Origin of the sequence: Nocardiopsis potens DSM 45234 (genome assembly GCF_000341105.1) — a bacterium.
GTDB classification, from domain to species: domain Bacteria; phylum Actinomycetota; class Actinomycetes; order Streptosporangiales; family Streptosporangiaceae; genus Nocardiopsis_A; species Nocardiopsis_A potens.
This window is the reverse complement of the sequence record NZ_ANBB01000050.1, coordinates 1-56,362: the sequence shown is the minus strand read 5'-3', so window position 1 is coordinate 56,362 and position 56,362 is coordinate 1. Positions and strand designations below refer to the sequence as shown.

The 56,362-nt window shown below is 75.8% G+C and carries 51 protein-coding genes; 26 read left to right on the top strand and 25 right to left on the bottom strand.

What is annotated here, in order from left to right:
- Positions 1–433 precede the first annotated feature (433 nt).
- The 4 genes from D459_RS0120835 (at position 434) to D459_RS32300 (ending at position 5,071) form a co-directional block, all read left to right on the top strand.
- Positions 434–1,900, top strand: coding sequence for a GntP family permease (locus D459_RS0120835; protein WP_017594944.1), 1,467 nt, complete (start codon positions 434–436; stop codon positions 1,898–1,900).
- Between the two features lie 49 nt (positions 1,901–1,949).
- The gene (locus tag D459_RS0120830) at positions 1,950–2,582 is read left to right on the top strand and encodes a hypothetical protein (RefSeq protein ID WP_017594943.1); all 633 of its coding nucleotides are present in this window, start codon (positions 1,950–1,952) and stop codon (positions 2,580–2,582) included.
- Positions 2,583–2,608: 26 nt separating this feature from the next.
- Positions 2,609–3,091 carry a hypothetical protein gene (locus tag D459_RS0120825; protein ID WP_017594942.1) on the top strand — a complete coding sequence of 161 codons (483 nt, stop codon included), beginning with the start codon at positions 2,609–2,611 and terminating at the stop codon, positions 3,089–3,091.
- Between the two features lie 159 nt (positions 3,092–3,250).
- On the top strand, positions 3,251–5,071 hold the full coding sequence (locus D459_RS32300) for a tetratricopeptide repeat protein (RefSeq protein ID WP_017594941.1): 1,821 nt from the start codon (positions 3,251–3,253) through the stop codon (positions 5,069–5,071).
- A gap of 206 nt (positions 5,072–5,277) precedes the next feature.
- Here the strand turns inward: D459_RS32300 and D459_RS0120815 are convergent, their stop codons facing one another.
- Entirely contained in the window at positions 5,278–6,576 is a 1,299-nt protein-coding gene (locus D459_RS0120815) for an alpha/beta hydrolase family protein (protein ID WP_017594940.1), read from the bottom strand.
- A gap of 200 nt (positions 6,577–6,776) precedes the next feature.
- Positions 6,777–7,451: a hypothetical protein gene (locus D459_RS35110; protein WP_017594939.1), complete on the bottom strand. Its 675-nt coding sequence runs from the start codon at positions 7,449–7,451 to the stop codon at positions 6,777–6,779.
- Between the two features lie 513 nt (positions 7,452–7,964).
- Here D459_RS35110 and D459_RS0120805 point away from each other — a divergent pair.
- The 3 genes from D459_RS0120805 (at position 7,965) to D459_RS0120795 (ending at position 10,417) form a co-directional block, all read left to right on the top strand.
- Positions 7,965–9,380: an MFS transporter gene (locus tag D459_RS0120805; protein ID WP_017594938.1), complete on the top strand. Its 1,416-nt coding sequence runs from the start codon at positions 7,965–7,967 to the stop codon at positions 9,378–9,380.
- A gap of 24 nt (positions 9,381–9,404) precedes the next feature.
- Positions 9,405–9,746 carry a VOC family protein gene (locus D459_RS0120800; protein ID WP_017594937.1) on the top strand — a complete coding sequence of 114 codons (342 nt, stop codon included), beginning with the start codon at positions 9,405–9,407 and terminating at the stop codon, positions 9,744–9,746.
- 140 nt (positions 9,747–9,886) lie between these two features.
- Positions 9,887–10,417 (top strand): DoxX family protein, encoded by a 531-nt coding sequence (locus D459_RS0120795; RefSeq protein ID WP_020380272.1) that lies wholly within the window; start codon positions 9,887–9,889, stop codon positions 10,415–10,417.
- A gap of 32 nt (positions 10,418–10,449) precedes the next feature.
- Here D459_RS0120795 and D459_RS0120790 read toward each other — a convergent pair whose 3' ends face one another.
- The 3 genes from D459_RS0120790 to D459_RS0120780 all read right to left on the bottom strand — a co-directional run bounded on the left by D459_RS0120790 (position 10,450) and on the right by D459_RS0120780 (position 14,143).
- Positions 10,450–11,508 carry a DUF2293 domain-containing protein gene (locus D459_RS0120790; RefSeq protein ID WP_017594935.1) on the bottom strand — a complete coding sequence of 353 codons (1,059 nt, stop codon included), beginning with the start codon at positions 11,506–11,508 and terminating at the stop codon, positions 10,450–10,452.
- A 53-nt stretch (positions 11,509–11,561) separates the two neighbouring features.
- The gene (locus D459_RS0120785) at positions 11,562–12,371 is read right to left on the bottom strand and encodes a sulfite exporter TauE/SafE family protein (RefSeq protein WP_152523063.1); all 810 of its coding nucleotides are present in this window, start codon (positions 12,369–12,371) and stop codon (positions 11,562–11,564) included.
- Between the two features lie 383 nt (positions 12,372–12,754).
- Positions 12,755–14,143 carry a DUF2786 domain-containing protein gene (locus D459_RS0120780; protein WP_017594933.1) on the bottom strand — a complete coding sequence of 463 codons (1,389 nt, stop codon included), beginning with the start codon at positions 14,141–14,143 and terminating at the stop codon, positions 12,755–12,757.
- 332 nt (positions 14,144–14,475) lie between these two features.
- Here D459_RS0120780 and D459_RS0120775 point away from each other — a divergent pair, with 332 nt between their 5' ends.
- Positions 14,476–15,099: an HAD family hydrolase gene (locus D459_RS0120775; protein ID WP_017594932.1), complete on the top strand. Its 624-nt coding sequence runs from the start codon at positions 14,476–14,478 to the stop codon at positions 15,097–15,099.
- Positions 15,100–15,560: 461 nt separating this feature from the next.
- On the opposite strand, the gene D459_RS0120770 is transcribed toward D459_RS0120775, so the two are convergent.
- Both D459_RS0120770 and D459_RS0120765 read right to left on the bottom strand, forming a co-directional pair.
- Positions 15,561–16,568 carry a zinc-binding dehydrogenase gene (locus D459_RS0120770; protein WP_040710677.1) on the bottom strand — a complete coding sequence of 336 codons (1,008 nt, stop codon included), beginning with the start codon at positions 16,566–16,568 and terminating at the stop codon, positions 15,561–15,563.
- Between the two features lie 189 nt (positions 16,569–16,757).
- Positions 16,758–17,429, bottom strand: coding sequence for a DedA family protein (locus D459_RS0120765; protein WP_017594930.1), 672 nt, complete (start codon positions 17,427–17,429; stop codon positions 16,758–16,760).
- Positions 17,430–17,657: 228 nt separating this feature from the next.
- Between D459_RS0120765 and D459_RS0120760 the strand changes: the two genes are divergently transcribed.
- Both D459_RS0120760 and D459_RS0120755 read left to right on the top strand, forming a co-directional pair.
- Positions 17,658–18,899, top strand: a complete 1,242-nt coding sequence (locus tag D459_RS0120760) for a sensor histidine kinase (RefSeq protein ID WP_017594929.1) — start codon at positions 17,658–17,660, stop codon at positions 18,897–18,899.
- Positions 18,890–19,534, top strand: coding sequence for a response regulator transcription factor (locus D459_RS0120755; RefSeq protein WP_017594928.1), 645 nt, complete (start codon positions 18,890–18,892; stop codon positions 19,532–19,534). Before D459_RS0120760 ends, D459_RS0120755 begins: the two co-directional genes overlap by 10 nt.
- A 158-nt stretch (positions 19,535–19,692) precedes the next feature.
- Here the strand turns inward: D459_RS0120755 and D459_RS0120750 are convergent, their stop codons facing one another.
- The gene (locus tag D459_RS0120750) at positions 19,693–20,565 is read right to left on the bottom strand and encodes an ATP-grasp domain-containing protein (RefSeq protein WP_017594927.1); all 873 of its coding nucleotides are present in this window, start codon (positions 20,563–20,565) and stop codon (positions 19,693–19,695) included.
- Positions 20,566–20,636: 71 nt separating this feature from the next.
- Positions 20,637–21,593 (bottom strand): helix-turn-helix transcriptional regulator, encoded by a 957-nt coding sequence (locus D459_RS0120745; protein ID WP_017594926.1) that lies wholly within the window; start codon positions 21,591–21,593, stop codon positions 20,637–20,639.
- Positions 21,594–21,658: 65 nt separating this feature from the next.
- On the opposite strand from D459_RS0120745, the gene D459_RS0120740 reads away from it, so the two are divergent.
- Positions 21,659–23,929, top strand: coding sequence for an ATP-binding cassette domain-containing protein (locus D459_RS0120740; protein ID WP_017594925.1), 2,271 nt, complete (start codon positions 21,659–21,661; stop codon positions 23,927–23,929).
- A 33-nt stretch (positions 23,930–23,962) separates the two neighbouring features.
- Positions 23,963–24,331, top strand: a complete 369-nt coding sequence (locus D459_RS0120735; protein ID WP_017594924.1) for a hypothetical protein — start codon at positions 23,963–23,965, stop codon at positions 24,329–24,331.
- A gap of 162 nt (positions 24,332–24,493) precedes the next feature.
- Here the strand turns inward: D459_RS0120735 and D459_RS0120730 are convergent, their stop codons facing one another.
- The 4 genes from D459_RS0120730 to D459_RS32295 form a co-directional block, all read right to left on the bottom strand.
- Entirely contained in the window at positions 24,494–25,315 is an 822-nt protein-coding gene (locus D459_RS0120730; RefSeq protein ID WP_026120604.1) for a TIGR02452 family protein, read from the bottom strand.
- A 208-nt stretch (positions 25,316–25,523) separates the two neighbouring features.
- Positions 25,524–27,128 carry an MFS transporter gene (locus D459_RS0120725; RefSeq protein WP_017594922.1) on the bottom strand — a complete coding sequence of 535 codons (1,605 nt, stop codon included), beginning with the start codon at positions 27,126–27,128 and terminating at the stop codon, positions 25,524–25,526.
- 222 nt (positions 27,129–27,350) lie between these two features.
- A complete protein-coding gene (locus D459_RS0120720; RefSeq protein WP_017594921.1) occupies positions 27,351–28,970 on the bottom strand; it encodes an MFS transporter in 1,620 nt (539 codons plus the stop codon).
- Positions 28,971–29,179: 209 nt separating this feature from the next.
- Positions 29,180–30,373, bottom strand: a complete 1,194-nt coding sequence (locus D459_RS32295) for a hypothetical protein (RefSeq protein ID WP_152523062.1) — start codon at positions 30,371–30,373, stop codon at positions 29,180–29,182.
- A 213-nt stretch (positions 30,374–30,586) separates the two neighbouring features.
- On the opposite strand from D459_RS32295, the gene D459_RS0120710 reads away from it, so the two are divergent.
- Positions 30,587–31,627, top strand: a complete 1,041-nt coding sequence (locus tag D459_RS0120710; protein ID WP_017594919.1) for a nucleoside hydrolase — start codon at positions 30,587–30,589, stop codon at positions 31,625–31,627.
- A gap of 84 nt (positions 31,628–31,711) precedes the next feature.
- On the opposite strand, the gene D459_RS0120705 is transcribed toward D459_RS0120710, so the two are convergent.
- Positions 31,712–32,086 (bottom strand): hypothetical protein, encoded by a 375-nt coding sequence (locus tag D459_RS0120705; RefSeq protein WP_017594918.1) that lies wholly within the window; start codon positions 32,084–32,086, stop codon positions 31,712–31,714.
- A gap of 157 nt (positions 32,087–32,243) precedes the next feature.
- Complete coding sequence (locus D459_RS0120700; RefSeq protein ID WP_017594917.1) at positions 32,244–33,002, bottom strand: RNA ligase family protein; 759 nt, start codon at positions 33,000–33,002, stop codon at positions 32,244–32,246.
- A gap of 137 nt (positions 33,003–33,139) precedes the next feature.
- Between D459_RS0120700 and D459_RS0120695 the strand changes: the two genes are divergently transcribed.
- Positions 33,140–33,850, top strand: a complete 711-nt coding sequence (locus D459_RS0120695) for a DUF5710 domain-containing protein (RefSeq protein ID WP_017594916.1) — start codon at positions 33,140–33,142, stop codon at positions 33,848–33,850.
- Positions 33,851–33,874: 24 nt separating this feature from the next.
- On the opposite strand, the gene D459_RS0120690 is transcribed toward D459_RS0120695, so the two are convergent.
- The gene (locus D459_RS0120690) at positions 33,875–34,756 is read right to left on the bottom strand and encodes a hypothetical protein (protein ID WP_040710698.1); all 882 of its coding nucleotides are present in this window, start codon (positions 34,754–34,756) and stop codon (positions 33,875–33,877) included.
- A 564-nt stretch (positions 34,757–35,320) separates the two neighbouring features.
- Between D459_RS0120690 and D459_RS0120685 the strand changes: the two genes are divergently transcribed.
- Both D459_RS0120685 and D459_RS0120680 read left to right on the top strand, forming a co-directional pair.
- Positions 35,321–35,845: a GNAT family N-acetyltransferase gene (locus D459_RS0120685; protein WP_017594914.1), complete on the top strand. Its 525-nt coding sequence runs from the start codon at positions 35,321–35,323 to the stop codon at positions 35,843–35,845.
- Positions 35,846–36,056: 211 nt separating this feature from the next.
- Positions 36,057–36,605, top strand: coding sequence for a hypothetical protein (locus D459_RS0120680; protein WP_017594913.1), 549 nt, complete (start codon positions 36,057–36,059; stop codon positions 36,603–36,605).
- 74 nt (positions 36,606–36,679) lie between these two features.
- Here the strand turns inward: D459_RS0120680 and D459_RS0120675 are convergent, their stop codons facing one another.
- From D459_RS0120675 to D459_RS0120665, 3 genes are all read right to left on the bottom strand, one after another.
- Positions 36,680–37,648 carry a DUF2207 domain-containing protein gene (locus D459_RS0120675; protein WP_026120603.1) on the bottom strand — a complete coding sequence of 323 codons (969 nt, stop codon included), beginning with the start codon at positions 37,646–37,648 and terminating at the stop codon, positions 36,680–36,682.
- A 121-nt stretch (positions 37,649–37,769) separates the two neighbouring features.
- On the bottom strand, positions 37,770–37,898 hold the full coding sequence (locus D459_RS37400; RefSeq protein ID WP_275041858.1) for a hypothetical protein: 129 nt from the start codon (positions 37,896–37,898) through the stop codon (positions 37,770–37,772).
- A 119-nt stretch (positions 37,899–38,017) separates the two neighbouring features.
- Positions 38,018–38,368 carry a hypothetical protein gene (locus tag D459_RS0120665; RefSeq protein WP_040710674.1) on the bottom strand — a complete coding sequence of 117 codons (351 nt, stop codon included), beginning with the start codon at positions 38,366–38,368 and terminating at the stop codon, positions 38,018–38,020.
- Between the two features lie 270 nt (positions 38,369–38,638).
- Here D459_RS0120665 and D459_RS0120660 point away from each other — a divergent pair, with 270 nt between their 5' ends.
- From D459_RS0120660 to D459_RS0120635, 6 genes are all read left to right on the top strand, one after another.
- Positions 38,639–39,703, top strand: a complete 1,065-nt coding sequence (locus D459_RS0120660) for a P1 family peptidase (protein WP_017594909.1) — start codon at positions 38,639–38,641, stop codon at positions 39,701–39,703.
- Positions 39,704–39,820: 117 nt separating this feature from the next.
- On the top strand, positions 39,821–40,219 hold the full coding sequence (locus D459_RS0120655; protein WP_017594908.1) for a hypothetical protein: 399 nt from the start codon (positions 39,821–39,823) through the stop codon (positions 40,217–40,219).
- A gap of 168 nt (positions 40,220–40,387) precedes the next feature.
- The gene (locus tag D459_RS0120650; protein WP_040710694.1) at positions 40,388–41,572 is read left to right on the top strand and encodes a sensor histidine kinase; all 1,185 of its coding nucleotides are present in this window, start codon (positions 40,388–40,390) and stop codon (positions 41,570–41,572) included.
- A complete protein-coding gene (locus tag D459_RS0120645; protein WP_026120600.1) occupies positions 41,569–42,249 on the top strand; it encodes a response regulator transcription factor in 681 nt (226 codons plus the stop codon). Before D459_RS0120650 ends, D459_RS0120645 begins: the two co-directional genes overlap by 4 nt.
- Before the next feature lie 333 nt (positions 42,250–42,582).
- On the top strand, positions 42,583–43,668 hold the full coding sequence (locus D459_RS32290; RefSeq protein WP_152523061.1) for an alpha/beta hydrolase: 1,086 nt from the start codon (positions 42,583–42,585) through the stop codon (positions 43,666–43,668).
- A gap of 249 nt (positions 43,669–43,917) precedes the next feature.
- Complete coding sequence (locus D459_RS0120635) at positions 43,918–44,850, top strand: alpha/beta fold hydrolase (RefSeq protein ID WP_017594904.1); 933 nt, start codon at positions 43,918–43,920, stop codon at positions 44,848–44,850.
- 21 nt (positions 44,851–44,871) lie between these two features.
- Here the strand turns inward: D459_RS0120635 and D459_RS0120630 are convergent, their stop codons facing one another.
- Positions 44,872–45,621, bottom strand: a complete 750-nt coding sequence (locus D459_RS0120630; protein WP_017594903.1) for a TioE family transcriptional regulator — start codon at positions 45,619–45,621, stop codon at positions 44,872–44,874.
- 90 nt (positions 45,622–45,711) lie between these two features.
- Here D459_RS0120630 and D459_RS0120625 point away from each other — a divergent pair, with 90 nt between their 5' ends.
- Entirely contained in the window at positions 45,712–46,875 is a 1,164-nt protein-coding gene (locus tag D459_RS0120625) for an erythromycin esterase family protein (protein ID WP_017594902.1), read from the top strand.
- Between the two features lie 53 nt (positions 46,876–46,928).
- Here D459_RS0120625 and D459_RS0120620 read toward each other — a convergent pair whose 3' ends face one another.
- From D459_RS0120620 to D459_RS35100, 4 genes are all read right to left on the bottom strand, one after another.
- The gene (locus tag D459_RS0120620) at positions 46,929–47,594 is read right to left on the bottom strand and encodes a hypothetical protein (protein ID WP_017594901.1); all 666 of its coding nucleotides are present in this window, start codon (positions 47,592–47,594) and stop codon (positions 46,929–46,931) included.
- 26 nt (positions 47,595–47,620) lie between these two features.
- Positions 47,621–49,195, bottom strand: coding sequence for a polymorphic toxin-type HINT domain-containing protein (locus D459_RS0120615; RefSeq protein WP_026120599.1), 1,575 nt, complete (start codon positions 49,193–49,195; stop codon positions 47,621–47,623).
- Between the two features lie 284 nt (positions 49,196–49,479).
- Positions 49,480–49,941, bottom strand: a complete 462-nt coding sequence (locus D459_RS35105) for a hypothetical protein (protein ID WP_017594900.1) — start codon at positions 49,939–49,941, stop codon at positions 49,480–49,482.
- A gap of 179 nt (positions 49,942–50,120) precedes the next feature.
- Positions 50,121–50,441: a hypothetical protein gene (locus tag D459_RS35100; protein ID WP_017594899.1), complete on the bottom strand. Its 321-nt coding sequence runs from the start codon at positions 50,439–50,441 to the stop codon at positions 50,121–50,123.
- A gap of 562 nt (positions 50,442–51,003) precedes the next feature.
- On the opposite strand from D459_RS35100, the gene D459_RS32280 reads away from it, so the two are divergent.
- Positions 51,004–51,780: a hypothetical protein gene (locus tag D459_RS32280; RefSeq protein WP_152523060.1), complete on the top strand. Its 777-nt coding sequence runs from the start codon at positions 51,004–51,006 to the stop codon at positions 51,778–51,780.
- A gap of 48 nt (positions 51,781–51,828) precedes the next feature.
- Here D459_RS32280 and D459_RS0120595 read toward each other — a convergent pair whose 3' ends face one another.
- Positions 51,829–52,395, bottom strand: a complete 567-nt coding sequence (locus D459_RS0120595; RefSeq protein WP_017594897.1) for a hypothetical protein — start codon at positions 52,393–52,395, stop codon at positions 51,829–51,831.
- A gap of 487 nt (positions 52,396–52,882) precedes the next feature.
- Between D459_RS0120595 and D459_RS35095 the strand changes: the two genes are divergently transcribed.
- Positions 52,883–53,146 (top strand): hypothetical protein, encoded by a 264-nt coding sequence (locus D459_RS35095; protein WP_026120598.1) that lies wholly within the window; start codon positions 52,883–52,885, stop codon positions 53,144–53,146.
- 89 nt (positions 53,147–53,235) lie between these two features.
- Complete coding sequence (locus D459_RS0120585) at positions 53,236–56,235, top strand: helix-turn-helix transcriptional regulator (protein WP_206540788.1); 3,000 nt, start codon at positions 53,236–53,238, stop codon at positions 56,233–56,235.
- Positions 56,236–56,362 lie beyond the last annotated feature (127 nt).

Below are 56,362 nucleotides of genomic sequence, written 5' to 3'. Positions count from 1 at the left end.
CCGAGCGCTCCGGAGCAGCCGGAGGAGAGCGCCCGAGGAGCGTCTCCCGCGGCCCTGACCCGCCGCCTCCGGGAAGAGGGGCGCACCCGCCGCCCGCCGCAGGACCGGCCGGTCCGCACAAGGACGGGAGGACCGCCCCGACCGGGCGGCCGCCGGCCCCGGCCCTCGCGCCCGGCACGGAAGGAGCCCGAGGACCCCGGCCGCCGGCGCCCCTTCTCGGCGGAGCACGCGCGGACCGCTCCGCCCCTGCACGACCGCCGCCGACGACCCCGCGCGGCCCCGCCGGAACGGGGCCGCCCCGCACCCGCCCCCGCTCACGCACACCCGGCCGGAGCAGGATCCCGCCCCGGCCTCCGTCGGCGTACCCCGAACCCGGCCCTCCGGCCGGGGAGCACCCCCTCCGTCCACCACCGAGCGAAAAGACGTACCTCCCATGCACCTCAGCGCAGCCGCCGGGGAAGGCACCGCGTCCGGCGGCCTCCTCGCCTTCATCCCAGGGACCGCAGGACTGATCACCATCGCGGTCCTCGGCATCGCCCTGCTGCTCCTGCTCATCATCCGGTTCCGGCTGCAGCCGTTCGTGGCGCTGCTCGCGGTGTCGATCGCCGTCGGCCTGGCCGCCGGCCTGTCGGTCACCGACCTGTTCGGCACCGTCCAGAAATCCGACGCGGTCTCGCTGATCGAATCGGGGATGGGCGGCATCCTCGGCCACGTCGCCATCATCATCGGCCTGGGCACGATGATCGGCTCGATCCTGGAGACCAGCGGCGGCGCCGCCGTGCTGGCGCAGCGGATCGAGCGGCTGTTCGGCGAGCGGCGCGCCCCGCTCGCCATGGGCCTGACCGGCCTGGTCTTCGGCATCCCGGTCTTCTTCGACGTCGGCATCTTCGTGCTCGCGCCGCTGGTCTACGCGGCGGCCAGGCGGTCCGGAAAGTCGGTGGTGCTGTACGCCATGCCGATGCTGGCCGGGCTGTCCATGACGCACGCCTTCCTGCCGCCGCACCCCGGCCCGGTGGCCGCCGCCGGGCTGCTCGGCGTCGACCTGGGCTGGGTCATCATCATGGGCCTGGTCTGCGGCATCCCCGCAGTGGTCGCAGGCTGGGCGTTCTCCGCCTGGATCGGCCGCCGGGTGTTCGTCGCGGTCCCGCAGGACATGGTGGAGGCCGCCGAGGAGTCCCGGGCCGCGGTCGAGGCGGAGCGCCGCGCCAAGGGCGGCGCCGCGGTCGAGAAGCCGGCGCCGCTCGGCGCGGTGCTGGCCATCATCGGCGTCCCGCTGGTGCTGATCCTGCTGGCCACCTTCTCCTCGATCGCCATGGAGGAGTCGGCGCCGCGCACCGTGCTGGAGTTCGCCGGCAACCCGTTCGTCGCGCTGACCATCGCGCTGCTGCTGGCGTACTGGCTGCTCGGGGTCAGGCAGGGGTGGAGCCGCAAGTCGCTGGAGACCGTCTCCACCAACTCGCTCAAGCCGGTCGGCAACATCCTGCTGGTGGTCGGCGCGGGCGGCGTGTTCGGTGCGGTGCTGCAGGGCACCGGGATCGCCCAGGCGCTGGCCGACGTGTTCCAGGGCGCCGGGATGCCGGTGATCGTGCTGGCCTGGCTGCTCGCGGTGGCGCTCCGGGTGGCGCAGGGCTCGGCGACGGTGGCGATCGTGACCACCGCGGGCATCGTCGCGCCGCTGCTGTCCGGCGGCGAGTACTCCCAGCCCGCCATCGCCCTGGTGATCATGGCGATCTCGGCCGGGTCGATCTTCGCCTCGCACGTCAACGACGGCGGGTTCTGGATCGTCGCCAAGTACTTCGGGATCTCCGAGCGGGACACCCTGCGCACCTGGACGGTGCTGGAGACGGTGCTGTCCGTGGTGGGCTTCGCGGTGGCGGCTCTGGTCGGCCTGTTCGTCTGAGCCCCGGGCGGGGTCGGTGCGCGCGGGGGCGGAGCGATAGGTTCGCGCCATGCAGAACCTCCCCCGTGCGCACGGCCCGCACGGCCCGCACCGCCCGGCGGCTCCGCCCGAAGGCGGGCCGGCGACCGCCCGGCGCGGGCCGGAGGAGCCGCCCGGCCCTCCCCTGCTCGGGGTGGACGTGGGCGGGGTGGTGATCGACCGGATCGCCGACGGCACCGACACCTCGTTCTTCGGCGACGACCCGATGAGCACCCCGGCGGTCCCCGGGGTGTTCACCGCGCTCGCCGCGCTCACCGAGGCCTTCGACGGCCGGGTCCGCGTGATCTCCAAGGCCGGGCCGCGGACCGCGCAGCGCACCAGGGACTGGCTGGCGGTGCACCGGTTCGCCGAGCGCACCGGCGTCCCGCCGGAGAACCTGCACTTCGTCCGGGAGCGGCCGGACAAGGCGCCGGTCGCCGCGCGGCTGGGCGTCACGCACTTCGTCGACGACCTGCTGGACGTCCTGGTCCACCTGGACACCGTGCCGCACCGGTACCTGTTCACCGGCGGCCTGGGCAAGGAGGAGCCGCCGTCCGAGGTCCCCGGCTGGGCGGTGCGCGCCGACACCTGGCCCGAGCTGACCGGGCTGATCCTGGCCACCCTGCCGCCCCGGGGCGCGGGCACGGCGGGCGGGGCGCCGTGACCGTCCGCCGGGCGAGGAGCGGGCCGGTGGTGCGCCGGATCCGCGGCCTGGCCGTGGCGGAGCCGCTGTGCATCCCGGTGTTCGCGGCGGTGGCGCTGCTGTGGGAGATGCCGTTCAGCACCGCCAACACGGTCGGGCTGGGGCTGCTCTTCCTCGTGCTCGCCGAGGGCGGCGCGTACTGGTGGGCCAAGCGGCGGCAGCTGGTCCGGGGCCTGCCGCTCCCCCCGGGCATGCCGGTCTTCGCCGTGCTGAAGCGGGTGAACCTCGCCCTGCTGGCCGCGGGGGCGGCCGCCATCGCGGCGGCCCCGCTCCTCGGCGACACGGGCACCCGGTTCTGGCCCGGCGTCCTCCTCTGGCTCTTCGCGGTGGTGGAGCAGGTGAACTACTTCCACGTGCAGCTCTCCCACGACAACCGCGCCGACCTGGCCCGACTGCTGCGCACCCGGCGCCTGCACCGCTCGCACCTCGCCCGCGACCTGGACCGGGCCCGCCGCCGCCCCGCGCGGTGACCCGGGGCCCGGCGCCCCGGCCGGCCGTGTCCGGCCGGACCGGCGGGGGGCGGAGGGGAGGACGCGGGCGGGAAGAACCGCACGGAAGGTCGCCCGGTGTCCCTCCGTTGTGGAAGAGTCCTTCACATAAACCCGCAAATCGGAGGGTGTGAGGGGCTGATGACTGAGGGACACGAAGGCACCGCCGACCCGAGGCTGGAGGCGCAGGGCGAGCTGAGCATGGCCCGGCTCGCGCTGGACGAGGGCGACCTGCGGCACGCCGCCGACCACGTCGCCCGGGCCCTCGTCTTCGAACCGGCGCTGCCCGAGGCCCATGAGCTGCTCGCCCGGCTGGCCGTGCGCCCGGACGGCGGACCGGACCTGTTCCCGCTGGACAAGTCGGTCTTCCTCGGCACGGTGGTGGCGCGGGCGCACGTTCTGGCCGCCCTGGGCCGGTACGAGGAGGCGCTGCCGCTGCTGGTCTCGGCCCAGTGCCACCGGCCCGACGGCGCCTGGGCCGACTCCGCCTGGATGCACGACCCCGCGACCACCGGCCGGCTCCCCGCCGAGCTCGTGCACACCTCGCTGCTCCGGCTCGTCTCCGCGCTGGACGACCCGGTCCCCGAGGAGGGGCGCGCGGCCGTCGCCCCCTACCTGTCCCTGGTCCGCTCCGTGCTGGCCGCCGACCCCGAGCACGCCGCGCTGATGTGGTCGGCGTCGATGCTGCTCCGCCGCACCGGCGACACCGGGGAGGCGATCGAGCTCGCGCTCCGCTCCGAGCGGCTGGACCCGTCCTTCCACGCCGCGACCGCCGCCGGGTACGCCTACCGCGCCGAGCAGCGCTGGCAGGAGGCGGAGGACGCGTGGATCCGCGCGCTCGGCTTCGACCCGACCAACGCCGCGCTCCACACCGACATCGGCGAGCTGCTCGCCTCGGCCGGCCGCCCCCGGGACGGCCTGTCCTGGGTGGAGCGCGGGCTGGCGTTCGAACCGGACGACCCCAGCGCCTTCCCCACCTCCCGCGGCCTCCGGTTCCGCCTGGACGGTTCGCTGCACCACCTCGTCGAGCTCGCCGACCACCTGCGCGACCACCCGGACAACGCGCACGGCGACAACGTGCTGGCGCAGAGCTCCCAGTCCCGCTACTGGCTGGGGCCGATCCCGCCGCCCGCCGAGGCGGTCACCAACGTGCTGCACCGCTTCCTGGAGGACGGCGAGTACGACGACGCCGCCCCGGAGGACCTGCCGAGCGCGGCGCTGACCGTGTCCGCACCGGAGCCGCCCAGCGCGCTGCTCGCCTTCTGCCGCGCCCTGCCGGGCTCCTCGGTGCAGATCAACGAGGTGCAGGAGCCCGACGCCCGGCGGCCGGTCCCCGAGGTGTTCGACCGCGGGCCGGTGCGCCGCGTCGACCGGCGGGTGTGGGCCTACGACGGGACCGCCGCCCGGCCGGACGTCCCGCCGCCCGCGGCGGAGTCCGCCGAGGCGGTCCGCCGCGCGGCCGCCTACCCGTGGCGGCACCTCCCCGGCGCCTACGACGACGCCGTGCACCTGTCCGGGCTCCCGCTGGAGGACCTGCTCGGGGTGCTGGTGCACCCGCCGGAGCCGCCCACCGGGACGCCGGGGGTGTGGCCGGCCTGGGTGCGCCGGGTGCAGTCCTGGGCCTGCCTGGGCATCGCCCACCACCGCAGCGACGAGCCGTGGGAGGGGTCCGAGCGCCGCCGCGTCCTGGTGGACCTGGCCTACGGCCCGGAGGACTGGGTGACCGAGGCGGCGCTGCTCGCCCTGGTCGCCACCGCCTGGACCCACCCCGAGGCCCGGGAGGACGTCGCCGAGCTGGTCTCCTGGCGCTTCCTGGCCGCCGCCGAGGCCGCCCGCGAGCGCCCGGTCACCGTCCTGGGCTCGCTGGCCCGGCTGGTGCAGGCCGCCCCGGAGGCCTCTGCCGAGATCCTCCGCCTCGCCGAGGAGGTCCTCTCCGCCGACGACGAGGGCGGCGGGGAGTAGGCCCCCGGCCCGCCGCCGGGAGAAGGGGGCGGCGGACGCGGGAGCGCGCCCCGCCGCCCGCCCCGTCCCCGCGGTGCAGGGCCCGCCGGCCCCGCGCCCCGCGGTGTCCTCGGCGGGGCGGCCGGGGCGGGACCCGGCGCGGGCGCCGCTCCGCTCCGAGGTACCGCCCGGGCGGATCCGCGGCCCGGGAGCGGAGCGACCGGTGCTCATTCGATGAACCTCACGTCCGGGTGGTCCGGGGTCGGGCCGTCGAGGATCGGCCGCGGCTCGCCCTTGAGGTGCCGGTCGAAGAAGGCCGCGACGAACGCGCGCTGGGTGGCGTGCAGCCGGGCCGGGTCCTCGGCGGTGCCGATGCTGCGCGCCGCCTCCTCGTCGGTCAGCCCGAACTCCTCCTGGAACTGCGGCACCAGTGCCTGGGCGTCGGTGAAGCTGAAGTGCCGCGCCTCAGGGAAGTTCACGTCCCGCTTCCATCCGGTGGAGTTGTCCCAGAAGCGCCCCCAGTCCTCGAAGGTCAGGTGGGTGTTGGGGACGGGGCCGGCGCCCGGCTCCTCCGCCTGTCTGCTCCCGCCGACGAGGAGGAACGGCCGGTCCAGTCCTTCGTCCGCGACCGGGAAGGCCTCCTCGAAGCCGCCGCCCTCCACGCTGAAGGCGATCGATCCGTCCAGGTCGGCCCCGGCGTCCACGCGCCCGTCCTGGTGCATGGTGTGCGCGGCGGCGGAGCCGCCCATGGAGTGGCCGAACATCCCGACCTCGGAGAGGTCCAGCAGGTCGGCGACGCCCGGCGGCAGCGCGGCCCCCTCCGGGGCGGGCCGCCCGTCCCGGGCGTCCTCCAGCCGGTCCAGTACGAAGCGGGCGTCGGCCACCCGCTCGGTCATGAGCCTGGTGAGCAGTTCGGGGTCCCCGGTGTCCATGCGCGGCTCGTCCACCCTGCCGTCCGGGAAGCGGACCGGGGCCTCACCGGTGTGGTCCATGGCGACCACCACGTACCCGTGGGACGCGAGGTCCTCGGCGAGGGTGGTGCCCAGTCCCCGGGGGCTGCCCCCGCCGGGCGAGTAGAGCACCACGGGCAGCCCGCCGGCGTCCGGGTCGGCCGGCGCGCCGAGTCCGGCGGAGACCCGGCTGCCCTCCCAGTCGATCTCCTCGGTGATGCCCTGGGACTCGGCGAAGAGCTCGCCCACCCGCTGCGGCATGTAGCCGGCCGGCTCGGTGGCGGCGTCCGGGTCGGCGGGGTACCAGACGCTCGCCATGAAGGCGCGGGGGCCGTCGGCCTCCCACTGGTCCCGGCTCTCATCGACGAAGTGCAGCTCCGCCACCCCGACGGCGGACCCGCCGGTGGGTTCGGGCACCTCGAAGCGGAAGCCCGTCCCGCCCGCGGTGTCGGCCGCCGCGCCCGCCGCGGGCAGGGCCAGCAGGGCCCCGGCGGCGACGGCCCCCGCGCGGAGCGGGCCGCGCCGGGCCGCGCGCCCGCCGCTCTTCCGGTCGTTCTTCGGTGCGTTCTCACTCATGCGGCGAAGCCAACCAGGCCGCCGGCCGCCGCTCGATCGTGCCGGCACCACCTTCGGCAGGCCTGTTCCCCCTACCCGGGCCGGCCGGCGGGGTGCGGCCGCGGCCGACCTGCTCTCCCCGGGCGCCGCCCCGCCCCGGGGCCGGCGCCCCTCGGGCGGCCTGCGGTAAGAGGCGGTGGACGGCAGGGGGGCGGACCGCCTCAGGGCGGCGGGCCCCCGTTCGCCGCCCGCTCCCCGGCGCTCCACAGGGCCGAGGAGGCGCACACCATCGCGCAGCCGAGCAGTGCGGTGAGCATGCCGGTGGTCGGCACGGTCGCGCTGTTGTCCCAGCCGGCCCAGAGGAGCAGTGCGGAGATCGTGCCCAGCCCGCCGGCGATGGTGGCCGCCACCCGGGTCGCCTCGGCCGAGTGGACCAGGACGGCCGCCGCGGCGAGCATGGCCGTGAGGATCGGGACCAGGGCGACCAGGGTGATCTCCATGCCCTGGTGCCCTTCCGGCCGGAGCACCGCCCAGCCGAGCAGTTCGGCCCCAGTGGTCGCGCTGCGGGTGGGGGCGGAGAAGATCTCGTAGCCGCCGTCGCCGCCGATCGGCACGTCGGCCCGGAGCCAGGGCAGCGACCAGGAGACGGCCAGCGCGGTGAATCCGGAGGCCAGCCCTGCGGTGGCGAGCCGCAGCAGCGGCGCGGCCCGCCGCGACCGGAAGGCCGCGTCCTCCAACCGCGCGATCCGCGCCATCGCCTCGTCCAGCCGGCCCGCCTCGCCGCTCCCCCCGCCCCCTGCGGCGGGCCGCGCCGGCGGAGGCCCCGGCGGGCGGTGCGGCCCGTCCGCCGGCCCGGTGGGCCCGGTGGGCTTGAAACGTTCGTCTCCCGATTCCATGCCCGGCATTATCGCGGGGGCCGCGGCCGGGCGGCAGGGGCCGGGGGCCGCTCCACCCCTCGGCGCCCCGCTGGGACGCCGGGGCGGGCGGGGGCGGGCGGCCGCCTTCCGCGAGGGGGCGGCGCACCGCCGGGAGGGGCTGCTCGGGCAGGGGCGGTCCGGGAGGCCCGGAGCGCCCGTCTTCTCGGTTCATGCCGGCATTCTCACAGCGGCGGGGCCGGGCCGCCGGACGAAAACCGGGGCTGTGGACGACGGCCTGTGGACGAGAGCCCCGTCCCGGGGCCGCGCGGCGGGACGGAGTCCGGTGGAGCAGGCCGCGGCGGCCGGGCCCGGGAAAACCGCTCGCTCCGGGCCGGGCCGCTCGGCTACGCTCCCGACCGTGCCCGAGTCGAATGATCTGCGCCGCCTCTAGCGGCGGCGCTCACCCCAGGTTCCTGCTCCGCCGCACCGTGTCCGACGCCGGTGCGCCTCCTCGGGCCGCCCGGCTCCGCGCCCGATCCTCGGAGCATTCCCGTGAACCTCATCCGTCCCGACCGTGCCGACCGGCCCTCCGTGCCGCCCGCCGGCCGCGAGCGGTTCGTGCTCGCCGCCGTGCTGCTGTCGACGCTGACCTTCCCCCTCTCCATCACCGGGGCCTCGCTCGCCCTGCCCGACGTCCAGTCCGACCTCGGCACCGGCCTGTCCGCCGCGCAGTGGGCGGTCAACGGCTACAACGCCTGCTTCGCGGGCTTCCTGGCGGTGGCCGGGTCGCTGGCCGACGTCCTGGGGCGCCGCCGCGTCTTCACCTGCGGCGTGGCCCTGTTCGCCGCCGCCGGGGCGCTGTGCGGCCTGGCCGGCGACGTCCTGCTGCTGAACCTGCTGCGCGCCCTGGCCGGGGCGGGCGCCGCCGCGGCGGTGGCCGGCGGCACGTCCCTCCTCTCCCAGACGTTCACCGGGGCCGCCCGGGCGCGCGCGTTCGGGCTGCTCGGCACGGTGCTGGGGATCGGGACGGCGTTCGGGTCGACGGCGGCCGGCGCGCTGGTGGACCTGGCCGGCTGGCGCGCGGTGTTCGTCGCGCCCGCACTGGTCGCCGGGGCCGCGCTGGCGCTCTGCCCGCTGCTGCCCCGCTCCCCGGGTGCGCCCGGGCGCAGGGTGGACGCCGCCGGAGCGGTCTCCTTCTCCGCCGCGCTGCTCCTGCTGATCACCCTGCTGGTGGAGGGCCCGGAGCGGGGGTTCGGCCACCCGCTCACCCTCGGCTGCGCGGTCGGCGCCGCGGTGCTGGGCTGCGTGTTCGTCCTCGCGGAGCGGCGCGCCGCCGACCCCATGCTGGCCCTGGGCCTGCTGGCCGACCGGCGGTTCCTGGCCTACGCCGCGGCGGCGGGCGCGCTCATGGCGGTGCTCGTCCCGCTCCTGGTCTACCTGCCGTCCTACCTGATCAGCGTGGTCGGGCTGGACGCCGGGCAGGCCGGGCTGCAGCTGCTCATGCTGACCGCGCCCAGTGTGCTGCTGCCCTCCGCCGGCGCCCGGCTGGCCCGCGCCGTGCCGCCGGTCGCCCTGGTCGCGGCGGCGGTGCTGCTGTGCGGGGCGGGGGCGCTGCTGCTCACCGGCACCGGCCCGGGCAGCGGCCCGCTCGCGCTGCTCCCCGGGCTGGTGCTCGTCGGGTCCGGGGCCGGGCTGACCAACGGCATCCTGGACGGGCTCGCCGTGGGCAGCGTCCCGGCCGGGCAGGCCGGCGCCGCCGCCGGGGTGTTCAACACCGTCCGGATCACCGCGGAGACCGTCGCGATCGCCGCCGTGGGCGCCCTGCTGGCGGCGCTGACCTCGGGGTCGCTGCAGGGCGCGGCCTACACGTCGGCGCTGCACACCGCCTGCCTGGCGCTGGCCGGGTTCGCGGTGCTCTCCGCCGCGGCCGTGCTCGCACTGCACGGCCGGATCCGGACCCCGCACTGACCGGGCGGCCGCCCGTGTGATCGCATGGGCGGCATGACCCGACCGACCGGACCGGACGCGCCGCGGCTCCCGGCGCTCTCCCTGGCGGTGCTCTATACCGACCGCTTGGAGGAGTGCCGGGAGTTCTACCGCGCCCTGGGCCTGGACCTCCGCCGCGAGCGGCACGGCCGGGGCCCGGAGCACTTCGCCGCGGTGCTCGGCGGCGGGGCGGTCTTCGAGCTGTACCCGGCGTCCGGGGAGCGGCGGACCGGCGCGGTGCGCCTGGCGTTCGCGGTGGACGGCGCCGCCGCCCGGCCGCCGCTGGAGCCGGGGCGGCACCTGCTGACCGACCCCGACGGCCGCACCGTGGAGGTGCACGCCGGCTGAGCCCGCCGACCCGGTGCAGGTCAACGGCTTTCGGACCGCTGGGAAGCGGGTAGAGGACGGTGTGGATTCGCGGGCGGGCGCGGCCGGCGCGACCGGCCGGCGCCCGCCCCGGTACGGACGGCGATTCGGGGGGATCTGCCATGGGGTGTGTTCGGGCCGGCGACGTCGCGGTGCTCGCGGTGCGCGTCGGGGTGGGGGCGACGATCTTCGCCCACGGCGCGCAGAAGCTGTTCGGCTGGTTCGGCGGCGGGGGGCTGAAGGGCACCGCGAAGGGCTTCGAGGGCATGGGCTACCGCCCCGGGGAGACCACCGCGCTCGCCGCGGGCCTGAGCGAGGCCGCCGGCGGCGCCTCGCTCGCCCTGGGTCTGGCCACCCCGGCCGGCGCGGCCGCGGTCGCGGGCGCGATGGGCGTCGCCGCGGAGATGCACTCCGCCAACGGCTTCTTCAACACCGAGGGCGGCCTGGAGTACCCGGCGCTGATCGGGCTGACCGCGGCGTCCGTCGCGGTCTCCGGCCCCGGCCGGATCTCCCTGGACGAGGTCACCGGGCACGCCTTCGACCGGCCGTGGATGCGGGCGGCCGCGCTGGCCTCGGTGGTGCCCGCGATCTCCTTCGTGGTCGCCCGCCGGCGCCGCGCCCTGGCCGAGGAGGCCGCGGCCGAGAACGCGTAGCGCCCGCCCGAGGCGCCGGGACCGGCGCGGGGTCAGGACCAGAGGGCGAGGACCCGGTCGATGTCGGCGGCGATGCGGGCGCGGGCCTCGTCCCGGGGCACCCCGGACATGAGCAGGTCGTCGTAGGGGGTGTCCTCGTGCCGGACCGACGCCACGACGGCGCGGCGGACCGCCCCGGGGTCGAGGTCCCGGCCGGCGGCGGACCGGCCGACCCGGCCACTGCCGCGCAGCGCGGTGTGCGCGGCGATGCGCTCGGCCCGCTCCTCCGGGCAGCCGGGGAACGCCGCCCGGATCTCCTCCGCGAACCGCCCCTGGAAGACGGCGTCCTGCGCGGTGCGGCGGACCGCGTCCCGCTCCCGGCGGCGGGCCCGGGCGTCCTCGTCGGCCAGGCACTGCGCCTCGGCCTCCTCCAGCGCGCCCTCCTCCACCAGCAGCCCGGTCCTGCGGAACTTGCGGCGGGAGGCGACCCAGCGCTGCACCACCGCGGAGAGCCGGCTCGCCTTCTTCGCCCGGCGGGTCAGCGCGGCGTCGCCCGCCGGGAGGAACACCAGGTGGCCGAGGTCCGCGCAGTCCAGGCAGTACACCGCGGAGCCCTCCTCCAGGTGCGGGCCGGTGCCGCTCTCCCCGCACTCGGCGCACTCCCGGGCGGCCTGCACCTCGGTGACCACCAGGTCGGGCGCCTTGGCCCGGCGGTCCTCCTCGCGCCGCCGCTGCGCCGCGGTGGCCTGCGGCGACACCCAGTGCGTGCGGTGCGCCAGCTCGGCGCCGGCCGACCCTTCGGCGGTGAACCGCAGCGGCCTGCGGTCCCGGGTCGCCGCGGCGTACTCGACCGGTTCGGCGGCCAGTCCGCCCCGCTCCGCCCAGGCGCGGAGCGCCTCCAGCGCCGCGGCCCGCTTCTCCGGCGGCGCCTGGACCAGCCGGTCCAGCGCGTCCACCCTGCCCTGCCGCCAGTCCTGCACCGCCTTGTCGGTGACCCAGCCCAGCCCGGTCAGCACGTCCAGTGCGCTGACCGCGCCGCGCCGCCGCACCGCGTCCTCCGCGGCCTCCCGGACCCGCCGCTCCAGCCTCGTCTCCGTCCCGGCCCCTGCCACGTTCCCGTCCCCTGCTCTTCTTCCGTTCCGCTCCGGCTCGAGCAGGATAGGGGTCAGGAGAAGTGGTCCCGGCAGAGCTTGGCGACGGTGGCCAGCACGCTGGCCACCAGCAGGGTCTTCACCAGCCGGTCGCCCCGGCTGAGGGCGATCCGCGCGCCGATCGCCGAGCCGGCCAGGTTGGCGGTGCTGAGCAGCGCGATCAGCGGCCAGGGCAGCGCGGTGAGCGCGGCGAACACCGCGGCCCCGCCGATGTTCATCAGGCACTGGATGACCTTGGCGGTGGCCAGCGCGTCGACCAGCCGGCCGCCGAGGATCCGGCGGAAGGCCAGCAGCAGGAAGCTGCCGGTCGCCGGGCCGATGAGGCCGTCGTAGACGCCGATCGCCGCCGACGACCCGGCCAGCCTGCCCCGGGCCCCCGGCGCGCCCGCGCCGACCGCCGGGGCCTCCTGCCCTTCCGGGGCGGCTCCCCCGCCCCGGGCCTCCTTCACCCAGCCGCGGACGGTGAACCCGAGCACCGCGAGCAGCGCCGCGATGACCAGCGGCCGGAACACCTCCATGGAGATGCCGGTGGCGATCCAGGCCCCCAGCATGGCGCAGCCCACCGCGGCGCCCCCGGACCAGGCCAGCAGCCGCAGGTCGACCCGGCTGCCCGGGTTGCGCCGCCAGTAGACCGCCGCCGAGGCGACGTTCCCCACCGCCGAGACCGACTTGTTGACGCCCAGCGGCACCGCCGTGCCTCCCGGCATCACCGAGAGCAGCACCGGGAGCTGGAGCAGCCCGCCGCCGCCCACGATCGCGTCGATGAGCCCCGCGGCGAACCCCACCGCGACCAGCAGCAGAAGCATCCCGGGCCCGGCGTCCACACCGAGCACCTCGGCGATCACCGGCCCGCCCGCTCGGCCGGGAGCGCCGCCCGCCCCGGCGCTCGAACAGTGGCCGGACGTCTCAGGGTTCGCATCCTCGAAAAGGTATACCGCCCGCTTCCGCCGCCTCCCGGCGCCCCGGGCCCCGGTGGAAGGAGCGGGGCGTTCCGCGCGGAGGCCGCGCCGGAGCAGGCCGCTCTCCGGGGGAGGGGGCTCTGCGGGGACCCCCGACGGCGGAACTCCGCGATCGCCTCATGCGCCTTTCCGGGCGGGAGGGGGCCCGGCCGGCTCCGCTCCGCCGGGCCGCGTGCCGCCGCTCCCCCCGATGCCCGCCTCCGACCGGGAGCGGGAGCGGAAGGCCTCCGGGGACGCGGGCGGCTCCGCTACCGCAGCTCTTCCCGGTCGCGCAGGGACGCCGTGTCGGCGGCGGTGCGGCCGGCGTTCCAGCCGTCGGCGTCGGTGGGGACGCGGAGCCGGGTGGTGGTGAGGCCGGCGAACATGGCCTCGACCGCGGCGTCGACCTGCTCCTTGCGGGCGGCGAAGACGGGGACCAGGTCCCGGCCGGTGTGGGCCTGCTCGGCCTCGGCGGCCGCCCGGTCGAGGCGGTCGGCGATGCGGTCGGTGAAGGCGATGAGGAACGAGGCCCGGTAGTTCCGGTCCGCGGCGCGGCCGGAGCGGTCGCGGGCCGAGCCGGAGACCCGCATCGCGGTGTCGGCCTGCACCAGCAGCGAGGTGAAGAGCAGCTCGACGCCGGCGACGTCGTCCGGGTGGCCGACGACCGTGCACAGGCCGAGGTCGTCGTGCCAGACGGCGCGGCAGTGGTTGGCCTCGGCGACCACGTGCAGCAGGGAGGCCTTGTGCTGCTCGTAGGGGGCGTCGACCGGGATGCGGCGGCCGCCCGCGGCCGGGGACGACCCGCCCGCGGGCTCGGCGGCGAGCAGGGCCGCGTCGATGCTGTGCCGGGCGATCAGCTCCTGGGCGCGGGCGGAGAGCGCCTCCGCCTCGTCCGGGAACTCGGTGGACTCGGCCTTCGCCAGCAGCGCCCGGATCTTGGCCAGCCTGGCCGCGTCGCGCGGCGCCGCGCCCTGCGGCGGGGCCGCCGCAGACGCCGGGGCCGGCGCGGCGGGCTCGCCCGGCCGGGGCAGCAGCGGTTCCAGCGGCGGCACCGCCTCCAGCAGCGCGGCCAGCCGGAGCGCGGTCTCCACCGCCTCCAACCGGAGCAGGCCGTGCCGGGCGGTGAGCCCGGCCAGGTATTCGGCGTCCCCGGGCCACCACTCCCCTTCGCCGAGCGCGCCGAGCTGCTCCGCCCAGCGCGGGTCGAGCGAGGCCGCGGGGTGCGCGCGGTGCTCGGCGACCACCATGTCCGCGCAGATCGCGGCGGCGGTGCCGCCGAGTCCGCGGGAGGCCTGGCGGACCGCCTCCGCAGGCTGCCAGCCGAGCCGCCAGGCCCGGGCGAGCCGGGAGGTGAGGCAGGAGACCAGGGCCCGGCTCGCCGCCGCGGCCCGTTCCGGGCGCTCGGTGTCGGCGAGCACGGCGAGCGAGGCGTCGAACGCGCCCCGGTCGTCGGCGTGCACGGCGCACAGCGCGGCCGCGACGAGCTCCTCGGCGCGCCCGGCGCCGCCCGCCCCGCCCTCCGCCGACTCCGGACCGGCCCCACCGGCCCCGTTCCCGGGTGCGGCGGGGCGCTCCTTCTTGCGCCGGGCCCGGCCATAGGGGTGCGCACCGGTCCCGCGCCGCTTCCCGCCGCTCTTGGCCTTACCGCCCCGTGCCACGCCCGCCCCTGTCGTCCGATGTGCCGCCCCGCCGTCCAGTGTGCCAGCGGCGGAATGCTCCCCCGTCCGCCCCGTCACCGCCCCGACGACGGTCTCCGAGTGGCGGAAGGCGGGCCCGCCCCCGGGTACCGCCCCTCGGCCCTGCCCCGATCGGGGACCGTGGTCCGCTCGCGCGCCTGTGCTCGGAGTGCGCCGCGCCAGGCGAGTGGCCTGCCCGGATCGGCGGGGACGGGCGGGCCGTGTGCGGCTGGGCGGCGGGTGGCCGCTTTCGGTCGGGGGGTCGGGCCGTCGGGCCCTGGCCTTTTCCGGCGGGGTCGGCGAGGATCGCGGCCATGTCCGCCTCCGCTGCCGGCATCGCCGCCGTGCTCTGCGATCTCGACGGGGTGATCCGGCACTGGGACCGCCGGGTCACCGAGGACCTGCACCGCCGGCACGGGCTGCCGGCCGGGACCCTGGAGGCCGCCGCGTTCGCGCCGGAGCGGCTGCTGCCCGCCGTCACCGGGGCGGTCCGCGACGCGGAGTGGCGGGCCGCCGTCCGCGAGGCACTGGTGCCGGCCTGCGGTTCCGAGGAGCGCGCCCGTGTGCTGGTGGAGGACTGGTCGCGGCATCCGGGCCGGGCCGACGAGGAGGCGCTGGCGCTGATCGCCGAGGTGCGCACCCGGGTGCCGGTGGTGCTGGTCACCAACGCCACCGACCGGTTGGAGCCCGACCTGTCCCGGCTCGGGATCGCCGGCGCGTTCGACGCGATCGCCAACTCCGCCCGGCTGGGCTTCGCCAAGCCCGACGCCCGGGTGTACGCGGTGGCGGCCACCATGGCCGGGGCGCCCGCCGGGCGCTGCCTCTTCATCGACGACTCCCCGGACAACGTCGCGGCCGCCGGGGCTGTGGGCATGCGCGCCGTGCTCGCCCGAGGCGCTGCGGGGCTGCGCACGGCGCTCGCGCCGCTCCTGGGCTGAGCGGGCGAGCCCGACCCGGATCGGTCTCCGGCGGCCGCCTCGGCGGGACGGCCTTCCGCACCGCCCCACCACCGGGCTCCCGGAGCGCGGCGCCGACCCGCTCCCGCCCTCGCCGCCCGCATGAACCCTCGCTCCGCGAGACGCCGCGCCCGGGTGGCCGCCTTCGCCCCACCCCTACCTGTGCCGTCGCCGCCCGCATGAACCCCGACCCCGTGAGACGCCGTACCCGGCCGGGGCGCCCGGCCGCCTTCCCCCCCTCCTTCGCCGCTCGCCTGCCCCGCCTGCGGGGCGGCACCGCACGAAAGGATCCGCAGGACAGGGCCGAGGCCGCAGAAAAGCGAAAGCCGGAGGCGGGGGGACCGCCAGGACCCTGTCCCCGGTGGGGTCCCGGCGGTTCCGCCGCCTCCGGGCGGGGGACCCGCCCGCCCCCGCGCGGAGGGGGCGGGCGGCTTCTCGCCCCGTCAGGGGATCAGCAGGACCTTGCCGAGCGCGGCGCGGGACTCCAGGGCCGCGTGCGCGTCCGCCGCCCGCTCCAGCGGGAAGGTGAGGCCGATGTGCGGGCGGAGGGCGCCCGAGGCCGCCAGTTCCAGTGCCCGGTCGCTGAGCCGGCGGGAGGATTCGCCGTCCCCCTTCTCCATGTCGAGCAGGGTGGTGACGGCGACCCCGCGGCGCTCCGCCTCGTCCGCGTCGACCTCGGCGAACTCGCCGCTGGAGGCGCCGTAGGTGACGAACCGGCCGCCGTCGGAGACCAGGGCGAAGGCGGAGGTGCCCAGCTCGCCGCCGGCGCCGTCGACGACCCTGTCCACGCCCTTGCCGCCGGTGATCTCGAGGACCCGGTCCCGCCAGCCGGCCTCGGAGTAGTCGACGGCGTGCTCGGCGCCGAGCTCGCGCGCCAGGGCCAGCTTCTTCTCGCCGCGGGCCGCGGCGATGACGTGCGCACCGGCCCGCCGGGCCAGCTGCACCACCAGGCTGCCGGCGCCCCCGGTCGCCGCCATGACCAGCACCCGCTGCCCCGGTTCGAACCGGGCGGCCTCCTCCAGCAGCAGCGCGGTGGGGCCGTCGTGCAGCAGCGCGAGCGCCTCCCGGCCGTCCACCCCCTCCGGGACGGGGATCAGGTCCTCGGCGGGCACCGCGGCCTTCTCCTCGTAACCGCCGGTGGGGGCCTCCGCGCGGCCGCTCTTCGGGTCGCGCTCGCCGGTGTCGACGACGACCTCGGTCCCGATCAGCGCCGGGTCGACGCCCTCGCCGACCGACGCGACCCGCCCGGTGACGCCGGAGCCCGGGACGTAGGGCGGGGTGACGCCGAAGAACTCCTTGCCCCAGCCCTTGCGGATCTGCACATCGAGGTACATGACGTTGGCCGCCGCCACGTCCACCACCGCCTGGCCCGGGCCGGCGACCGGGTCGGGCAGCTCCACCGGCTTCAGGACCTCCGGCGCCCCGTACTCGTCCACCTGTACCGCACGCATGTCCGCCTCGTTCCGCTCTCGACGTCGCGGCCGCTTTCCCGGCCGCACACAGCAGTCTCGTACCTCAAGTTCACTTGAGGTCAAGGGAGCGGAGGGGCGGACTCGCCCCACAGAGGCGTGAGTGCGGTCACAGCCCCGGAAAGGCCGCGGCCCCCTCCCCCGCTCTGCGGGGGAGGGGGCCGGCCCGGGTCAGCGCTCCTCGGCGGCTCCGCTGCGGCGCATGTCGCGGACGCGGGCGACGATGAACCACACGACCGCGACGAGCACCGCGACCACGACGGCCTTGGACACGTAGCCCATGTACTCCTCGACCAGGTGCCAGCTCTCGCCCAGCAGGTAGCCGGCCATCACGAAGATGGTGTTCCAGATGAGGCTGCCCAGCGTGGTCAGGCCGAGGAAGACCGGGACCGACATCCGCTCGATGCCCGCCGGGATCGAGATGAAGCTGCGGAAGATCGGGATCATCCGGCCGAAGAACACGGCCTTGGTGCCGTGCTTGGCGAACCACTCCTCGGTCTTGTCGATGTCGGAGATCTTCACCAGCGGGACCTTGGCGGCGAGCGCGCGGAACCGCTCCCTGCCGAGCGCCGCACCGATGCCGTACAGCGCCAGCGCGCCCACCACCGAACCGATCGTGGTCCACACGATCGCCTCGACCAGGTTCAGGTCGCCCTGGGAGGCGGTGAACCCCGCCAGCGGCAGGATCACCTCGCTGGGGATCGGCGGGAAGAGGTTCTCCAGCGCGATGGCCAGCCCCGCGCCTGGGCCGCCCAGGGTCTCCATGAGGCCCACGACCCAGTCCACGACTCCGTCCAGGAGGCCGCCGCCGGACGCGGCGAAGGGGACAGCGGTGCTGTTCACGTCGGTTTCCAATCGTCAGTAGGGGTTTACCCGGACCCGAACGGGCGTCCGCCCGCCGACCGGGCGGACGCCGTGAACGCTACAGAAGGGCGCGCCGTTATCCGATAAAGATGCCCGCACTGACCGCGACGTTCTTCCGCACCTGGAAAATGCGGAACTCCGCAGTACCGGAGCGACCCGGCGCTGGCTACGCTCAGGCGGTCGGACGGGGTCGTCGGAAGGATGCACATGGCCTACGCGCAAGAGGGGCCGGTCCGCGCGGCGGCCGGGGCCGCGGACGCCGCCGGGGTGCTGCGCACCTGGTGCCGGGCCGCGGCCGGAGCCGCCGCGGGCGCGGTGACCGCGCTGGCGGCCTGCGTCCTCCTGGCCGTGTTGCCGCTGCTGGCGCTGCCGGCACTGCCCGCCGCCCTCGCCACCCCCTGGCCCGCGGCCCGGCGGCTCCCGGCCCGCGTCCTCGGCGCCCTGGTCCGGCCCGCGGTCGCAGTGGAGCGGCGCCGGCTGGCCGCCCTGTTCGGCATCGAGACCGCCGGGCGCCCCGGTACCGCCCGCTCCCTCCTCTACCTGGCGCTCCGGGCGCCCGTCGGGCTCTTCGGCGGGATGGTCCTGGCGCTGTTCCCGATGGGCGCCTACACCGTGGTGTCGCCGCTGGGGGTGCTGGACGGCAACACCCCCGCGGTGGTCCCGTTCGGGCTGGCGCTGATGTACGTCAGCATGCAGGGCACCGTCGGACTGGTCGGCACCGAGCGCTGGCTGGCCCGGCGGCTGCTCGGCCCCACCCGCCAGGACCTGCTGGAGCAGCGGGTCGGCGAGCTGGCGGAGAGCCGGTCCCGGATCCTCGCCGCGGTGGACGAGGAGCGCCGCCGGATCGAGCGCGACCTGCACGACGGGGTGCAGCAGCGGCTGGTCGTGCTCGGCATGGCGCTGGGCCGGGCCCGCCGCGACCCCGGCTCGGAGAAGGGGCGGGAGCTGCTGCTCCAGGCCCACGAGGAGTCCCGCCGCGCCCTGACCGACCTGCGCGAGGTGGCCTGGCGGGTGTACCCCACCGCGCTGTCGGAGTCCGGGCTGCACGCCGCGCTGAGCGGGCTGGCCGCCCGCTCCGCGCTCCCGGTCGACCTGGACTACCGGCTGGACCGGGCGCCGGAGCCGAGCACCGCCACCGCCGCCTACTTCATCGTCGCCGAGGCGGTGACCAACGCGGTGAAGCACTCCGGGGCCGACCGGGTCTCGGTGCTGGTCGGCGAGGCCGGACCCGGGTCCGGCGGCGGATCCGGCGGCGGGCCCGGAAGCGGGCCCGGCGACCGTCCGGCGCTGCTGGTCCGGGTCTCCGACGACGGGGCCGGCGGCGCGGACCCGGCCGGCACCGGCCTGGCCGGACTGGCCGACCGGGCCGCCGCAGTGGACGGCCGGCTCACCGTGCACAGCCCGGCGGGCGGTCCGACGGTGATCCTCGCGGAGCTGCCGTGCGGGTGATCATCGCCGAGGACTCGGCCCTGCTCCGCGAAGGGCTCGTCCGGCTGCTGGAGGACGAGGGGCACACGGTGGCCGCCGCCGTCGGCGACGCCGCCGCGCTGCTCGACGCCGTCGCCGCCGACCCGCCCGACACGGTGGTCGCCGACGTCCGGATGCCGCCCACCCACACCGACGAGGGACTGCGCGCCGCGGTGCGGATCCGCCGCGAGCACCCCGGGGTCGGGGTGCTGGTGCTCTCCCAGTACGTCGAGCGCCGCTACGCCGTCGAGCTGTTCACCGAGAACACCGAGGGGGTCGGCTACCTGCTCAAGGACCGGGTGGTGGAGGTGGAGGAGTTCCTCTCCGCGCTGGAGCGGGTGGGCGCGGGCGGCGCCGCCTTCGACCCCGAGGTGGTCCGGCACCTGCTGGCCGGCGGCCCCCGGCCCGACCCGCTGCAGCGGCTGACCGGGCGCGAGCGCGAAGTGCTCGACCTGATGGCGCAGGGGCACACCAACGCCTCGATCGCCGAGCGCCTCTTCGTGTCGCAGAGCGCGGTGGAGAAGCACGCCAACGCCGTCTTCGCCAAACTCGACCTGGGCTCGGCACCCGGGTACAGCCGCCGGGTCCTGGCGGTACTCCGCTACATCGGCGCCTGACCCCGGCCGGGACGGCCTCCGGCGACCGGGCCGCCCGGCCCCGCGCCCGCCGGGGCTGGGGCGGAGCCCCGGGCAGACGGGCCGGCACGGGCCGGCCCTCCGCCGGAACGCCCGCCCTGCAGGCGGGCCGGGGCGCCGCGCGGGTGCCCGGCGGCCGGTCAGCGGGCCGCGGCGAGCATGCCGATCAGGCGGTCCGGGGTGATCCCCTCGGGGCGGCCGCTGACCTGGCCGTCGCCGACCTCCACCACCCGCCAGGCGCCGTCGGCGCGGCGGGCCAGGTCGGTGGTGACGAAGGGGTGCCCCAGCGCGGCGACGGCCGGGCGGAGCGGGTCCAGGTCCGGGGCGGGGACCGCGCCGGGGGTGTCCGGGTGCGGCCCGACCAGCGCCGGCTCGCCGCCGATCCACCACACCCGGGCCTCACCCGCGCCGTCGAACCGCTCGAACTCGCGGACCACCACCCCGCCCGCCAGGTCCTCCTGCTGCAGGCGGACCAGCTCGGCGACGGTCCGGTGCAGCGCGCCGGTGTCGGACAGGTCCGGGACGAAGCAGGCCTGGTCCCACTCGTGCTTGCGGGACTTGACGTAGTCCTTGACGATCCCGGGGCCGGAGCGCAGCGGCCGGACCAGCTCGGCGAGCTCGCCGGGGTCCGGGGCGCAGCCCGGGTCGGCCTCGCACCACACGCTGCGCGGGGTCACCTCCTCGAACAGCGCGTACCAGCCGGGCAGTTCGTGGGCGCGCCGGTAGTCCTCCGCGGAGACGACGGGGCGGCAGCCGCGCTCGTCCAGCGCCCGGGCGAACTCCGCGTAGCGGCCGGACGGCACCATCCAGCCCCGGTAGCGGACCGGCCCCAGCCCTCTCGGCAGGCCCCGCACCGCCTCCCGCAGGTCGCCCCGGACCAGGGCGTCGTGGTCGATGAGGAACGCCTCGGCGCCGGCGTGCAGCGCGGCCGCGTGCTCGTCGGCGAAGAAGCCGTCCACCCGCCGGGGGCGCAGCGGGTCTCCGGGGAACAGGAACGGGATCGGGTCGGCCATGGCGCGATGCTAACCCCGCGCGGCGCTCCCCGCCCGGCCGTTTTCAGATCCCCGGCCCGCGCGGCCGCCGGTCAGCCGTCGGCCGCGCGGGCGATGCGCTCGGCCAGGCCCCGGGAGACCTCGATGAGCTCCGGCGGCCCCTCGACGGTGTAGGGCACGCCCACCATGGCCAGCGTGATCGCCAGCCACTCCCAGGAGTCGGGGGCGCTGACGTAGCGGCAGCTCTCCGCGTCGACCGCGGTCAGCTCGCCGGCCTCGGCGACCAGCCGCTCGGAGACGACCTGCAGCGGCGCCCGGAACAGCACCGTCGCCCGGTGCCGGGTGATCGGCAGGCGGGCGCTGTCCTGGACGAAGCTCACCGCGCCCCCCGGGGGCGGCGGGCGCGGGGCGAAGGTGGTGCCCAGGACCTCCAGGCCGCTGATCCGGTCCGCCCGGAAGGTCCGCCAGTCGTTCCGGTCCCGGTCCCAGCCCAGCAGGTACCAGCGGTGCGCGAAGAGCACCTGGGCGCAGGGCTCGACCCGCCGGTCGGTCTCGGCGCCGCCCCGGTCGGTGTAGTGGAACCGCACGTGGTTCCGGCCGGAGACGGCGCCGCCGAGCAGGCGCAGAACGCCCAGGTCGGCCTGGCGGTGCGGGCGGGACCCGGTCTCCATCGACGCCGACACCGCGCGCACCCGGTGGCGCAGCCGGTCCGGCAGCACCCGCTCCAGCTTGCCCAGGGCGCTGTCGGCGACCCCGGTGTCGGAGCCGGCCCAGGTGAGCGCGGCGAACCTCAGGCCGACCACCGCGGCGACCGCCTCGTCGTCGGTGAACAGCAGCGGCGGCATGGCGCGGCCCGCGGCCAGCCGGTAGCCGCCGCCCGGTCCGCGCGCCGACTCCACCGGGTAGCCCAGTTCGCGCAGGCGGTCCAGGTCGCGGCGGAGGGTGCGCGGCGAGGCGCCGACCCTGCGGGCCAGCTCCGCCCCGTCCCAGACGCGGCCGTCCTGGAGCAGTGAGAGGAGTTCCAGAATCCGGGTGCTCGGTCCGTTCATGGTCCTCCGATGATGCACCGGATTGTGGCCGGAAGGTGGCAACTACTCCGCCTAACTTCGGGCGCATGCCCAATGACGCGATCCGCATCACCGGTGCCCGCCAGCACAACCTGAAGGGCTTCGACCTGACCGTGCCCCGGCGGGCGATCACCGCCTTCACCGGGGTCTCCGGGTCCGGGAAGACCTCCCTGGTCTTCGACACCATCGCGGCCGAGGCGCGGCGGCAGCTCAACGAGACCTTCACCGCGTTCGTGCGGAACCGGCTTCCCAGCGCAGGGCGGCCCGACGTCGACCTGATCGAGAACCTGTCCCCGGTGGTCGTCATCGACCAGCGCCGGCTCGGCGGGAACGCGCGCTCCACCGTCGGCACCATCACCGACATCTACACGCTGCTGCGGCTGCTGTTCTCCCGGGCGGGCACCCCGCCGATCAGCGAGTCGAACCGGTTCTCGTTCAACGACCCGGCGGGCATGTGCCCGCGGTGCAGCGGCATCGGCCGGGTCGTGCTCCCCGATACCTCCGCCTTCCTGGACCCGGACCGGTCGCTGGAGGAGGGCGCGATCCTGCTGCCCGGGTTCGGCAGCGGGCAGTACTGGTACCGGCAGTACGCCGACATCGGGCTGTTCGACCCGGCCGCACCGCTGCGCGAGTGGACCGAGGAGCAGCGCGAGGCCCTGCTGTACGGCGGGGAGGCCGCGGCCCGGCTCGGCTCCAGGCCCCCGAAGGACTACGAGGGGCTGGTGGAGCGGTTCACCCGCATCTACATCCACGCCGAGGGCGATGACTCCGGGTACAAGCAGGCCGTCACCGAGCGGTTCACCACCTCCCGGACCTGCCCGGACTGCGGCGGCCACCGGCTGAACGAGGCGGCGCGCTCGGTGCGCCTGCACGGGCGCACGATCATGGACTGCACCGCGATGGAGGTGTCCGACCTGGCCCGGGAGGTGCGCCGGGTCGACGCCCCGGGCGCCGAACCGGTGGTGGAGTCGCTGGCCGAGCGGTTGGAGGCGCTGGTCGGAATCGGCCTGGGCTACCTCTCCCTGGACCGGCCCACCACCACCCTGTCCGGGGGCGAGTCGCAGCGGATCAAGACCGTTCGGCACCTCGGCAGCAGCCTCACCGAGATGCTGTACGTCTTCGACGAGCCGTCCATCGGGCTGCACCCGCACGACACCGAGCGGCTGACCGCGCTGCTGCGGCGGCTGCGCGACAAGGGCAACACCATCCTGGTGGTCGAGCACGACCCGGACGTGGTGGCGGTCGCCGACCACGTGGTCGACCTGGGCCCGGCGGCCGGGGCGGACGGCGGCGAGGTGGTCTACCAGGGCGACTACGCCGGGCTGCTCCGGTCGGACACGGTGACCGGGCGGGCGCTGCGCGGCCGGCTCGCGCCCCGCGCCGAGCCGCGCACCCCCTCCGGCGCGCTCACCGTGGCCGGCGCCGACCGGCACAACCTGCGCGACGTCCGGGTGGAGGTGCCCGCGGGGGTGCTGACCGCCGTCACCGGGGTCGCCGGGTCCGGGAAGAGCAGCCTGGTCGGGGTCCTGCTGGAGCAGCACCCGGGCGGGGTCGCGGTCGACCAGAGGGCGGTGGCGGGCAACCGGCGCTCCACCATCGCCACCTACACCGGGATCGCCGACCCGATCCGGCGGCTGTTCGCCCGCGCCAACGGGGTGCAGGCCGCCCTGTTCAGCCCGAACTCGGCCGGCGCCTGCCCGGACTGCCGGGGGCTGGGCGCGGTCTACACCGACCTGGCGTTCATGGACGGAGTGACATCGGTGTGCGGCGCCTGCCGCGGCCGGCGGTTCACCGACGAGGTGCTCAAGCACACCTGGAACGGGTACTCCATCGCCGACGTGCTGGACATGACCGCGGCCGGGGCCCGGGAGGCGTTCGACGACGGCCGGATCCGCCCGATGCTGGACGCGCTGGTCGAGACCGGAATCGGCTACCTCGCCCTGGGGCAGCCGCTGAACACCCTGTCCGGGGGCGAGTGCCAGCGGATCAAGCTCGCCGCGGAGCTGCGCCGCCGCCCGGCCGGGGGCCTGTACGTGCTGGACGAGCCGACCACCGGCCTGCACCGGGCCGACACCGGACGGCTGATGGACGTGCTGGACCGGCTGGTCGACGCGGGCAACACCGTGGTGGTGATCGAGCACGACCTGGACGTGGTCCGCCGCGCCGACTGGGTGATCGACATGGGCCCGGGCGCGGGCCACCACGGCGGCCGGGTCGTGTTCACCGGCCCGCCCGCCCGGCTGGCCGAGGACCCGCATTCCGTCACCGGCGCCCACCTGCGCCGGTCGATGGCGGCCGGGCCGGCCGGCCGCGGCTGACCGCACCTGCCCGGGGTCTGCGATCATCGCCGGATGGATCGCGCCGACGACGCAGACCCCGTGCAGGTCCTCCGGCACGAGTTCGAGGCCCGCGAGGGGAGCTTCCTCATCCGCCTCCGCGGCGACCTGGTGTGGGGCCGGGCCGCGTTCACCCGCCTGGAGCGGGCGATGCGCGCCGTGTGCGAGCGCTGCGAGGGCGCCGAGCTCCTGGAGCGGTGGCTCGCCGAGGGCTTCCATGAGATGGGCACCTGGGTCCGCGACTGGAGCACGCACCCGGCCTTCCCCCGCCCGACCCCGGAGTCCTACCACTCGGCCTGCCTGGAGCGCCTGGAGGACCTGGCCGACTGGTTCTTCCGCGGCGAGCACGCCTACCTCCCCGGGTACGCCTGGCCGGAGCTGTGAGCCCGGCCCGCCGCGCCGGAGCGGCTCCCCGATGATCTTGACGGCTGTCAACGCGCGTTGACAGCCGTCAAGATCATCGCCCAGGGGCACCGTCGGGGATCCGCACCCCTGTGTCCACCGGCCCCCTACGACAGCCGCAGGAGGGCGGGGAGCAGGGTCCGGCTACCCGGCGAAGGCGTCGGTGAAGGCACGACGGGTCGTACCGTCCGGGCGGTCGAGGACGGCGAAGACGACCTCCTCGAACACGCCGGCGAACGCCCCGGTGAGGTGGGCGCGGAAGGCCTCGGCGACCTCGGCCGGGCGGTTGCCGAACACGCCGCAGCCCCACGCGCCCAGGACCAGCCGGGCGTGGCCGCGGTCCGCCGCGACGGCGAGGACCCCGCGGGAGCGGGCGGCCAGCGCGGGCCGCACCTGCCCGCTCCGCTCCGGGGTGTTGCGCTCGATCATCCGGCGGTTGGGCGCGGCGGCGGTGAGGAACGCCGCGGTGTAGGGCTCGTCCAGCCATTCGCCGCCGTCGTCGCGGAAGACCGGGACGTCCGGCGAGTAGATGATCCTGTCGGTGTAGAGCAGGCTGCGCTCGGCCCGGTGGTGGTCGTAGAACTCCGGGCACCGGACCAGGCTGTCGTAGAGCGCGCTGGACCGGGCCAGGCTCTCCTCCTGGGCGCGCGCCCCATTGGCGACTCCCCCGCCGGGGTTGCGCGCCGACGCGAAGTTGAGCACCGCCACCGGCCCGTCCGCGGCCAGCCGGCGCGCGGCCTGCAGGGTGGTCTCCCCGGTCACCTCGGTCCGCGCCGCGGGCGTGCCGGGCCGCCCGGCCGCGGCTTCGGCCAGGGCGGGCAGCTCCTCGGGCAGGTAGAGCCGGGTCCCCCGGCGCATCGCGGCGAGGTGGGCGGTGAGGTCGGCCCTGCGGCCGCCCGCCGTGTAGTACCCCCGCTCGACGGCGTCCCGGGTCTCGGCCCACTGCCGGCGCAATCGTGTGGACATGCCCGGAAAAGTAGCGCCGACGCGGTCCCCGGGGCCACCGGTTTTCCGCCCCGGCCCTTCCTCCGCCGTCGCCGCTCGCCTGAACCTGCACCCCGTGGGGTGCCGCGCTCGGTCGGGGCACCTCTCGTCCCTCGGCCCTCCCCGAGTTCCTCGTCGCAACGGCCATTTGACGACGAGGCCGGTCGAGACGGCGACGGCGGCGTCGGGGTCAGCGCGGGGAGGGGCGCTCTTCGGCGGCGGGGGCGCCGCCCCGGGCCTCCTGTGCGGCGGCCGCGGCCGGGCGGCGGCGGAACAGGACGCCGGTGACGGCCGCGACCGCGGCGAGCAGGACCGCGAGGAGCACCGAGGCCACCTGCATCCCCTGGACGAACGCCTCCCGGGCGACCTCCAGCAGCCGCTCCGCGTCCGCTCCGGAGAGCCCGTCGGCCGCGGCCACCGCGCCGCCCAGGGTGTCCCGGGCCGAGGCGGCTGCCTCCGCCGGGACGCCGTCCGGCAGCGCCTCCCCGGCGAGCATCCGCCGGTAGACCGCGGTGCCGATGCTGCCGGTGACCGCCACGCCCAGGGCGATGCCCAGCTCGTTGCCGGTCTCGGCGGCCCCCGCGGCAGCGCCCGCCCGCTCCGGGGGCGCGGAGGTGAGGATCAGGTCGTAGGTGAGCACCATGGCCGGGTTGACCACCAGGTTGAGCAGGGTGAACCCGGCGACGGCCAGGGCCGGGCCGGAGGTTCCGGCGGCGGCGACGAGCAGCAGCGCCCCGGCGGCCGCGGCGAACGCCCAGGCGACCACGGTCCCCGCCGGGACGCGCCGGGCCAGCACCGGCACCAGCAGGTTCCCGACCACGCCGAGGAGCATGCCGGGAACCGTCCACAGCCCGGCGGCCAGCGGGGACAGCCCGATCACCATCTGCAGGTACTGCATGGTGAAGAAGGTGGCGGCGCCCAGCGCGAACAGCCCGGCGGTCTGCGCCCCGAGCGAGGCGCTGAACTCGCGCGCGGCGAAGAGCCGCAGGTCGAGCAGGGGGTCGGTGAGGCGGCGCTGGCGCCGGATGAAGACCCGGCCGATCAGCACGCCGGCGGCGAGCGCGAGCAGCGGGACCGCGCCGGGCCCGTCCTTGGCGATCTCCTTGATCCCGTAGACCGCGGGCAGGACGGCCGCCATGGCCAGCGCGATGCTGGGCGCGTCGACGCGGCCCGCCGACGGGGAGCGGTACTCGGGCAGCAGGAACGGGCCGAAGGCGATCAGCGCCGCCATCACCGGCAGGGCCGGCAGGAACACCGCCCCCCACCAGAAGTACTCCAGCAGCACTCCGCCGACCAGCGGCCCGATCACGCCGCCGGCCATGAACCCGCCGGACCAGACCGCGATGGCCAGCCGCCGCTGGCCGGGGTCGGTGAACATCGTGGTGAGCAGCGACATCGTGGACGGCAGCAGGGTCGCCCCGGTCACCCCGAGCAGGGCGCGGGCGGCGATGAGCATCCCCGGGCCGGTCGCCATCGCGGCGAGCACCGACGCCGCGCCGAACGCGGCCGCGCCGGCCAGCAGCAGCCTGCGCCGCCCGATCCGGTCGCCGACCGTGCCCATCGGAACCAGCAGCCCGGCGATGAGGAACCCGTAGACGTCGACGATCCACAGCATCTGCGTGCTCGTCGGGTCCAGGTCGGCACTGAGGTGCGGCACCGCCAGGTGCAGCACGGAGAAGTCCATCGCGATCACCAGGGCGGGCAGCGCCAGCAGCACCAGGCCGCCCCACTCCCGCGCACCGGCCCGGCGGGCCCCTCCGGGCGCCGCCTCCTTCTCGCCCTTCTCGGTCTCCATCTTTCGGACTCCCGTCGCTCGATCCGCACCGCCGGTTCCGATTCCCCGCGATGAGGCTAGAAGTTCCATTCGGGTGGAAGTCAACGGCCGCCCGGAGAGGCGCTCCCGCCCCGGCGCCGCGCCGCTTCCGGGCCCCGGCCGGGTCCGGCCGGGGCCGACCAGGGGTTCCCGGCGGGCCGGGCGGCGGGGCGTCCGCCTTCCCCCGCCCCCTTCGAGTCCCGGTCAGCCGGACCGGGTGTCCGCGGCCGCGGCGGCCCCCTCTGCCGCCTCCTCCGGACCGGCCGCCTCCGCGCCCTCCCTCCGGCCGGAGGCGTCGGCGCGGTCGCCGCGCAGGAACCAGCCCACCACCGCGGCGGCCAGCACCAGGAGGACCGCCCCGAAGGCGTAGCCGCCCTGCACTCCGGTGGTGAACGCGGCGTTCGCGGAGTCCAGCAGCGCCCGGCCCGCCTCGCCGGGCAGGCCCTCCGCGACCGCGCCCGCGCCGCCGATGCTCTCCCCGGCCGCCCGCACCGCCGCCTCCGGCGCGTCCTCCGGGGCGGTGTCCCGCAGGGCGCCCTGGTAGAGCACCAGTGAGATGGAGCCGAGGGTCGCCACGCTCAGCGCCTGGCCGAGGCCGCCGCCGACGTCGTTCACCGCGGCCGCCGTCCCGGACCGCTCCTCCGGCGCGGAGCCGACGACCAGCTCGGTGAAGACGGGGAACAGCGGCCCCACCGCCAGCGCGATGACGGTGACCAGGGCGATGAGCACGACCGGGCCGGCCCGGCCGACCAGCGCGGCCATGCCGGCCGCGGCGGCGCCGGCGATCAGCAGGCCGCCCGCCATGGTGCGGACCGCCCCGAACGACCGAGTGAGCAGCGGCGCGGCCATCCCGCTGATCAGCGCGGCCGCCGCCGGGGCGACCATCAGCAGGCCGGCCCGGCCCGGAGACATCCCGAGCACCGTCTGCAGGAACTGGGTGAGCAGCAGGTCGGCGCCGCCATAGGCGAGCAGCATCAGCAGCATGCCGCCGAGCGAGACGGAGAACGCCGGGATCGCGAAGAGCCGCAGGTCGAGCAGGGGGTCGGCGAGCCGCAGCTGCCTCCGGACGAACAGCGCGCCCAGCACCAGCCCGGCCGCGACCACCGCGGCGTGCGGCCACACCGCCTCCCCGCCGCCGCCGGCCTGGGCGTCGGCGATCTCCTGGAAGCCGTAGACCACGGAGAGGATCGCGCCGAGCGAGAGCAGCACGCTGAGCATGTCCACCCGGCCCGCCCCGGCGCCGCGACCGGCCGGCAGCATCGGGGCGCTGAGCAGCAGCACCGCCACGACGGGCACGTTGATCAGGAAGACCGCACCCCACCAGAAGTGCTCCAGGAGCAGCCCGCCCAGCGGCGGCCCGATCGCCATCCCCACCGAGAAGGCGCTCATCACCACCGCGACCGCCAAAGAGAACTGGGCCGGGGCGCGGAACATCGGGCGCAGCAGGGACAGCACCGCCGGCATCACGGTGGCCGAGGCGATGCCCAGCACCGCGCGCATCCCGATCAGCGCCTCCGGGGCCGGCGCGTAGGCGGCGGCGAGCGAGGCGGTCCCGTAGACCGCCGCCCCGGCGACCAGCATCCGGCGGGCGCCCAGCCGGTCCACCAGCCGGCCCATGGTCAGCGCGAACCCGACGGCGAGGAAGTCGCAGACGTGGGTGATCCAGAGCAGTTGCGTGCTCCCCGGGCCCAGGTCCGCCGCGATGCTCGGCAGCGCGAGGAAGAGCACGCTCATGTCGGCGGCGGTCATCAGCAGCGGCAGGGGCAGCACCGCCAGGCCGACCCACTCCCGCCAGGTCGCCCGTTCCGGTCCGTCGGTCGCCATGTCTCCGTCCCTCTCTCGGTTGCGCCGGGCCGGGGTGCCCGGTCGCGACAGGGCGACCTTAGAAGTTCAAGTTAACTCGAACTCAAGCCCTCTTCCCTTGCCCTCCCTTCCCTCCCTTCCTTTTCCCTCTCCCACCGGCACCGCCCCGGACACGGCGGAGGGGCGGGGGCGGCGCCGGTCCGCCGCCTCCCCGCCCCTCCCCGCGTGGGCTACCCCTCCGACATCAGCCGGTCGAGCAGGGCCCGGAAGTCCTCGTCGCCGTAGACGGACACGCTCTTGGCCTCGTGGTCCACCTCCACCCGGACCCGGCGCAGGTCGGGGCGGTGGTCCTGGGCGGGGGCGCGGCCCGGGTCGGCCTGCTCCGCGGCGCTGGGGCGCCACCAGAACACCTGCGAGCTGATCGGCTTGTCCCCCTCGGCGAAGCTCGCGGCCAGGTCCTGCATCGCCTCCATCGCGGCGATCGGGTGCCCGGCGCCGAACGGGTTCACCAGCACCACCTGGGGCACCGGGAAGGAGACCAGCGCCCCGTTCTCCAGCGGCGCGTACCGGCCCAGGTAGCGGCCGAGGACGTGCGCGTGCGCCGCCATGTAGAAGTGGTCGCCGCCGATGTGCAGCAGCTTGACCCCGTTCATCTCGTGCTCGCTGACCTCGAACGGCTCGGCCAGGGAGTTCTCCACCGCGGCCTGGAACAGGCGGTCGAAGGGCTGGGCGTTCGGCCCCTCCGCCGCGCGGCGGGAGAGCGGCTGCACCGAGTCGGGGTGGTCGACCGCGACGGTCTCCCACACCCCGTCGGCCAGCGGGCGGGTCACCACGGAGCCGCGCAGCTCCTCGGTGAGCATGCCCTCCGGGTAGAGCCGGAGCCGGAGCGCCGCGGACTCCCCGGCGGCGTGGTCGCCCTGCTCCCTCATCCGGGCGGAGTCGCGCATCGCCGCGGCCGCGAACTCCGCGGCCTGCCCGCGCAGCTCCTGCTCGGACGCCCCCTCGGCGGCGGCCCGGTACCGGTCGACCTTGAGCACCCCCTTCGCGCCGTCGCCGAATTCCACCGCCAGCACGTCCGGCTCCTCGAACAGCGGCCGGTGCCCGGCCTGCCGGAACGCGTCAAGGAGCGCGTGCCCGGCCGCGTCGTCGGCCGGCGGCGGGTAGTGCGTGCCGATCCGGATCCCGCTCCGCCGGAACGACCGCATCATCCCGCGCACCACCCCCGCGGCGAAGTCCGGATGCTCCGCCTCCGGCACCTCCGCCGCGACGTGCTGGAACGCGGCACTCAGGTCCATCTCGCTGTACCGCCCGTCCGGCAGCACCACCCGCACCCCCGCCGGCGGCACGTACTCCGCCTCGATCCGCGCGTCCGCGAAGGCCGCGACCATGACCTGCCCGAAACCGTTCTGCATCCCACTGCCCATCACTCTTCCGACCGTCGCACCTGCGACGCCCCGGAGCCCCGCAGAGTTCCCGCCCTCCCCCGGGACGCACCCCTGATTCAGAATCCGACGGCGCCCACCCACCGCATACCGGTGTGCACCGGCCACCGCCACTGCGGCCGATCCGGAGACCCCGGCCCGTCTGGCCGCCGACATCCGGCAGATCCTGGCCGAGGCCCACCGCGAGGTCGCGGCTTGAGCGACGAGTGGACCCGGCACCACGACCCGCACACCACCACCGGGCTCCGTGTCGAGGAGACACCGGCCCCGTGCCCGCGAGGCGGCAGGATCCGGCCGCAGGAGAGCGCCTTCGCCCGGGTCCCCTCCGGGGAGAATACGGTCGTGATCATCGATACCGACATCGGCGGCGACCCCGACGACGCCATCGCCTTGGCCGTGGCGGCCCGGTGCGCACCCGCTCTGGAGCTGGTGACCACCTCCGACGAGACCGGTCCGGGGCCCCGCCGGCCCGGCCTGCGCGCGCGGTTCGCCCGGATCCTGCTGGACCGCCTCGGACGCCCCGATGTGCCCGTGGCCGCCGGAGCCGGCGGCGAGACCCGCTATGTCTGCGTCGAGGACCTCGTCCCCGCATCCGCACCGCCGCAGGGCGGCGATGTCATCGCGGCGGTGCGCGCCGTCGCCGCCACCCGGCCGGGACCGATCGACTGGGTGGGCCTGGGGCCCCTGACCAACCTCGCCCTCCTCCTGGCCGAGGCCCCCGAGCTGGCACCCCGGCTGCGCGTCACCCAGATGGGCGGCGCCCTGCGCTACCGCTCCCCCGAGCGGGCCGAGCACAACTTCCGCTTGGACGTCCCCGCCGTGCACGCGGTCTTCGCGGCCGTCGCCGACGGCAGGCTCGCCCCGCCCCGGTTCGTCACCTCGGAGATCACCTTCGTCCCAGACACGGAGATCGGGCCCGGCCACACCCTGCACCGCGCGCTCTCCGCCCCCGCCGCCCCCGCCTGGGCCTCCCTGCTCGCCGCCCACCTGGACGAGTGGTTCGCCCGCTTCTTCCCGGGCACCAGGCAGCACGACGCCCTCGCCCTCAGCGCTGCCCTGGACCTCCCGTTCGTCGCCTTCGCGCCCACGCCCCTGGCCGTCGACCCGATCGGACGCACCACCGCCGCCGACGGCGCGCCGGCCGTCCGGGTCAGCGCTTCGGCGGAGTACGGCGCCTTCATGTCCTGGCTGGAGGGGGTGCTGCTCCCCGGCCGGTCCTGCTCGGCCGGGGCCTGATCCGTCCTGCGCCGGGGCCGTGCGGGGCGCTCCGGCGGCGGTTCCGGGGTTCCGCGTCCGGCCGGTCCCGGGTGCGGGGGCCGGTCACTCCTCCTCGCCGCCGACGGGGCGGTGGAACTCGTGCACGACCTGGATCTCGCCGACGATGTGCGCGTTGAACTCGTCCAGCTCCTCGGCGGGGACCCACAGTTCGAGGATGGTCCGGCCGCCGGCCCGGCGGACCGGGTAGCGGGCCAGGAAGGCGGTGTCCACCTCGAACCGGGTCACGTAGCCGGCCCCGTCGTGGCGGACGTTCCAGTCGCGCGCGATCCGGACCGCGTAGTCCTCGTTCAGGACCGGGTAGAAGATCGGCTGCTCCGGCAGGCGCGGCGGCCAGGCCCTCCACTCCAGTCCGCGGACCAGCTCCAGCTCGGCGGGCCCGGTGGGGCGCCACAGGGTCGTCGTGTCCGCGCCGGCCATGGGTACCGCCTCCCGTCCGGGCCCGGGGCCCGCTCTCCGTCCGAGGCCCGGACGATAGCGGGGCCGGGGACCGGGCGGCCACCGCTTTTCCCGGCGCCGCGCCGCCCGGTCCCCGCAGGATCCGGCGCCGTGCCGCCCGGTCCCCGCAGGGCCCGGCTCAGCCGCGCCGCTTCAGGGTGCGGCGGTAGTCCTGGAACCGGGCCTTGGCGATCGCGGAGCGGTCCCGGGTGCGCAGCACGACGCCCTCCGGGCGGCCGCCCGCGCCGTCGTCCAGGGCCGCCCGGGTGCCGGGCAGGCGCTCGGCGAGGAACTCCTGCATCTCGGCGACGCCGGCGGGCAGCTCCGCCGCGTCGACCGAGCCCAGGATCGGGACCCGCTCGAAGCCCTCCTTCTCCGCGGCCGCGGCCAGCTCGTCCTCGGGCAGGAACGCCTGGCCGCCGTCCTCCCGCCAGGCCGAGATCCGGGGGCGCGGCAGGGAGAGCACGTCCGCGCCGACGCCGGCGACGTCGAAGAGGCGGTGGCCGACCGCCCGGCTCCCGGTGTACTCCTTGCTCGCCCCGGTGACCTTGCCGCCGTAGACCTCCAGGTAGTACACGCGCAGACCGGCCTCGGGCGGGGCGAGCCGGCCGGCCGGGCCGCGCAGCGCGTCGACGATGCCCAGCGCCGGGTTGCCGATCAGGTCGCCGCGCGCGTAGAGCAGCTCCTCCCGGCTGCCCAGGATGTAGTCGCCGCCGGGGAAGAGGATGATCCGCGCGTTCGTCCCGTCCACCTTCTCGCTCAGCACCACCTCGCCGGAGAAGGCGGCGGTCTCCTCCAGCAGCCCGCCGTTCTTCGGGTCGAGCACGTGGTAGGTGGGGATGCTCGGGTACTTGGTGGCGGAGTTGAGCGCGTCGAGGTCGACGGTCCGGGGGTCCACGGGTCTCTTCCTTCCGGCAGGGGGGCGGAGACCCCAGGGTGCCCGAAGCGCCGGACCGGGCGCACCCGTTTTTCACCGCGCCCGGCGGGCCGTAGGGTCGGGGCGCGGTCGGTGGCCGCGACGAGCGGAGGGGACCCATGGCGGCCGAGCGGATCTGGTTGGACGTGCCGTTCGCGGAGAAGGACGAGGCGAAGGCGCTCGGGGCGCGCTGGGACGCGCGGCGGCGGCGGTGGTACGCGCCGCGGCCGGACATGGCGGGGCTGGACCGGTGGGCGGCCGCCCCGGACGTGCCCGACCTGCTGCCCGGCGAGGACCGGTCGCTGGGCTCCGGTCTCTACGTCGACCTGGTCCCGAGCACCTGCTGGTTCACCAACGTCCGCTCGTGCGTGCCGCAGCGGGACTGGGAGCGGCTGCGCCGGATGGTCGTCGGCCGCGCCGGCCGCCGGTGCGAGGTCTGCGGCGCCGCCGCGGCCCCCGCCGAGCGGACCTGGCTGGAGGTGCACGAGCGGTGGACCTACGACCCCGCCTCCCGGGTGCAGGCGCTCAGGCGGCTGATCTGCCTGTGCACCCCGTGCCACACCGTCACCCACTTCGGCCTGGCCCAGGTCCGCGGCCGCGCCGCCGAGGCCCTGGCCCACCTGCGCGAGGTCACCGGGATGACCGACGCCCAGGCCCGGGAGCACGTCGACGACGCGTTCACGGTGTGGGAGGCCCGCTCGGCCCTGGCCTGGACGCTGGACCTGTCCATGCTGACCTCCGCCGGGGTGGAGGTCTCCCCGCCCCCGGAGGCCCTGGCCCGCGCCGAGGCCGCCCGCACCGAACTGGAGCACCGCCCGGGACCGTCCTGAACGGCGGCGCCGGACCGCCCGGCGTCAGCCGAAGATCTCGTCCGCGGAGGAGACCACGGCCGCACGGCCGCCCCAGGTGTCCAGCGTCTCGACATCAGTGCAGGACAGCACGCGCTCACGCACCTCGTCCCCGACCGCGATCCCGCGCGCGTCCGACACCTTCAGGATCATCTTCGCGATCCCCTCGGCGCGGCCCTTTTCCACGTAGCGCTCGGTGAACGGGGTGGTGAAGTCGTAGATCGCAGACGCCACGATCACCTCCAGCCGGTGTCGCGGTGCCTCTTCGAGGAGCACCATCACGAGTCGAGTATAGATTTCGGCGCGGGAGGGGTCGATCTTGTCGAGGCCCTCCATCATCACGTCGACCAGGTCGACGTCCTCGTCGGCGTGCAGCAGGGTGGACAGCACGCCCAGTTCAGGGGATTCGGCGAGGGCCTCCGGGTCGGTGACCACCGGTACCTCGGCGGGGCCGAGGACCAGGGGTTCCAGGGTGAACCCGGGGTGGCCGGTGGGGATCGCCCGCCGGGCCCAGGGCGCCGCGGACGGCCTCGGGCAGAGCACCACCAGCAGGACCGGGGCATCGATCCGGTGGCGGAGGTTGGCGATGTAGCAGGGCCGGCTCAACCGCTTGCCCGGGTCTTCTCCGCGCTGCACCTCGGCGATGATCCCGGCCACCGCGTCGGTCGGCTTCCCGTGGACCATCCGCTTCTTCGCCGGGTCCCGCAGCAGGACCACCGAGTCGGCGGTCAGCTCGGGCGGGTCGATGCGCCCTGTCCGGTTGCTCTCCAGGGTGGCCTGGGCGAAAGGGGGGAGCCGGACGCCGAAGCCGAGCTCCGCGAGTTCGGCGACCAGGCCCGGATCGTTCTGGAGCAGCTCGGTCATGAACTCGTGCTCGATCTTGAGCATGACCGGAAGATTACCGACGGCGATGAACATGCCACACCGAGTTTGCGATAAGTCCGCTTTTTTGTCCCCGCACGGTGGGTGCGCGGAGCCCTCGTGCGGGCGGGTGCGGCCGCGCTCCCCTCCTGTGCCCGCCCGCCGTCCGGGGCCGTGTGAGCCCGGTCTCGTCGGGCAACCCCGGCGGCCGTGTTAGCGTCTTTCCTGCTGCGGTGCCCGCACCGCATTCGTTGGGATCCGACCCGGAGGTGAGTTGATGGCCGCCCAGGAAGCCGCCGCGGCGCGCGGTGCCCGGACCGTCCTCACGTCCCGGATCCCGGTCTGACCTGAGCCTTCCGCTCGCGTCCCCGCCGGGCCCCTGAGGTCCTGCTCCGTTCACCGTCCCCGCACCCGAGGCGGGCGCGCACGCCCGGCCGACCGGGGCCGCGGGGGTCGGCGCACCGCCGTCCGGCGGCGACCCGTTTCCGCGCCCGCCCACGTCCGCCCCTGCTCAGCGCTTTCCGCGTGCACGGGCGGGGTGGCGGCCGCACGTCCCGAACCACGGAACGGAAGAGAACGGAAGACCACCCCATGAACGACGACACCATGATCGAGTGGGCCGCCCGCCCCGAGAACGACGGCGACGCCGGTGCGGTCCGCGCCGTCAACGCCGCGGCCTTCCCCACCGAGGAGGAGGCCGACCTGGTCGACGCGCTGCGCGCCGACCCCGAGGCGTGGATCGACGGCCTGTCCTTCGTCGCGGAGGCGCCGGACGGAACCGTCGCCGGATACGCCCTGCTCACCCGCTGCCGGGTGGACGGCGCCCCGGCGCTGGCCCTGGCGCCGTGCGCGGTCCTCCCCGCCTACCAGCGGAAGGGGGCGGGCTCCGCGGCGATCCGCGCCGCCCTGGAGGCGGCCCGCGCGATGGGCGAGAACCTGGTGCTGGTGCTCGGGCACGCCGACTACTACCCGAGGTTCGGGTTCACCCCGGCCTCCGGGTTCGGCGTCCGGCCGCCGTTCGAGGTCCCGGACGAGGCGATGATGGCCCTCTCCCTGGACCCGGGCCGCCCGGTGCCGACCGGCACCATCGCCTACCCGCCGGCCTTCGGCGTCTGATCCGGCCGCCCCCGGCGGGGCGGGGCCTTCGCGCCCCGTCCCCGCCGGGGGCGGTCCGCTCTGCGGCGGCCGGAGCCGGACCGCCGTGCAGCCGGTTCCGGCCACGGCACGGCCGGAACCGGTCGAAGAGCCCTTTTCCGGAACAGAACACCCCGGTGGACCGGCAGCATGGGAGGCCTTGCCCCCCATGTACGGAAGCGAAGGTGCCGGAGTGCGTCCCACCATCCCCGCGGCGGTCCTCCTCTCGGCCGGCCTGCTGGCCGCCGGGTGCGGCGGCGAACCGCCCCGGCCGGAGCCCGGAGAGGGCGCGGGGAGCGCGTCCCCCTCCCCCTCGGCCGAGGAGTCCCCCTCGCCCACCCCGACCGAAGAGGCGGCCGCGGCGGAGGAAGAGGAGCAGGAGGGGGTGCTCGGCTTCTGGTGGGCCGTGCAGAACTCCTCCGACAGCGCCGCGGTGGTCTCCATCCAGTTCGGCGAGGACGGCAAGGTCAGCATGATCGGCGACCCCGGCCTGGAGGGCGTGGAGGAGGGCCAGGCCCCGATCTGCGCCGGCGAGTCGGACGGCGACCCGGCCGCCGTCCCGGTCGACTTCACCGTGACCTGCTCGAACCTGGCGGACATGGGGGCGGGCAGCACCGACCACTCCGGGAGCGCCGACCTCACCTCCTACCGCGGCGACCCGCGGGTCGAAGTGACCTGGGACAGCGGCAACGTGGACGTCTTCGAGAAGTTGGAGGACGGCGAGGAGAGCCCCGGCTCCTGATTCCCCGGGGCGGCGGCCCCGCGAGCGGCCCGGGCGGGGCCGGCCGCGGAGCCGCCGCGCCCGGTCCCGCCCGCTCAGTCCCCGCCGCCTCCTCCGCCTCCGTCGCCCGCGCCGCCGTCGCCTCCGTCGCCGCCCCCTCCGTAGGAGCCGCCGTAGGATCCGCCGCCGCCCACCACCGCGCCTCCGGCGCCGAAGACGATGCCGAGCACGGTGAGGATGAAGACGCCCCAGGCGAACGCGAGCAGCACCCCCATGGTGGAGTCGGTGCCGCCGTCCTCCTCTCCGGGGCCGGGGATCTCGGCGTCGAGATCGCCCGGGGCGAGGGAGACGTCGACGCTCATCGCCTGGCCGGGGGCGACCCTCCACTGGCTGAAGAGCGCGCCGTCCCCGTCGCCGTGCTCCGCCGAGTCGCAGGGGCTCCTGGACCCCTGCGGGCCGGCGTAGCAGGCCGCCTCCTCGGGCTCCCCCGGGAGGGAGACGTCGACGGTGACCCCGCTGACCGGGACCGACCATTCGGTCCCGACCGCGTTGAAGAAGAGCCGGGGCCGGCCCTGGGAATCCTGCACCAGCAGGTTCCCGTAGACGTACTCGATGGTGAAGGAGCGGGTCCCGGTGAGCGGGGCGTCGGGGCCGCCGATGCGGATCACGGTCCGGCCGTCCTCCTCGGTGGTCTCCACCGGCCGCACGCCGCCGTCGTCGGAGACGCCGACGCGGCGCAGCCCCAGGTCCTGCTCCGGGGCGCCGTCGATGCTCGCGGTGTGCGGCAGGCGGCGGACGACCGGGGAGCCGTCGCCGCCGAAGTCGTAGGTGATCCGCTCGGTGACCCGGACGTCGCCGTCCCGCTCGACCAGGACTTCGGAGCGGAACGAGGTGATCGCGCGGCCGGCGGCCGGTCCGACCGCCTCCGGCTCCTCGACCGGCGCGAGCGCGGCGGCGGCGAACGCGACCGCGGTGATCAGGATGGCGGCGACCGCCGCGGCGGCGATCACCCGTCCGGCATTGAAGCGGGCGGCCCGGCGGCCGCCCCGTTCTTCGGGGGGCATGTCCACTCGGATGCTCCTACCCGCCCGGCGGTTGTGCCCGGCCGGCACCGGCCGAAGGGTTCACCGGCGGTTCACCGCACGGGGAGGCGGAAGGACACGGCCGCCCCGCACAGGACCCCGCTCACAGTGCGGTCACCTGCACGATGACGATCTCCTGAGTCGGCCGCCCCACCAGGAAGAGGAAGAAGCCGGGGCAGTCCCTCAAGTGGAGCGTCCGCAGCCCGCCCGAGCGGCCCTCTGGCTCTCCCACTTGTTCTGCGTCCGGGCCCAGCTCGGCCAATTCCGTGGCGACGCGTTCCACCTCTGCCAGGACACCGGGCGGAAGGCCGTCGGCGAGATCCGCGGGTTCGAAGGCGTACCCCCAGCTCGTCACCCGTTGATCTCCCGCTCCACTTCGGCCAGGAGCAGCGAGATCTCCTTGATCGCCGCGCGGTTCTTCACCGGGTCGGTCTCCTCTGCCACGGTTCGCTCCAGCCGGCGCAGGCGCTCGCGCCGCTTCGGGAAGCGGTGCAGGGCCGCGAACTGCGACCACTTGGCGTAGAAGACCAGCATCGGCCGCATGCTCGATGTTTTCACGGAGTCTGCCTTGGCCGCGGTCAGATCGCTGAGGAACTCCCCCAGCCGCGCGGGTTCGAGCGCAGCGACCGCCGCCCGCAGGGAGTCCGGGGTGGCCACGGGCTGCTCGATGAGTGGTTCTTCTGTGGCGTGTGCAGAGTTCAATGTCGAAGGTCCTCCCTCGGACACACGAGGTGCCCGCTTCTCCAGGAAAGGTTCCCGCGTCTCTGAACAGCCGGAACCATCCCCGCGTGTGCGGGGAGCGCCGTCCTCATTCTTACGCGAACTCTGCCGCCCGAGAAGGCGAACCACTTCCGCACCGGGTTCGCGGCCTGGTTCCTCTGCCGGATCCCGGGGGACGGTCTCGGGACGGAGCGGCCGGTGTGCCAGGCTTCCGGAAAGCGGCGAGGAGAACCGAGGCGGAGAGGACCGGGCATGGACGAGCAGGCGACCGGGCGGGCGGTTCGGGTGGAGGTCGGGGAGGGGGCCCGGGCCGGGGCGCGCAACGATGTGACCGACGTGGCGGGGATCCGCGTCGGCCACGCGCAGCGGGTCGGGGACGGGTACCGGACCGGGGTGACGGTGGTGCTGCCGCCCGCGGAGGGCGCGGTCGCCGGGGTGGACGTGCGCGGGGCGGCCCCCGGCACCCGGGAGACCGACCTGCTCGACCCGCGGAACATGGTGGAGCGGGTGCACGCGATCGTGCTCAGCGGCGGGTCGGCCTACGGGCTGGACGCGGCGGGCGGTGTCATGCACCGGCTGGCCGACGCCGGGGTGGGGCTGCCGGTCGGCGCGGAGGCGGGCGAGGTGGTGCCGATCGTGCCCTCGGCGGTCCTGTACGACCTGGGCCGGGGCGGCCGGTTCCGGGCCGTGCCCGACGCCGGACTGGGGGCGCTGGCCTGCGCCGACGCCGAGGACGGCGGGGCGGTCGTGCGCGGTTCGGTGGGGGCGGCCACCGGGGCCCTGGTGGGCGGCCTGGCCGGCGGGGTGGGCTCGGCGAGCCTGGTGCTGGCCGACGGCACCACGGTGGGGGCGGTGGCCGCGGTCAACGCGGCGGGCAGCGCGGTGGACCCGCGCACCGGCGCGCTGTACGGGGCGCACGACGGGCTGGACGGCGAGTTCCCGCTCTCGCTGCCGGACCGGGCGGAGCTGGAGGCGTGGGGCGGACCGGCCGCCCCGGGCGGGTTCAACACCACCATCGGGGTGGTCGCCACCGACCTGCGGCTGACCAAGGCGCAGGCGGCGAAGCTGGCCGGCGTCGCCCAGGACGGCCTGGCCCGCGCGGTGCGCCCGGCGCACACCATGGTCGACGGGGACACGGTGTTCGTCCTGTCCACCGGTGAGCGCGAGGGCGACCTGGCGGCGTTCCAGCGGCTCCTGTCCGCCACCGCGTCGGTGTTCGCCCGCACCATCGCCGACGGCGTCCTGCACGCCACCGGCCGCCCGGGGGCGCCGTCCTACCGGGACGTGCTCCCGTCGGCGGTCTCCCGGGACCGGTAGCCCCGCCAGGCGGACCCCGCCCCTTCCCGCCGGATCCGGGGACACTTCTCCCGGCGGCGCGGGTCCGGGTGGACCGCCGCCGGTCACCGGCCCCTTCGAAGCACGACGGGAGGTCCGATGCGGCCGATTCTCCGCGGCCTTTCGGCGGGCGCGCTCGCCTTCGCCGTCGCGGCCGCGGCCTCCGCCTGCTCCCCCGGCGAGATCGGGCGCGCCCTCACCGGGGACGACCCGAACGAGACGACCGACGTGAGCGGGATCGTCCTCGACTCGTCGGGGGAACCGGTGGCCGGTGTCTTCATCTCCCCGTCCTATCTGGGGGACGAGCCCATCCTGATCCAGGAGATCGGCCATTCCTCCGGCTCCGGCGGCCGGTGGACGGTCCCGCTGCAGCGGGGCCCGTGGGAGCTGCAGGGCATCAAGGACGGGAGGAGGACCGGGGTGGTGGGCGTCGTCGTGGACGAGGAGGACGTCGCGGACGGGACCGGCGTCGACGGCGTGGAACTGCGCTTCCCGTGACCGCCCCTGGGGACTCCGCCGCGGCGGCACCGGCCGCCGCCGGGTCCTCGGAGCACCGCTGCGCCGGACGGCCTCGGCCCCCGTTCAGCTGCGAAGTTAGACTCGTCCGACCGCGGTGGGCCCAGGGCGGCCCCCGCCGAGCTTTGCGAGGAGTGGCCTGTGCACGCGATGGCGGTGGCCGGCTGGTCGAGGCGGCACCCGCGCCTGGTCGACCTGGGAGTGGTGCTCGCGGTCTTCGCCGGGTCGGTCCTGGTCGAGCCGCCGCCGCTGCCCGATCCGCAAGGCTGGAACTTCTCCCGGCCGCTCGTTCCGGCCGAGGTGCCCCTGCTGGCGGCCGGCGCCGCGGCGCTGCTGCTGCGCCGCAGCCGGCCGGGGGCGGTATGGCTGGTCGTGGCCGTACTCGCCCTCGCCGACTCGCTCCTTCTCGGAGGGGGCACCTGGCGCCTGGCGCCCGCCCTCTTGGCCGCGCTGTACGCGTCGGCGTCCTTCGGCGACCGCCGGTGGGCCTTCGCCGCCGCGGTCGTGTCGTCGGCGGTCGTGCTGCCCGCGGCCATCGGGGGAGGCGGGTTCGAGGCGCTGGGCACGGTGGCCTACCTGAACGTCTCCTGGTGCGGTCTGGCCGTCGTCCTGGGGGACGCCGTGCGCGGCCACCGCGCCATGGCCGCCGCGGCCGTGGAACGCGCCGAGCAGGCGGAGGCGAACCGGGACGAGAAGGCGCGGCGGCTCGTCGCGGAGGAGCGGCTGCGCATCTCCCGCGAACTGCACGACTCCGTCGCCCACAAGATCGCCGTGGTCAGCGTCCAGGCCGGCGTGGCCGAGCACCTGGGCGAGGCCGACCCGGCGGCGGCCAGAGGCGCACTGGCGCAGGTCCGCGCGGCCTGCGGTGAGGCGCTGCAGGAGATGAACGGCATGGTGGGGCTGCTGCGCACCGAGGCGCACTCCTCCATCGACCCCCCGGCGCCGGGGGTCGCCGACATCCACCGGCTGGTGGCGGAGGTGCGCGCCGGCGGCACCCGCGTCGTCTGGCGGGAGTACGGCTCCGATCTGCGCGTTCCCGGCCATGTCGGGGTGCACGTCTACCGGATCGTTCAGGAGGCCCTGACCAACGCGGCCCGGCACGGGACGGGGGCCGTCTCGCTGACGACCGGGCAGGACACCGGCGGTCTGACCGTCGAGGTCTGCAACGACGTGCGCCGGGAGCCGCCGGCGGGGGAAGCGGGCGGAGGGCACGGCCTGACCGGCATGCGGGAGCGGGCGGCGCTCATCGGCGGCACCCTGTCGGCCGGGCCCGAGGCCGGCGGGCGGTTCGCGGTCCGGGTCGCCGTCCCGGCGGGGGAAGGCGGCCGGACATGACGATTCGCGTGCTCATCGCCGATGACCAGCCCCTGATCCGCGCGGGGTTCGCCGCCGTCATCGGCCCCGAGGCCGACATCGAGGTCGCCGGGGAGGCCGCGACGGGGGACGAGGCCGTGGACGCGGTGCGGCGCCTCGTACCCGACGTCGTGCTGATGGACATCCGGATGCCCGGGCTGGACGGCATCCGCGCGGCCGAGCGGATCACCGGCGACCCGGCATTGCACAGGGTGCGGGTGGTCATCCTGACGACCTTCGATGCGGAGGAGAACATGCTGGCCGGCCTGCGCGCCGGGGCGGTCGGCTTCCTCGGCAAGGACGTGGGGCCGCGCGGGCTGCTGGACGCGGTCCGCAGCGTGGCCGCGGGCGGGGCGCTGCTGTCCCCCCGGGCCACCCGCAGCCTGATCGAGCGCTACCTGGCCACTCCCATGGCGGCCTCGGCGGCCGCCTCGGACGGGAGGCTCTCCGCACTCACCGAGCGGGAGCGGGAGGTCGTCGCCCTTCTCGGCCAGGGGATGAGCACCGAGCAGATCGCCGAAACGCTCTTCATCTCGCCTTTCACCGCGAAGACGCACACCAACAGGGCGATGGGCAAGCTGGGCGCGCGCGACCGCGCCCACCTGGTGGTGATCGCCTATCAGGCCGGGCTGGTCCGCGCCGGCGACCCCGCACCGTAGCGGGGTCCGCGCCGAGGACGGCCGCCGCGGCGTACTGCGATCGCAGTAGGCGCCGGTCACCGCGCGCGGACGACGCGGATTCGGACCCCGCCGTCCGATGCTGTCGGCAGCGGTGACGCCTCCCCGGCCGCCGGACACGGGGCGCGGCGGGCGCATTCGGCCTCCTCTTTCTCCGTACGGGCGGGCGAACCCGCCGCGCAGGCCCCGGTCCGGTCCGCACCGGGCCCGGCGGCACCGCGGGAGGCGGGCTCCGCCGGTGTCGTCCGGAGGTGTGCCCGCATCCGCCGGAACAGCATTCTCCGCCCGCGAAACGATTGGGTGATCGTGAACCTCATGCCTTCCGTCCGCTCTCCGCGGCACCGCGGTCCCGGCGCGCTCCGCGCCGCGGTGGCCGGCGCGGCCGCCTGCACCGTCCTCCTGGCCACTGCGTGCGGCGGCGGATCCGCGAGCGGCCCCGGGGAGGCCGCCGCCCCGACCCCCGCGACGCCGCCCATGCTCACCTGCGACGACCAGGGGAGGCCCGACATGCCCGCGGGCGCTCCCCCGCAGCCGTCCACGGCCGCGGCCCCGCCCCCTCCGGCGACGCACGAGGACGTCGCCTACGCCGAGACCTCCCCCGCCCAGAAGCTCGACCTCTACCTGCCCCCGGACGCCTCCGGCGAGACGCCCCTGGTCATCGCCGTCCACGGGGGCGGCTTCATCGCGGGCGACAAGGACCAGTCCGCTGCGATGCTGGCCGGGCCGCTGCTCGACGAGGGGTACGCCGTGGCCACCGTCAACTACCGGCTGAGCTGCGAGGCCGAGTTCCCGGCCGGCGCTCAGGACGTCAAGGCGGCGGTCCGGTGGCTGCGGGCCAACGCCGATGCCTACCGCCTCGACCCCGACAGGTTCCTCTCCTGGGGCGAGTCCGCGGGCGGCTACATGTCCGCGCTGCTCGCGATCACCGGAGACCAGGAGACCGTGTTCGACGACGAGGGCCTCGGCAACGCCGGGGTGTCCAGCGCCGTGCAGGGCGCCGTCGCCTGGTACGGGATGTACGACTTCGCCGCGGCGGACCCGCAGTTCGCCGCCGACACCCCGGAGCAGTGCGAGGGCGGGCCGCTCGAGCACGATCTGGCGGACTCTCCCGAGGGCATCTGGCTCGGCGGCCGCCCGAGCACACTTCCGGACGAGGTGGAGCAGGCCGACCCCATGACCTACATCCCGACCGCGGACGGAATCCCGCCGGTCAGCATCGCCGCGGGCGACGCCGACTGCGTCGTTCCCCACCAGCAGTCGGAGGAGCTGCACAAGGCGCTCACCGATGCCGGGCACCCGGCCGACCTCACCGTCGTCGAGGGCGGCGGACACGGCCCGGGGGTCATCGAGGACCAGATGCCGGCCGCCCTCGAGTTCACCGCCGAGGTCTTCGAGCGGTGACTCCGGCCCGGACGGGCCGGGGCCGCTGCCGCGCCCCTCGGGCGGGCGGCGCCCGGCCTTGTCCCCCGTGCGAGCGACAGGCAGGTGTCCACTGCGCGGTGACGACCTCCGGGCGCCGGGTCCGTAGCGTTTTCCCCGGCCGCGGCGTCCGCCCTTCGGCGGGGGCGCCCTTCCGCTTCTCCGCCTCTCCGGCCGCGCCGTCCGCTTCCCCGGTCCTTCCCCGATCCGCTTCTCTTCCTGGAGGCAGCCATGTCCCGCACCACCCGGGCGACCGCTCTGACCGCGATCTGCTGCACCGTGGCCGGCCCGGTGCTCGCCGGATGCGGGGCGGTCTCCGACGATGTCGGCGCCGGCCTGGACGAGGTCAGGACCGACCTGGAGTCCGCCGCCGAAGAGGTGGCGACCGACGGGGAGCTGTTCACCGGGGAGAAGAGCCTCGACGTCGACGGCGCGTCCGTCAACGTCTCCTGCTCCGGCGCCCCGGCCGACGGGCGGCCGGTCGTGCTGCTGATGGCCGGCATGGGCGACGGCCTGGACACCATGGCCGACCTGCAGAAGACCCTGAGCGGAGAGGACCGGGTCTGCTCCTACGACCGGCCCGGCGAGGGGAAGAGCGACGCGCCGGACGGCCCGCAGAGCATCGCCGACGCCGGGGAGGTGCTGACCGCCGTCCTCGACGACGTCTCCCCCGACGGCCCCGCCGTCCTGGTCGGCCACTCGCTGGGCGGGCTGATCGCCGCCCGCTACGCCCCCGACCACCGGGACCGGGTCGCGGGCCTGGTGCTGCTGGACGCCACCTCGCCCACGATGATCGACGACATCACCGAGGTGATCCCCGAGTCGGCCACCGGCGAGGGCGCCGAGGTCCGCGCGCAGAACCTCGCGGTGTTCCAGGGCGAGAACCCGGAGAAGATCACCATCGAGAGCGACCCGGAGGTCCGCTCCGCCGGGGACATCCCGGTGCAGATCATCCAGCACGGCGTCCCCTACCTCGGCGAGATCCCCGAATACGGCGACGAGCTGGAGCGGGTCTGGGCCGAGGGCCAGGAGAAGTGGCGCGGGCTCTCCAGTGCCGGCGAGCTCAGCACCGCCGAGGAGAGCGGCCACTACATCCACACCGACCAGCCCGACGTCGCCGCCGAGGCCGTCCGGCGCGTCACCGACCAGGCCGCCGAGGGCTGACCCGCGCCCTTCCGGGGCCGCTCAGCCGGGGGCCGGCCCCGGCCGCTCCTCCGCGGCCCGCCGCCCGTCGAGCATGCCGAGGTACTCGTCGAGCCGCGCGGCCGCGCTCAGCATGGCGCGGCCGCGGCCGGTCAGCTTCCGCTGCCAGTCGGCCAGGGAGGCGGCCAGCGCGTCGGTGCCGCCCGCCGTGCGGATCTGCCGGACCACGGCGGAGATGTGGTCGAGCAGGTAGCCGCCGCGCCGCAGCAGGTGGGCGAGTTCGGCGTCGCGGACGTCGGCCGCGCGGAAGACGCGGAAGCCGGTGGCCGGGTCCCGCTCGGGGGCGAGGATCCCGGCCTCCTCCCAGCTGCGCAGGGTCGCCGCGGTGACGCCGAGCCGGTGGGCGAGTTCGCCGATGGTGCGGGGGCCCGGGCCGGCCGCCCGCCCCGGAGCGGGCCCGGGCTCCGGTGCCGCCGTCAGGTGGTCCAGCGCCCTGCGCACCGCGTCGAGGGTCTCCCGGTCGCGGAGGAGCAGGCCGTGCCCGCGGTCGAGGGCGGTCAGGGCGTCGTCCACCGCGCCGTCGTGCAGGGCCCGCATGACCAGGTTGGCGGTGGGGTAGCCGTGCGCCGGGACGAGGGCCAGGTAGGCGCGGAGCGCGGCCGCGTGCAGCTCGGTGTAGACCCGGTAGCCGCTGCGGGTGCGCTCGGCGGGCGGAAGGAAGCCGTCCCGCTCGTAGTTGCGGACCGCCTGGGCCGATATGCCGTGCCCGCGGGCGAGGTCGGAAGGTCGCAAGGTGATCCCCCGTTTGAGGCTTTGCAGCAGGAATGCTCGGCCAGGGCGGCGCAAGTCTCAACCGTTCTTTCAAGGATACGCTTGAGAGGCATGAACCAGGAAATCCAGGACCTGATCCCCGCCTCCCGCGGCCTGCTGGCACTCGGCGAGCCGACGCATCTGGAACCCTCCTTCGGCTGGGTCCGCAACGGGCTGTTCGCCCGGCTGGCCGGCCTCGGCTTCCGGTCGATCGCCATGGAGACCGACCGGGCGGCCGCGCTCGCCGTGGACGACCACGTCCGGGAGGGCGCCGGCGACCTCGACGCGGTGATGGCCGCGGGCTTCTCGCACGGCTTCGGGAAACTCGAGGCCAACCGGGCGCTGGTCGCCTGGATGCGCGAGTACAACCGGGACCGCCCGGCGGAGGAGCGGCTGTCCTTCCACGGCTTCGACGGCCCGATGGAGACCACCGAGGCGCCCAGCCCGCGGAGCCACCTCGAACACGCCCGCGACTACCTGGGGCTCGACCTCGACATCGCCGGCCTGATCGGCGGCGACGAGCGGTGGAGCCGCACCGAGGCGATCCTGGACCCGGCCGCCTCGCCCGGCGCGACGCCCGAGGCCGAGCGGCTGCGGGCGGTCGCCGACGACATGCTCGTCTCGCTCTACGCCCGCGCGCCGGAGCTGATCGCGGCGACGTCGCGCCCCGCGTGGCTCCGGGCCAGGACGCGGCTGACCGCCGGCCTGGACCTGCTCCGCTACCACAGGCAGGCGGCGCGCCGGCTCGACCTGGGCCCGCGGCTGAACCTCCTGGCGTCCACCCGGGACGCGCTCATGGCGCAGAACCTCCTCGACATCCGCACCGCCGAGGCGGAGCGCGGCCCGACCCTGGTCTTCGCGCACAACCTGCACCTGAAGCGGAGCCCGAGCGGCATGGCGATGGCCGGCGAGCGGCTCGCCTGGTCCGGCGCCGGCGCCATCGTCGCGTCCCTGACCGGTGAGGAGTACGTCTTCATCGCCTGCAGCCTGGGCCGCAGCGACACGATCGGGCTCGGCGACCCGGCGCCGGGCACCTTCGAGGCCCACCTGACCGGCACCGCCGAAACCGCCCCCTGGGTCCTGACCGGGCCGACCGCCCCGGACTCCGCCCGCACCCGCACCGACCAGGTCCAGGAGCAGGGCTACTTCCCCCTGGACCGGGAGATCCTGGACTCCGCCGACGCGGTCCTGCACATCCCCGACGGCCCGGCCGCCGCCGAGGCCGCCCGGGGCTGACCCGCCGGGCCCGCGCGGGCCGGGCCTTCGGGTCCGGCCCCGCGGGTCCCGCCTCAGCCTGCCCGGCGGACGCGGGCGCGGGTCATGCGGTAGCGGAAGAAGTCCAGCTCACCGGTGGTCTCCGGGGTCCGGAAGCCGATGCGCACGGCCCCCATGAACTCCCCGTTCTTCTCGAAGGAGCCCTCGGCCTCGGCGATGGCCTCTTCGGCCAGGGAGATGTTGATCAGGGACAGGTCGGCCCCCGGGCGCAGGCCTCCGGGCAGCGGCATCGGGCCGCCGGGCGGGGCGATGTCGATCTCGGCGACCTCCCCGGCGGCGATCCTGACCCGCAGCGGGCCTTTCTCAGGCGCCCAGTGCTCCCCCGCCGGCGGCGCGTCCCCGTCATCGCCGTCGCCGAGCAGGTCGGCGGCCTCGCCCGCGGGCATGCCGAGCATGACCGGCCCGTAGAAGCCCACGGACACCAGGTCCGCCATCGCGCGGACCGCCTTGGGGTAGTTCATGCGCTCGTGCGGGGGGACCGGGACGTTGACGAACTCCGTCAGCGCCGCCCCGCCGGGCGGGGGCACATAGGAGTTGGTGTCCCCGGAGGCGGGCCCCACCAGGTCCTCCCCGTCCCGCCAGAGGGACCCGCACTCGTAGCACGTCCACAGGCACTCGCCGGTGCGCTCCGCGCACGTCTTCCCGAGGTCGAGGTTTCCGCACTCGTTGCAGCGCTGCATCGGCTCCTCTCCGCCTCTCTACCGGTTCAGTCGCCCATCTTCTTCACCGGGAAGGCGGTGACGACCTCGTTGCCCTTCTCCACGACGATCTTGACGATCTCCTCCCCATCATCGCCGATCGCCTTGCCCATCGGGATCCAGTAGGTCGTCTTGCCGTTGTGGGTCGACTTCCTGACGTCCTTCTTCTTCCGCTTGCCCCAGGCGTCGTTGAGGGTCTGCAGCGCGTTCCCGTCCTGCTTGAACTTGGTGTGGGGCCGCCCGTTCTTCATCCGGTCGATCGCCTTGGGCGAGTTGTCCGAGCTGTGCTCCAGGACGTGCTGGAGAGCGTGCTGGTTCTGCCCCGTGTCGTTGTAGTAGCGGTCCCGGAAGATCAGGCCCTTCGGGGTCTGGAACGGCCGCCCCGGCCCGTTGAGCTCCTTGAGCTTGCAGTTGTGGACGAGCGCCGCACCGGAGCCGGTCCAGACGTAGTAGGTGTGGAAGTTCGCCACGCTCAGGTTGTTGACCTGCTGCGGGCGCTGCTCGGTGCTGGTGGAGGTCACCCACGACCGCTCCCCGCCGGGGCCGATCACCTCGTCGCCGGGGACGAGTTCGCGGGCCTCCTTCCAGCGCTGCTCGTCCTCGATCCAGAAGGGGTGGCCGCCGGTGGCGGTCAGGGCGCCGACCCCGGTGATCCCGCCGCTCCAGTCGCGGAAGCCGAGGGAGACGAGCTCCTTGTCGCCGTAGGAGCCGATGACCGCGGTCACCGGCTGGGGCGCTCGCTCCCCGGTGACCGGATCCTCCGACATCACCAGGTCGCCGACCTCGACCTGCGAGATGGCCTTGGTGCCGCCGTCGGCCATGAGGACCTCGGTGCACGGCAGGAAGCTGCTGATCTTGCAGGACGAGGTGACCTTCGAGACCAGCTCGTCCAGCTTGGCCTGCGCGGTGGACACGGCCCGCTCGGCCGCCTCCTTGGCCTTCTTGGCCTTGCGGAAGCGGTTCCACAGCTTGATGATCTTGGAGGCGTTCTTGACCAGCTTGGCGCCCTTGCCCCAGGGGGTGAAGCCGACGACGGTCCACAGGCAGGCCATGATGTCGCCCTCGGTGAGGCAGGCCTTGGCGTCGTTGTAGCCGATGATGTCGCCGACCAGGTTGATCAGCTCGTCGTAGACCTCGTCGTAGCCGGACTCCTCCAGGTCCTGCTCCGCCTGCGCGAGATCGGCCTCCGCGTCCGCGTAGTCCTGGGCCGCCACCGGGTCGTACTGGGCCAGGATCGCGTCGGCCGGGTTGACCCAGTCCTCGCCGTTCTCGCCGCCCTCGCCGGGGGAGGCGCTGGGGCCCGCGCTCGGCTCGGCGCCCTCCTCGCCCGGCGCCCCCTCGTCGGGGCCGCCGGGGTTCCCGGTCTCCTCTTCCCCGGGCGAGCCCTGGTCCGAGCCGCCGCCCTCGATCTCCTCGCAGCCCTCGTCGCCGGCGACCCGGCAGAGGCCGATGGCGTAGAGGCGCTGCACATCGGACGGCAGGCCGAACGCGAACACCGCGGTCACCAGGGTCGCGATCAGCAGCACCAGGGCCGCGTACTCGAGTTTGAACCCGCCGGCCTCGGCCCTCCACACCCAGCGCATCGCGCAGGCCCTCCTGATCGCATACCGGACACCGATGCTCCCGGTGGGGCCTGCCGAGCCGCTCGAACCCACAGGAGAGCAGTCGACCGTATCGAGGAAGGCGCCGGGCCCCATAGAGCCCTGGGGCCCAATTGCGCCCGGCCAGGGGCCTATGACCGGTTTCACTCGCCCGGTACACGCGCCGGACCTGCCCTTTCGGGAACAGGTGCGGGAGGAGCCCCGCCCGGCCGGATGCGGTCAGGGCCGCCCGGCCCCGCTCATCCGGGCTCTGCCTCGGTCCGCGCTCAGTCCTCGCGGTGGGGGCCGCGGTCGTACCGCTTGCCGATCGCATCGCGCTGGGCGCGGATGCCGCGCATGTCGACGTGGTCGCCGACATAGCTGTTGCCGCCCACGTACCCGATCTGCGTCAGGTTCTCGTGGCTGCCACCGGTGACCGTGTTCACGCTGCTGTAGGAGGGGCGCTCGCGCGGGGCGGCCTCGTCGATGATGGCCCGCAGCGCCTCGGCGGCCTCCGGGTCGTTCTTGAGCACCCGGCGCAGCCGGGCGGCCCACTCCTGCTCGACGTCCTCGGGCTCGGTCTCGCCCTCGTCGATCTCGGCGCGCACCTGCTCCAGCTCCTCGCCGACGGTGTCCTCCCCCTTGCCGAACAGGGCGGCGAAGCGGGGGCGCACCCCCTGCCACAGGTCGGTGAGCATGCTCTGCACGAGCACGCTCGCACCTTCCATCGCGAGCTGGGAGACGTCCATCCGGTTCCCCTTCCCCGTTCCTCGGGCGAGGCCGCCGCAGCGGTTTCGAGAATGAGGACAACCGTATCGGGGATGAGGAGAGCCGTCTGTCGGAAACCAGGCGCTCGACCGGCCCCGGGGAAACGCGTTCCGCCTCCCACCGGCGCCTCCGCCGGCGGCGGCCGGTTCCGGCCGCGGGCTCAGCCCGCCTGGGACTTCAGGGTGTAGATGAAGTCCTCTCCCAGTTCGCGGCGGATCCTCGCCGCGATGCTCCGGTCGCAGTCGCCGGAGCACTCGGCGACCATGTGGTGGTAGAGCTCGGCCGGGCCGCTCAGGACGACCGGGACGGCGCCCTCGTGCTCGGCCCACACCGCCGCGGCGTCCATCGCCCCGACGCCGGTCAGCACCCCGTAGAGCGAGCGCCAGGCGTCGACCTGCGTCCGCGGTTCGTAGAACCCGACCAGGACGCCGGTGGAGCCGTCGTCGGGCACGGATACGACCAGGGAGTGCCAGTGCGTCACGTCGCGACCTCATTCGGTAGGGGAAGCCGAATGGGGTGACCCTATCCGCATGTCCGCGCGGGCGCCCGCTTCTCGGCGGAACTGCCGCGCCGGGCCGTTCCGGTTCGAGGGGGTATGCCGGGCTCGCCGGCCCGGGGCGGCCCTGGGGAGGACCGGCCGCACCGGGCGGGGGACCTCCGCCGGCGGCGGGGCCGGGCGGCACTCCGCGGGCGGACGGCACCCTGCGGGCGGGGCTCCCGCAGTCGGCGGCCCCCGCGGGCGGGCCGTCGCGCGGCGGCGGCCGATGCTCCTCGCGGGCCGACCGCGTCCGCTCCGACCGGGGTCTTTCCATGGAGATCGAAAGACGTTGCCCCGTGCGCCCGCAGCGCGGGACGATCACCGTCCGGAGTCTCGACGGGCCGCGGCCCCGGGCTCCGCACCAAGGCGCCTCCGCCGTCCATCCCCATTTCGCACCTGCGTTCGGCGGAGGTCGACCGGGGAGGGGCGGGCCCGCGCGGGCCCGCTCCTCCCCGTCCCTCGGCACCGCCTCGGGCGCGGGAGCGGTGACCACCGAACAGGACAGATGTACACGCAGACCGTACCGCTGAGACGACCGGACCCGACCCGCATGGGCACCGTGATCGCGTCGGCCCTGGCCACCGTCGCTCCGGTCCTCGCCTTCCTGCTGATGGGCGTCCTCCCGTCCGAAGACGGCGACGGCACCGCGGCGCCGCCCGTCACCGAGCTGCGCCCCGCCGAACTGCCCGCATGGGCACTGGTCACGCTCGGCCTGGCCGCGGTCCTGCTGCTCGGCCTGCTCGGCTACGCCCTGTCCCGGCTCCCCCGCGCGCTGGCCCGCTGCGAGGCCGCCGTGGGGCCCGCCGGCATCGAGCTCGCCGAGCACCGCGCCTGGTGGCGGCCGGGCCGCCGGGCCCTCCTGCCGTGGGACTCGATCGCCCTGGTCATGCTCCGGTCCGCCTACGTCCCGAGGGGCAAAAGGACCGTCCCGGGCCAGGTGCTCGACGTCTTCCTGCACCGGCCGGCGGACGGGCTGCCGGACTACGCCGCCGGCCACGCCACGCCCCGGGAGGAGTCGGCGGACTTCGGCCGGGCGCTGCCGCCGTTCTTCGTCCGCTTGGGCTCCCCCTCTCCGCAGATGGCGGAGAGCGTCCGCCAGGTCGCCGGGCAGGTGGCGGCGTACCGTCCGGACCTGCTGCTCCACCCGGACCCGCGCACCGCCGCCGCGACGTCGCGGGTGGGCGGGGTGCAGGCCCGCCCGTTCCTCGTCGCGGTCCTCCTCTCGGCCGTGTGCGTCACCGCCTCCCTGCTGATCGCCGTCACGCTGGCGGCGGCGGGCTGACCCCGGGCGGCGGGGCGGGCGGAGCGGCCGCCCGCCCCGCCGCCCCGTTCAGCGGCCGCGCGGGCCGCCGGGGCCGCTCCGGCCCCTCTCGGCCCCGCCGCGCCTCCCGGGCAGGCGGCGCGTCCACCACCGCGTCCTCAGGTCGGAGACCTCGGCGGCCCAGGCGGGGGCGACCCAGCAGGCCAGCGCGCCGAAGAGCAGGGCGGAGGCGACCGCGCCGACCTCCGTCACCGGCCCCGGCCGCTCGAGGGCGCCCAGGGTGAACGGGATCTCGGGCGAATCCGGGTGGTAGGCGACGATGAGGGCGTCGCCCTCCAGGTAGGCCATGGCGTCGTCGCCGCGCAGCTCGGCGCCGGAGACCGGGCCGCGCCCCTCGGGTTCGTACTCCACGTACACCGTGACCGCGGGCGGGGCCGGCCCTCCGCCGCCCCGCTCCTCCCGGCCGATCACGACCGCTTCGGCGCGCCCGCTGTACTCCCAGGGGTGCTCCTCGGGGAAGTAGATCCTCTGGACGATCCACGCGTTGCCCGCCACGGCGCCGGCGACGACGGCCGCCGCGACCGCCCACGGCAGCACGACCAGCACGAGGAACGGGACGATGTTCTCCCGGGGCACGGCGGACTCCTGGCTCCTCCCGGGCGGCGCCCGGGGTCGGGGGGCGGGGCGTACCGCGTCCCTACCCGGAAGCGCGCCGGCCATCCGGCGCCCCGTCCCGGAAACGCCCCGGCCGCAGCCCCGGAGCCGCAGGGGATGTGCCGCAGTTCACAGGAAATGCAGAAGAAGCAGAAACAGCGGGCGCGATCAGGGTCTTTAAACGGAGATCGAAAATCGCAGCTGAACGGCGTCGTCCTTTTTTCGGAAGAGAGAAGCCGCAGGTCGCCGACGCCTCACCGAGACCCTTCACCGGCCGGACGGGACACCGGAACCGCCCCCGGAAGGTTTGCCGCCGCGATTGTCCACGGCTACCGTGAAGATCAACTTCCCAGGCGGTGAATTCTTCCGCACCCGTTCCGGGTTCCGACCCCGGAACGGAAACAGGGAAATGCCGCCGACCCAGGATCGCCGACGGCGGAGAACCGGAGAACGAAAAGGAAGGCCCCGAATGAAGCGCACCTTGAAAGGGATGACCGCGTTCATGCTGACCGCAGGGGCGCTGTCCGGCGCCCTGGTCGCGGCGTCGCCCGCGGGGGCCGCCGTGGTCCCGGCCGGCCCTCCGAACGACACGGTGGTGGTGGAGAAGGACATCGCCGAGTGGGCCTGCCTCTCCAAGATGAAGAGCTACAACACCTTTCAGAAGCGGTACAAATACTTCTGCGTCACCAGCAATCCCCCCAAGATGAACCTGATGCGGGTGTCCAGAGCGTGATCGATGCGCGGCCGGGCCCGGCGCGCGCCGGGCCCGGCCGCCCTCCCCGCACCGGGGGCGGCGCCGGGCGGCGTGCGATGCTGGGCGGCGTGCACAGCAGCCACATAAGCCCGGTCCTCGTCGGCCGCGACGCCGAACTGGCCGCCCTCCGCGACGCCCTGTCCCAGGCGGACGCCGGGGAGCCCCGCGCCCTCTTCGTCGGCGGTGAGGCCGGGGTCGGCAAGACCCGGCTGATCCGGGAGTTCCTCCACCGGGCCGCCGAGGGCGGGGCGGTCACCGCGCTCGGCGGCTGCATCGAGTCCGGCGCCGACGCCCTGCCGTACCACCCCGTCTCCACCGCCCTGCGCTCCCTGCACCGGCGGCTCGGCGCGGAGTTCCGCACCGCCGTCGACGGCCAGGAGGGCGAGCTGGCCCGGCTGCTGCCCGAGCTCGGCGAGATGGACCGAGGCCGCCCCGAGAGCGGCGACCGCGCCCGGCTCTTCGAGCTCACCGCCCGCCTCCTGGAGCGCCTCGCCGCGGACCGGCCCCTCGTCCTGGTCCTGGAGGACCTGCACTGGGCCGACCGCTCCACCCGCGACCTGCTCAGCTACCTGCTGCGCGCCCTCACCGGCGGCCGGCTGCTCATCGTCGCCACCTACCGCGCCGACGACCTGCACCGCCGCCACCCGCTGCGGCCCGCCCTCGCCGAGTACGAGCGGCTGCGCACCGTCGCCCGGCTCGAACTGCCCCGTTTCGACCGCGCCGAGGTCCGCCGCCAGCTCGCCGCGATCGGCGGCGAGGAGCCGCCCGCCCATCTGGTGGACCGGGTCTTCGAGCGCTCCGGGGGCAACGCGTTCTTCGTCGAGGAGCTGGCGTGCAGCATCCGCGAGGGCTCCCCGGGCGGCATCAGCGAGTCCCTGCGCGACCTGCTGCTGGTCCGGGCCGAGGCGCTGCCGGAGGAGGTGCAGCCCGTGGTGCGGGCCGCCGCCGCGGGCGGGTCGGAGGTGGAGTTCCGGCTGCTGGCCGCGGTCACCGGCCTCGCCGAGGACGACCTGATCGAGGCGCTGCGCACCGCCGTCACCGCCGCCGTCCTGCAGCCCTCCGACGAGGCCGAGTCGTTCCGCTTCCGGCACGCCCTGATGCGCGAGGCGGTCCTCGGCGACCTGCTGCCCGGCGAGCGCTCCCGGCTCAGCCGCCGCTACGCCGAGGCGCTGGAGGCCGACCCCTCGCCGGTGTGCGCCGAGGACCGGGCCGGGCGGCTGGCCCACTACTGGTACGGCGCCCGCGACCCGGCCCGGGCGCTGCCCGCGGTGGTCGGCGCGGCGGGCGCGGCGCGCGCCCGGCACGCGTTCGCCGAGCAGTACCACCTGCTGGAGCGGGCGGTGGAGCTGTGGGACGACGCCCCCGGAGAGGTGCGCCGCGGGGCGATGCGGCGGGCCGTCGCCGACGGCCTGTGCCCGGTCGCCTCCGCGGAGGCGCCCGGGGACTTCGCGGACCTGCTCGCCGCGCTCACCGTCGCCGCGCGCCTCACCGGGGAGCGGGAGCGGGCGCTGGCCCTCGCCAAGCGGGCGCTGCGCGAACTGGAGGGCTCCGGCGGGGACGCCCTCCGCGCGGCCTGGTTCTGGACCGAGCGGCACCGGCTGATGCTGGACCTCTCCCGCTCCGACGGCTGGGACGAGATCGCCCGCGCGCAGGAGCTGGTGCGGGACCTGCCGCCGTCCGCCGTGCACGCCGAGGTGATGACGCACGCGGCGCACTGGTACGTCGTGCACCGGCCGGGGCCGGCGGCGGTCGAGATCGCGGAGCGGGCGGTGGAGCTCTGCCGGGTGACCGGCGCCGAGGTCACCGGCCTCACCGCGCGGCACCTCCTGGCCTGGCTCACGATCCACGAGGGCGACGTGGAGGCCGGGCTCGAACAGGCCCGCGAGGTGTGCGACCGGGAGCCGGAGCCGGACAACGCCAACGTCCTCCTGCGCGGCCACGGCAACCTGGCCGAGGCGCTGCACGGCCTCGGCCGCTACGCCGAGGCCGTCGAGACCGCGGAGAAGGGCGGCCGGCTGGCCGAGCGGCACGGGCTGCCGGACACCGCCTCGTTCATCGACGGCAACCTCGCCGAGTCCCTGTTCCAGCTCGGCCGCTGGGACGACGCCCGCGCGGCGCTGGAGCGGGCCGAGGGCCGGCGCGGGACGAGCGCCCGCATCCGGGGGCACATCGCGGAGCAGCGGGCCGAGCTGGCCCTGGCCCGCGGCGAGCACGACGAGGCCCGGCGGTGGCTGAAGGAGTCCGACACCTCCACCACCGGCCCGTACCCGGAGCCGCAGCACACCCTGCCCCAGGCCCGGATCGGCATCGCGCTGGCCTCCGCCGACGGCCGGATCCTGGACGCCCGGTCGCTGCTGGAGGCGGCGGTCGGCGGGGCCGTCGCCCCCGGCCACCAGCGCTACGGCTGGCCGCTGCTGTACGAGGCCGCGGCGGCGGAGGCCCGGGCCGCCGGGCTCCCGGCGGCCGAACCGGGGCGCGCGGCGGCGGTGCAGCGGATCCGCGCCGCGATGGCGGAACTCCCCCGGTTCGCGCCCGTATGGGCCGCACAGGCCCTGATGGCCGAGGCCGAGCTGCGCACCGCCGAGGGCCGGGACGCCGCCGGGCAGTGGGCGGAGGCGGTCGCCGCCGCCGAACCGCTGGAGTCCCCGATGCTCCCGGCCGTCGCCCGGTTCCGGCTGGCGGAGGCGCTGCTCTCCCGGGACGCCGCCGGTTCCCGCGAAGAGGCCGGCGAGCTGCTGCGGCAGGCCGCCTCGGCGGCGCACGAGCTGGGCGCGGCGCCGCTCGAAACGGAGATCACGGCGCTGGCCGCCCGCGCCCGCATCCCGCTGCGGCGGGCCGGCGGGCAGGAGGCCCCGCCGCCGGACCCGGCCGCGGCGCTGGGGCTGACCGCCCGGGAGCGGGACGTGCTGCGCCTGGTCGCCGCCGGGCGGAGCAACCGGCAGATCGCGGAGGAGCTGTTCATCTCGCCGAAGACGGCCAGCGTGCACGTCTCCAACATCCTGTCCAAGCTGGGCGCCGCGAACCGGGGCGAGGCCGCCGCCATCGCGCACCGCCTGGGCGCCTCCTGACCCCTGCCCGGGGCCCGGGGCGCCCCGTTCCCTCCGATGATCTTGACGTTGCGGCCCTATCAGAGCGGCGGTTTCTAGGGGTCGTCGCAACACCGGGTTGGTTCGTTCAGGCCGTGAGCAGTTTATG

Coding starts and splice junctions, on each gene's coding strand:
- D459_RS0120835 (WP_017594944.1), top strand. CDS start 434: ATGCACCTCAGCGCAGCCGCCGGGGAAGGCACCGCGTCCGGCGGCCTC.
- D459_RS0120830 (WP_017594943.1), top strand. CDS start 1,950: ATGCAGAACCTCCCCCGTGCGCACGGCCCGCACGGCCCGCACCGCCCG.
- D459_RS32300 (WP_017594941.1), top strand. CDS start 3,251: ATGACTGAGGGACACGAAGGCACCGCCGACCCGAGGCTGGAGGCGCAG.
- D459_RS0120815 (WP_017594940.1), bottom strand. CDS start 6,576: ATGAGTGAGAACGCACCGAAGAACGACCGGAAGAGCGGCGGGCGCGCG.
- D459_RS35110 (WP_017594939.1), bottom strand. CDS start 7,451: ATGGAATCGGGAGACGAACGTTTCAAGCCCACCGGGCCCACCGGGCCG.
- D459_RS0120800 (WP_017594937.1), top strand. CDS start 9,405: ATGGGCGGCATGACCCGACCGACCGGACCGGACGCGCCGCGGCTCCCG.
- D459_RS0120795 (WP_020380272.1), top strand. CDS start 9,887: ATGGGGTGTGTTCGGGCCGGCGACGTCGCGGTGCTCGCGGTGCGCGTC.
- D459_RS0120775 (WP_017594932.1), top strand. CDS start 14,476: ATGTCCGCCTCCGCTGCCGGCATCGCCGCCGTGCTCTGCGATCTCGAC.
- D459_RS0120770 (WP_040710677.1), bottom strand. CDS start 16,568: ATGCGTGCGGTACAGGTGGACGAGTACGGGGCGCCGGAGGTCCTGAAG.
- D459_RS0120760 (WP_017594929.1), top strand. CDS start 17,658: ATGGCCTACGCGCAAGAGGGGCCGGTCCGCGCGGCGGCCGGGGCCGCG.
- D459_RS0120750 (WP_017594927.1), bottom strand. CDS start 20,565: ATGGCCGACCCGATCCCGTTCCTGTTCCCCGGAGACCCGCTGCGCCCC.
- D459_RS0120745 (WP_017594926.1), bottom strand. CDS start 21,593: ATGAACGGACCGAGCACCCGGATTCTGGAACTCCTCTCACTGCTCCAG.
- D459_RS0120740 (WP_017594925.1), top strand. CDS start 21,659: ATGCCCAATGACGCGATCCGCATCACCGGTGCCCGCCAGCACAACCTG.
- D459_RS0120735 (WP_017594924.1), top strand. CDS start 23,963: ATGGATCGCGCCGACGACGCAGACCCCGTGCAGGTCCTCCGGCACGAG.
- D459_RS0120730 (WP_026120604.1), bottom strand. CDS start 25,315: ATGTCCACACGATTGCGCCGGCAGTGGGCCGAGACCCGGGACGCCGTC.
- D459_RS0120725 (WP_017594922.1), bottom strand. CDS start 27,128: ATGGAGACCGAGAAGGGCGAGAAGGAGGCGGCGCCCGGAGGGGCCCGC.
- D459_RS0120720 (WP_017594921.1), bottom strand. CDS start 28,970: ATGGCGACCGACGGACCGGAACGGGCGACCTGGCGGGAGTGGGTCGGC.
- D459_RS32295 (WP_152523062.1), bottom strand. CDS start 30,373: ATGGGCAGTGGGATGCAGAACGGTTTCGGGCAGGTCATGGTCGCGGCC.
- D459_RS0120705 (WP_017594918.1), bottom strand. CDS start 32,086: ATGGCCGGCGCGGACACGACGACCCTGTGGCGCCCCACCGGGCCCGCC.
- D459_RS0120695 (WP_017594916.1), top strand. CDS start 33,140: ATGGCGGCCGAGCGGATCTGGTTGGACGTGCCGTTCGCGGAGAAGGAC.
- D459_RS0120690 (WP_040710698.1), bottom strand. CDS start 34,756: ATGCTCAAGATCGAGCACGAGTTCATGACCGAGCTGCTCCAGAACGAT.
- D459_RS0120685 (WP_017594914.1), top strand. CDS start 35,321: ATGAACGACGACACCATGATCGAGTGGGCCGCCCGCCCCGAGAACGAC.
- D459_RS0120675 (WP_026120603.1), bottom strand. CDS start 37,648: ATGCCCCCCGAAGAACGGGGCGGCCGCCGGGCCGCCCGCTTCAATGCC.
- D459_RS0120660 (WP_017594909.1), top strand. CDS start 38,639: ATGGACGAGCAGGCGACCGGGCGGGCGGTTCGGGTGGAGGTCGGGGAG.
- D459_RS0120655 (WP_017594908.1), top strand. CDS start 39,821: ATGCGGCCGATTCTCCGCGGCCTTTCGGCGGGCGCGCTCGCCTTCGCC.
- D459_RS0120650 (WP_040710694.1), top strand. CDS start 40,388: ATGGCGGTGGCCGGCTGGTCGAGGCGGCACCCGCGCCTGGTCGACCTG.
- D459_RS0120645 (WP_026120600.1), top strand. CDS start 41,569: ATGACGATTCGCGTGCTCATCGCCGATGACCAGCCCCTGATCCGCGCG.
- D459_RS32290 (WP_152523061.1), top strand. CDS start 42,583: ATGCCTTCCGTCCGCTCTCCGCGGCACCGCGGTCCCGGCGCGCTCCGC.
- D459_RS0120635 (WP_017594904.1), top strand. CDS start 43,918: ATGTCCCGCACCACCCGGGCGACCGCTCTGACCGCGATCTGCTGCACC.
- D459_RS0120625 (WP_017594902.1), top strand. CDS start 45,712: ATGAACCAGGAAATCCAGGACCTGATCCCCGCCTCCCGCGGCCTGCTG.
- D459_RS0120620 (WP_017594901.1), bottom strand. CDS start 47,594: ATGCAGCGCTGCAACGAGTGCGGAAACCTCGACCTCGGGAAGACGTGC.
- D459_RS0120615 (WP_026120599.1), bottom strand. CDS start 49,195: ATGCGCTGGGTGTGGAGGGCCGAGGCCGGCGGGTTCAAACTCGAGTAC.
- D459_RS35105 (WP_017594900.1), bottom strand. CDS start 49,941: ATGGACGTCTCCCAGCTCGCGATGGAAGGTGCGAGCGTGCTCGTGCAG.
- D459_RS32280 (WP_152523060.1), top strand. CDS start 51,004: ATGTACACGCAGACCGTACCGCTGAGACGACCGGACCCGACCCGCATG.
- D459_RS35095 (WP_026120598.1), top strand. CDS start 52,883: ATGAAGCGCACCTTGAAAGGGATGACCGCGTTCATGCTGACCGCAGGG.